This is a genomic window from Cupriavidus sp. 05L310, assembly GCF_056398185.1.
This window is the reverse complement of record NZ_JBFTOX010000069.1, coordinates 1-53890: the sequence shown is the minus strand read 5'-3', so window position 1 is coordinate 53890 and position 53890 is coordinate 1. Positions and strand designations below refer to the sequence as shown.

The following is a 53890-nucleotide window of genomic DNA, read 5'->3' as shown; positions in this document are numbered from 1 at the left end:
CATCGTGTCCGACCATGGGCAGAAGCATGTCCAGACGCGGGCATCCTGCTCGGGAAGGTCAGTGCGCAGCACGAAACGTTTGAACCAGCCCCTCAGAAATTCATGATGGGCGTTCCCGTCCAGCGTATGGGCCGGCTGGCCGTAAGGGTTCAGGACGTACAGCCGCATGCTGAACGGATCGCCATAGGCATCCGGCGTGCCGCCACGCACGGCGTGGCGTAGCGCGCGAACCCAATTCTCTGGGGTGTAGGGGGGCATGGCGGTGCGCGGTACGGCTATTCAGCGGCGGGGGAACCGCGCGCGCAGCAGTGTCTTGACCGCCGGGCGGGCCACCTTGATCCGGTGGTGCTGGCCGTCCTGCTCGAAAGACAGGTAGTCGGCCGTCCACATCATCTTCTCAATGTGCCGCGTCTCGATGCCGTGCACGGTGACGGCGCTGGCCGTGACCGTGACGTGTTCGCAGTCGAGGCGCAGCTCGGCCGTGTCGCCGGGCAGGAACTGGGTTTCCAGAAAGATCGAGGCAGCCTGGTAGGTCACAGGGAACATGCCATCTCCTGACGGGTGGCGTAGTGGCGCTCGCCGCGAGCTGGAAGCTGAGCGAAGTGCCCTGGTAATGGAACGCCAGGCGGTCAATGGTCCACGGCAGCGCCATGATCGCCGAGGCATCGACCCCCGTCAGCGTGAGGGTGGCGCCCGCGGCCTGCGCGGCGGCCTCGACCTCCGGGTTCCAGGTGTCAGCGGTGAGCAGCGGATCGTCTACGGGCAGGTGGGAGCAGCGGATGGCCAAACGCGCCGCCCCATGGGACTGGCTGTACAGGTAGACTGTGTCCGGATCGCAGGTGAACATGGGCGCACTCTGAAAGTACTGTATGGATATCCAGTATAAGAGTCGTCCGAATGCGGGTGCCGAAAGTTGAGTTAACTGTATGGATATACAGTGTCGCGAGATGGTGTCGTGTCCATCAAAATATTTTCGTGGCACTGGACGTGGCACCAAGAGAATCATATTCGGAGAAATCGGCTTCCAGTAATAGATATAGCCGAATTTATGATTCCTGCTGGCGGACCATAGTACGGTTCGTAGAAGTTCTCTGAAGTCCTCCCCTCCCAAGTAGATCAAGGCCTCGCGGGCTTTCGACGTTCGCCGAAGTTCGCCGGGAGCCGTTGGCATCCGCGTGTTTTAGGGGCATTAGGGGCATCAATAAATGCCCCTATATTTGGTGCCCCTAAACGATGCCCCGTACCGTCTAGCCCTTAATCCTGAAGTACTAATCCCATTGTTGGGCGTGACTATCAAGCGTACATTTGTGCCAACTCTCCACCAAAATAGGACTCGCAATGACATATTCAGTCGCGGCAACTTGTCCGTACTGCAAGACTGTTCGTCGGTTCGGGGTAGAGATGACGGTGTTGGAACTGCCTATGACGGTGCGGCATCGGGTGAGGTGCGGCTGCTCTGAGAGCTGCGGCCAAGAATTTGACCTTGATATTCGCGTGAACTACGTCACTCAGGCTTCCAAGCTTGGGGAGGCAGTTGAGGCGGAGCAAAGTGATTCCTCGTCGCTACCGCCGCCGCCATTGCCTGGATTGCCCGAGTGCCCGACAGGTGGGGGTGTCCCTTTGGGCTAGCTTTGACGCTGGATAGGCGCTGGCTGATCCAGCCGCATATCCGCAGGGTGCAGTCGCATAAAGCTGCGCACCCGCACCCGCAACGGATCCCGGCAGGTCAGCCAGTCCTCCCATTCCGCTCGCGGCACGATGATGATCCCCCGTTCTTCCTTGCCTGGGGCGTGGAAGCGATTCATCAGCAGGTGCTTGTCCGCCGCTCGTGGGGCAGATCATGATGCCCGAGGGAAGGCCGTCGGCAGTTGGCCGTCCCGCAACACTGCTTGCATGACGCGTGAACGATTGCGAAAATCGCGAGCGTCTTTGGACGAGACCGACGAACGCGCGTCGCAATCGCAATACGCGCTCAAGAAACTACCCATGAGAAAAATAGCAACGGTCTTTCTGGCGTTTGCAGTCGCCGGCTGCGCAAGCCCGGCGGCGCCGAATTTCGTGAACGGGAGATATTACATGGCAGGCGATTCGACATGCGAACGATACAGGGTCCTTTCGCCAAGTCGAATCATGTGCTTTAACTCGGACGGTCAGGCAACTGGATACAGAGATGCAATGACCGATCAGCAGTTGCAGATGTATCAGTTCAATCAGCAGATGGCTGCCCAGCAAATTCAGCAGACCAATGCGCAATTGCAGCAGCAAAACCAGCAACTGCGGCAACAGCAGAACGCATGGCTTCAAACGCCGCAGTACGTGGCGCCGCAAGCTGCGCCTCTGACACCACAAGCCGGCAATCAGATCCGATGCATCAACACTGGCCCGGTTACTAACTGCCGATACTAGTGAAGGCGGAAAAGGCCAAGCGAGCCCAAGAGCGCCACCGCGGGCGGATCGACGCCATAGACGACGCGCAGCAGTTGGCGTTCTTTGGGGGGGGCGTGGTGGCGCGGCGCAGCTATTCAGCGGCGGGGGAACCGCGCGCGTAGCGGCGTTTTCACCGCTGGCCGGGCAACCTTGATCCGGTGGTGCTGGCCGTCCTGCTCGAACAACAGGCAGTCGGCCGTCCACACCATCTTCTCGATGTGGCGGGTCTCGATACCGTGACACCTTCGCGGTCGAGGCGCTGCTCGACCGTGTCGCCGGGCAGGAACCGGGTTTCGAGGAAGCTGGAGCCAGCCTGGTAGGTCACAGAGAACATGCCACCTCCTGACGGGTGGCATAGTGGCGCTCGCCGCGGGTGCGCAGGCAAATCGAGCGAGGACCTGTGAACTGGATGCTGTAGGCCAGCAGGAAGCTTAGCCAGGCGCCACGGTAATTGAACTCCAGGCGATCGATTGTCCACGGCAGCGCCATGATTGCTGCGGTGTCGATGCCGTTCAGGACGAGCGTGGCGCCGGTGGCTTGTGCCGCTGCTTCTGCCTCGGGATTCCATGTGTCGGCGGTCAGCAGCGGATCGTCCACGGTGATTCGCTCGCAAGGGAAGGGTGCGGCGACCGCATCGGCTGCGCGGCGGAACAGGAAGACGGTCTCGATATCGCAGGCGAACATGTCTCTCTCACTGGTACTGTATGGATATCCAGTATAAGAGCCGCCTGAATGTAGATGCTGAAAGTTGAGTTAACTGTATGGATATACAGTGCCTCAAGGCGGCGACGTATCCATCAAGATCATCTACATTCGTGGCACCACGAAAATCGTATTCTGGTAAATCGGCTTCCAGTATTGGTTACAGCCGGTTTTATGAATCCTGCCGACGGGGCATAGCCTGGTTCTGGTTCGCGAAAGTTCTCCGAAATCCCCCATTCCCAAGTCAATCAAGGCCTCCTTCGGCCGGTGGCGCTAGCGGCCCTGGGCGGGCAACGCCTTGATCGTGGCGGTGCCATCTTTCTGGACGTCGGCGCGTGCCAGGGTTTTGAGGGCGATCGTCCTGTTTGGCATCCTCAGCACGACGATGATCGCGTCGCCGTGGATGTTCTTCGCCCAGCAGCCGGTATCCCAGGTGCCGCGATTGGACGCATCGCTACGATAAGACGCATAGAAGCGCATGTGCGCGGCATCGACGAACGGCAGGTCGCACTTCTTGTTGATGAACAGGACGGTCGGAGATTGCAGCTGGACAGTTTCCCCGACTTTCATGTTCTCCGTCGGGTAGATGTACGCGTCCTCGGCTGACGCTGCGGCGCACAGCAGTGCTGTTGTGGCGGCCAGTATCATCTTCTTCATGTCGACTCCATGGGGAGAGCAGAGCGAGTTGACGATCCCGAAGCAACGCTTCGGGCAGCATATGAACTGTCAGGTGCACATCCCTTCTTGCAGAAATTGTACGGCTGACGTTTCCGGTCGGCCAGAGGCTTGCTTGGCTGCGGCCATCGCCTCGCCGCGCAACGGCGGCGGGCTTGCGCGACGCCGTTGCCTCAGTGCGCCGCCCCCATCTTCGAAAAGAGCTGGATCACCGCAACCCCCGCGATGATCAGCCCGATTCCTGCCCATGCCGCCAGGTCCGGTATCTGGCGATAGAGCACGCTGGCGATCAGCGTGACCAGCACGATGCCGGCGCCGCACCAGATGGCGTAGGCAATGCCTACCGGCACGGTCTTCATGACCTGCATCAGCAGGAAAAAGGCGCCGACGTATCCGGCTACCACCAGCAAGCTTGGCCACAGGCGCGTAAAGCTCTCGGACGCCTTGAGGCTGCTGGTGGCGATGACTTCGGCCGCGATGGCGAGGGCCAGGAGCACATAAGCGTTCATCGGTAAGTCCTTCTTTTTGGCTGCCGTTGGGGCCACATTTTCCCATACCTTTACTGGCCCGCCGGATGCGCGGCAACCGCTGCGGGTGCCTGCGGTGTACAGTACAAACCACAGTCGGTGCGCGCGCACACGTTGGCGATCCCTCCTTTCGGGTGGTTGTCCGGCATCGTGATGCGCACTTCAATCGGAGTTGGGTGCTTCATTGCAGAAGCGCCGGCGATCCGGTGTTGATCGCCTGCGGGGTGTTCGCGGTAGTCCCGACCAGTTGGCAGACGTCATAAAGCCAACGGCGGGGGAGTCAGGTTCTCAGGGGGGGGCGCCATGAATGGCGAGGATGAGGTACAGACCGTGTGGCCGCAGGTGGAGGGTCACGCGACGGGTCAGGGAGTATGGCGGAACACGATTGCGGCGGCGGATGTCGCGCTGGAAGAAGCCTCGCGCATCCAGCGCGGCGTGCAACATAACCTGAAGCTCCAGCAGGAGGTGAGGGCGCTGCGAGAGGAGCTGCGCAAGGCGCATGGCGAACTGGACCGCTATCGTGGCATGCATGCGCGCGTGGTGGTGGGCATGCGGCAGCTGGAAGAGGATAACGGCGCCGAAATCAGCCGCTTGCGCGCCGAGAGCGAAATGCTGATGGTGCGCCACCGCGTCTACAAGCTGCTCGCCGAACACTACGCGCTGACCGCATTGCGTTTCGAGCCGTCCACATTTGCAGAGCACCGCGACCGGGTGCTTCAGCACATCCTGTTCCAGCGGCGCAAGGGCACGCCGCTATCCGGCATCGGTTCGGCGGACATCGCCTTCCTGCTGCTTTAAGCGTTATCCGGCCCGGGGAGCGGTGCGCGGGCGCAGCACCAGCAGCGCCAGCATGCCACCCACCACGCCCCAGAAGGCCGAACCCACGCCGGCCAGCGTCATGCCGGAGGCGGTGATCATGAACGTGAGCAGGGCCGACTCGCGCTCCGCCGGGGTCTGCATGGCCGTGGTCAGGCCGCTGGCGATCGAGCCAAGCAAGGCGAAGGCGGCTACCGCGACCACCAGCGCCTTGGGAAAGGCGGCGAATAGCGCGGCAATACTGGCGGCCAGCACGCCCGCCACCAGATAGCCGAGTCCGCAAACCACCGCAGCCGTATAGCGCCGGTTGCGGTCCGGATCCGCTTCCGCGCCGGTGCAGATGGCTGCCGTGATCGCCGCGAGGTTGATGCCATGCGAGCCGAACGGCGCGAGCAGGACCGAAGCGATGCCGGTCACGGTGATCAGCGGTGACGCCGCTACGTGATAGCCGTCGGCGCGCAGCACCGCCAATCCGGGAATATTCTGCGAAGCCAGCGCGACGATAAACAGTGGCACGGCGATGCTGACGAAAGCCTGCAGCGAGAATGCCGGCGTGGTCCACACCGGCCGGGCCAGCGCGAAATGGAACGATTCGAAATGCAGCTGGCCAAGCGCGCCGGCCAGCGCCACGCCCACCAGCAGCACGCCCGGCACCGCGTAGCGCGCCCAGAAGCGCTTGCCCGCCAGGTACAACGCGAACATCACCAGCAGCAACAGGGTTTGCTGCTGGGCTTGCACGAACACGTCGACGCTGATGCGGAACAGGATGCCGGCCAGCAGGGCGGAGGCAATACTGGCCGGCAACGCGCGCATCAGTTTGTCGAACCAGCCCGTCAGGCCCGCCGCCGTCATCAGCAGCGCCGCCATCACGAAGGCGCCGATCGCCTCCGGATAGGGCACGCCGGGCAGGCTGGCGATCAGCAGGGCGGCGCCGGGCGTGGACCAGGCAATGACAATGGGAGCACGTGTCAGCAGCGTGAGCCCGATGGTGGTGACGCCCATGCCGATGGATAACGCCCAGATCCAGGAGGCAACCTGCGCATCCGACAGGTGGGCCGCCTGGCCCGCCTGGATCATCAGCACCAGCGAACTGGTATAGCCGGTCAGCATGGCAATCAGCCCGGCTACCAGGGCGGAGACGGAGAGGTCGGTCAGCTTCAGGGGGGCGGTGGCAGTGGACATGGAACGGGGACTTGGCTTGACGAGGCGGGCGCTCGAAAGCGGCCGGGCCGTCATCTTCGCACGAGTTGCGCCGTTCTTGCCCTGCCCTGGAGCATTGCAGGCTCCCCGCAGCCGCATGCGATGCTAGTCGGCAACCTTGTCGCTGGGGAACTTGAAGGAGTCGCGCAGCAGGTAGCTCATCGGGATGTCGAGGTTGACGCCGTGCGGCGGGATCGGCGACTGGAACCACTTCTTGTAGAGCTTTTGGGTCTCGAGCGAATAGATGGCCGAGACCAGCGTCTTGTCCACCAGCCGCTTGAACTCGGCGTCCTGCTTCGACAGCATGATGGCGTAGGGCTCGATCGTCAGCAGTTCGCTGGTGACGGTGTAGCTGGCCGGGTTGCGCGAGTTCGCGCGCAGGCCGTAGAGCAGCACATCGTCCATGACGAAGGCGTCGGCCTTGCCTTGCTCGACCATGGCGAAGGCTTCGGCGTGGTCCCTGGCTTCCACCACGCGGATCTGCATGGCGCCGGAGCCGTTGATCTGGCGAACCACGGCCAGCGATGTCGTGCCCGCCGTGGAGACCACCGTCTTGCCGCGCAGGTCGCCCAGCTTGCGAATGCCGGAGTCGGTCCTCACCAGCATGCGGCTGCCGGCGATGTAGTGCGGGATGGTGAAGGCCACCTGTTCGCGCCGTTCGCGGTTATTGGTGGTGGACCCGCATTCGAGATCGGCTTTGCCGTCGACGATCGCGGTGATGCGGCTGGCCGGCGTGACGGGCACGAATTCCACCTTGAGGGCGGGCGGTGTGAGTGCGCCGCGTAGCGCATCGGCTACCCGCAGGCAGAGGTCGACGGCATAGCCGTGCGGCTTGCCGTCGGCCACGAAGGAAAACGGTACCGAGCTCTCGCGGTGGGCGATGCGCAGCACCCCGGTCTGGGCAATGCGATGCAGCACCGGTGAGCCGTCGGACTGCGCCGCGGCAGGCCTGGCACCGGCGGCCAGCCAGAATGTGAGCAAGGTTGATAGCAGGAGCAGCAGCGGCAGGCGGACCGGGCTGGGCGAAATCGCCAGCCCGGCGCCGCGCAGGCGCCGGCAAACCGGATGGATCATGGATGTCCCCGTACAAAGAAGCGAAAAAGGCGTCGAGCGGAAATGGCGTTGGGTCGCCTGCACCGGTTCGGACCGGTTTTTATGCTGCTACTGCCGTTGTGCTGCGGCCTGCTGGCCGGCAAGCATTGTTCCACGACGGCAAGCAGCCGGACAACGGTCGCGGCGTGGGGTGTTGCGTGGCGAGCAACAGGCCCGGAAGGATGCGGCCGGCCGCGGGCGTTGACGGGACTTTCCCTTACGGACTTGTCCGACTAGAGCCGGGCGGAGGCGCTTGCTATGCTCCGTTCGTGCCTTGCGAGCAGGGCACCGAGGAGAGACTCTTGGGCCCGCGCAAGCGCGGGCCCTTCTTTTTTTGGGCCGCGGCTCCGGGCGAGGGCGCACGGAGGTGGTCTACAATGCCGGCTACCTGGCACCCTGCCGCCTGCTTGCCGGCCGACGCCGGCGGGTGGCTGCGCGTTCAAGCCGCTTGAGTCGCCTTCCTTTCGCTGTCTCCTTTCGTATTGCTCCCATGGCCCTGTTTTCGATTTCCGACGCCCAGCTCGCCTTCGGGCACGTGGCCTTGCTCGACCATGCCGACTTCTCCCTCGAAGCCGGCGAGCGCGTCGGCCTGATTGGCCGCAACGGCACCGGCAAGTCGTCGCTGCTCAAGATCGTGGCCGGCCTGTCCGCGCCGGACGATGGCCTGATCGCGCGTCAGAGTGGCGTGACCTCGGCATATGTGCCGCAGGAGCCTCAGTTCGAGCCGGGCCAGACCGTGTTCGACGCCGTGTCCCTGGGTCTGGGCAAGGTTCACGACCTGCTGGTCGCCTATGAGGCGGCGCTGGCGGCGCTCGACGATAGCCACGATGAGGACTCGCTGGCCGAATTGCACCGCCTGCAGTCCGAAGTCGACGCCGCCGGGGCATGGGGCTTGCGTACGCGGGTGGAAACCACGCTGGCGCAACTCAGCCTTACTGCCGATGTGCGCGTGGATTCGCTGTCCGGCGGCATGCAAAAGCGCGTGGCGCTGGCGCAGGGACTGGTGGCAGAGCCCGACATCCTGCTGCTCGACGAACCCACCAACCACCTGGACGTGGAAGCGATCCGCTGGCTCGAAGACCTGCTGCTGGCTTTCCGCGGCAGCGTGCTGCTGATTACCCACGATCGCGCCTTCCTCGATCGCGTGGCCACCCGCATCGTCGAACTGGACCGCGGCCGGCTCGTTTCCTTCCCCGGCAACTTTGCCGCCTACCAGACGCGCAAGGCCGAGCAACTGGCCGCCGAGCAGGTCGAGCAGGCCAAGTTCGACAAGCTGCTGGCGCAGGAAGAAGTCTGGATCCGCAAGGGCGTGGAAGCGCGCCGCACGCGCAGCGTGGCCCGCATCCAGCGCCTGGTGACGATGCGCAACGAACGCGCGTCGCGGCGCGACGTGCAGGGCAACGTCAAGCTGGAGGTGTCGCAAGGCGAGCGCTCCGGCAAGATCGTCGCCGAGCTGACCAATGTCAGCAAGGCCTTCGGCGACAAGATGGTGGTGCGCGATTTCACCGGCGCCATCATGCGCGGCGACAAGGTCGGCCTGATCGGCTCCAATGGCGCGGGCAAGACCACGCTGCTGCGGCTGATCCTGGGCGAACTGGCGCCGGATACTGGCGAGGTCAAGAACGGCAGCAATATGCAGGTGGCGTATTTTGACCAGATGCGCACGCAGCTGGACCTGGAGCGCTCGCTGGCCGATACCATCAGCCCGGGCAGCGACTGGGTCGAAATCAACGGCCAGCGCAAGCACGTGATGAGCTACCTGGGCGACTTCCTGTTCGCGCCGGAGCGCGCGCGTTCGCCGGTCAAGTCGCTGTCCGGCGGCGAGCGCAACCGGCTGCTGCTGGCGCGCCTGTTCGCGCGCCCGGCCAATGTGCTGGTGCTCGACGAACCCACCAACGATCTGGACATCGACACGCTGGAACTGCTGGAGGAACTGCTGCAGGACTACAGCGGCACTGTTTTCCTGGTCTCGCACGACCGGGCCTTCCTGGACAACGTGGTGACTTCGACCATCGCCGCCGAAGGCGACGGGCGCTGGCGCGAGTATGTGGGCGGCTACTCCGACTGGCAGGTGCAGTCGGCGCGCAGCGCGGCCATGCAGGAAGCGCGCGCGGGCGAGCGCAAGGCAGCGGAAGCGCCGAAGCCGCGCGAAGCGCGCGCCCCCGGCCGCGTGGTCAAGCTGTCGTACAAGGAGCAACGCGAACTCGATACGCTGCCCGAGCGCATTGCCTCGCTGGAAAATGAGCAGAAGGCCGTCAGCGCGCAGTTGGCGGATGGCTCGCTCTATGTCAGCGACGCGGGCAAGGCCGCGCAGCTTGCGGCGCGGCACGATGAGATCGACATGGAACTGCTGGAGGCGCTGGAGCGCTGGGAAGTGCTGGAGGCGAAGACCAAGGCCGAGGCGCAGTAACGGGGCAGGGCGGTCGGGCGGGGGCGTCCCATGTGCCATGGGACGCCCGCCGTCCTTACCCGCACCAGGCCAGCACCATGTTAGTCAGATCCACCATGAACGCCGGCCGCAGGTAGGACATGAAGCCCAGCACCATCAACGCGGCCAGCGCCGCGAAGCCGCCGGCCCGCAAGGCAGCGGCGCGCGCGGCGCTCATGCCACTGCCGCCTGCGGGCGCGCGATCGCGTGCTCGCGTATCGGCAGGTTGACCAGCGCGGCGACGACGCCCAGCCCGATTGCGATCATCCACACCATGTCGTACGTGCCGGTGCGGTCGTACAGGAAGCCCCCCAGCCAGGCGCCCAGGAAGCTGCCGATCTGGTGCGAGAAGAACACCACCCCTGACAGCATCGACAGATACTGCACGCCGAATACCTGGGCAATGATGCCGTTGGTCAGCGGCACCGTGGACAGCCACAGGAAGCCCATCATGGCGGCGAACACCCAGGTGCTGGCGGCCGTCAGCGGCAGCAGCAGGTAGGCGGCGATCACCACCGAGCGGGTGATGTAGATCATCGACAGCAGGTGGCGCTTGGGCATGCGCTGGCCGAGCGCGCCGGCGCTATAGGTGCCGAACACATTGAACAGGCCGATCAGCGCCAGCGCCACGGTGGCGATCTTGGGATCGGTCAGGCCGCGGTCCTTGAGGTAGGGCGCCAGGTGCACGCCGATGAACACCACCTGGAAGCCGCACACGAAATAGCCCAGCGTCAGCAACTGGAAGTTGCGGTTGCCGAACGCTTCGCGCACGGCCTGGCCGATGGTCTGCTGGAAGCCGCTCCCGTGCCCCTCGCTTTGCGGCTCGCGCAGGCTGAAGGCCAGCGGCAGCATCAGGCAAGCCAGCACCGCCAGCACGAACAAGGCGTTCTGCCAGCCTGCCACCGAGATCAGCGTCTGCTCGACGGGGATCATCAGGAACTGGCCGAAGGAGCCCGCGGCGGCTGCGATGCCCATGGCCCAGACGCGTTTCTCTGGGCTGGCTACGCGCCCGATCACGCCGTACACCACGCTGTACGTGGTGCCGGATTGCGCAATGCCGATCAGGATGCCGGCGCCCGAGGCAAAGGCGGTGCCCGAGGTGGCCATCGCCATGACTACCAGGCCCCCGACATAAAGTGCAATGCCGATCAGCATGATGCGGAACGCGCCGAACTTGTCGGCCAGGGCGCCGGTGAACGGCTGGGTCACGCCCCACATCAGGTTCTGCAGCGCCAGCGCGAAGGCGAAAGTCTCGCGGCTCCAGCCGTGCGTCTGCGTGATGGGAAGGTTGAACAGGCCGAAACCGTGCCGGATACCCATTGACAGGGTGACGAGCAAGCCACCGCATATAAGGACTGTTGTGAGGGAAAGTGCCTTTTTCGGCGTGCTTTGAATGTTGTTCTGCATGGCGTCCTGCATCCTGGCTCGGTGTGCGTAGTGCTGTTTTTAGTTTTGCCGGCGCGGTCCGGGCCCGTCTGGGCTGCGCCTGTGCGAGCGAGTGTACCCCGCATCGGCTCGTGGCGTCGGGCGCCGCTCCGGGGCAGGGTTAGTGCCGAATATGCTGCATTGATCACTGTAACGCGCAGTCACGATTGGCACCAAGACGGCTGCGCGCTTCCATTACAATGCAGGCTGCCCGGCCCCCCTGGCTGGCGTGCGGCAAGCGCCCCCCGCCAAGGCTGGCCGAGAATCCTACTAAGCAAGCGACTCCATGGCGAGCAAAACCAGTCAGTACAGCGAATCTTCCATCCGGGTCCTGAAGGGCCTGGAGCCGGTCAAGCAACGGCCCGGCATGTACACCCGTACCGACAACCCCCTGCATATCGTGCAGGAGGTGATCGATAACGCCTCCGACGAAGCGCTCGGCGGCCACGGGTCCGAAATCATGGTCACCCTGCACCGCGACGGCAGCGTCAGCGTGGAGGACGATGGCCGCGGCATCCCGGTCGGCATCCACCCCGAAGAGCAGGTCCCGGTGGTGGAAATCGTATTTACCCGCCTGCACGCGGGCGGCAAGTTCGACAAGGGCAAGGGCGGCGCGTACGCCTTCTCGGGCGGCCTGCACGGGGTGGGCGTTTCCGTCACCAATGCGCTGTCGACCCAGCTCGACGTGACCGTCTGGCGCGACGGTAACTGTTCCACGCTGACCTTCTCCGGCGGCGACGTCACCGTGCCGCTGGCCACGCGCAAGCTCGAGCGCGGCGAGAAGAAGAGCGGCACGCGGGTGCAGGTGTGGCCCGACGCGAAATACTTCGATTCGGCCACGATCCCGATGGCCGAGTTGCAGCGCCTGCTGCGCAGCAAGGCCGTGCTGCTGCCCGGCGTCAAGGTCACGCTGCTGCACGAGAAAAATGGCGAACGCCAGACCTGGCAGTATGACCAGGGCCTGAAGGGCTACCTGGTGGAAGCGCTGGCACAGGGCAGCGGCGCCGAACTGGTGGTGCCGATGTTCGAGGGCGAGCACTTCGCCGACCCCGACGCCAACCCGGCCGAGGAAGGCTTCGCGGAAGGCGAGGGCGCTTCCTGGGTGGTGGCCTGGACCGAGGACGGCGCGCCGGTGCGCGAATCCTACGTCAACCTGATCCCCACCCCCGCCGGCGGCACGCACGAGTCCGGCCTGCGCGAAGGCCTGTTCCAGGCGGTCAAGAGCTTTATCGAGATGCACGCGCTGCAGCCCAAGGGCGTCAAGCTGATGAGCGAAGACGTTTTCGCGCGCGCGTCCTTCGTGCTGTCCGCCAAGGTGCTGGACCCGCAGTTCCAGGGCCAGATCAAGGAGCGCCTGAACAGCCGCGACGCGGTGAAGCTGGTGTCCGCCTTCAGCCGCCCCGCGCTGGAGCTGTGGCTGAACCATCATGTGGAATACGGCAAGAAGCTGGCCGAGCTGGTGATCCGCCAGGCGCAGGCGCGTACGCGCGCCGCGCAAAAAGTGGAAAAGAAGAAGGGCTCCGGCGTGGCCGTGCTGCCGGGCAAGCTGACCGACTGCGAATCCACCGACGTCACCCGCAACGAACTGTTCCTGGTCGAGGGCGATTCCGCCGGCGGTTCCGCCAAGATGGGGCGCGACAAGGAGTTCCAGGCCATCCTGCCGCTGCGCGGCAAGGTGCTCAACACCTGGGAGACCGAGCGCGACCGCCTCTTCGCCAACAACGAAGTGCACGATATCGCAGTGGCCATCGGCGTGGACCCGCACAGCGCCAATGACGAGCCCGACCTTTCCAACCTGCGCTATGGCAAGATCTGCATCCTGTCCGACGCGGACGTGGACGGCGCGCACATCCAGGTGCTGTTGCTGACCTTGTTCTTCAAGCATTTCCCCAAGCTGATCGACAACGGCAATGTGTGCGTGGCGCGCCCGCCGCTGTACCGCGTGGATGCGCCGGCGCGCGGCAAGAAGCCGGCCCAGAAGCTCTATGCGCTGGACGATGGCGAACTGGTGGCGATCCAGGACAAGCTGATGAAGGACGGCATCAAGGAAGGCGGCTGGCAGATCTCCCGCTTCAAGGGGTTGGGCGAGATGAATGCCGAGCAGCTTTGGGAAACCACCATGAATCCCGACACGCGCCGCCTGTTGCCGGTCGCGCTGGGCCATTTCGACCTGCCCCAGACCGTGGGCGTGATGAATATGCTGATGGGCAAGGGCGAGGCCGCGCAGCGGCGTACCTGGCTCGAAGAGCGTGGCAACGAGGTGGTTGCCGATATCTGATATCTGATATCTGATGGCCAGGCAGCCGGCGTTCGTGACGTCCGGTGCCTGCATGACGCGAGGAATCCCGATGGCAAAGACCAGACCTACCAGCAACCGGCCGCGGCAGTGGATTGCCGCCGGCATGCTGCTGGCCGGCCTGGCCCTGGCGCCGGCGGCCCACGCGGCGCTGTATGGCTACATCGACGACGACGGCGTGGCGCATTTCTCGGATGAGAAGCTGGACGAGCGCTATACGCTGTTCATGAAGAACGGCGGCGAGCTCAAGAGCCCCTCGGTGGGCCGCGCCAGCGCCGGCGGCCAGATCGACCTGGAAACGCACAAGCTTTACCGCTACGTCGTCAACCATCCCAATATCGCCACGGTCGAACCCATCATCCGCCAGGTCGCGCAGGCGCAGAATGTGGATCCGGCGCTGGTCAAGGCGGTGATGGCGGTGGAGTCGGGCTTCAACGCCGGCGCGGTGTCGCCCAAGGGCGCGATCGGGCTGATGCAGGTGATTCCCGACACCGGCGCGCGCTTCGGCGTGAGCGCTGACGCGCGGCGCACGGTCGGGCAGAAGCTGGCCGACCCGCATACCAATATCTCGGCCGGCGTGCGTTATTTGCGCTGGCTGATGGAGCTGTTCCCCAACAACCTCGAACTGGTGCTGGCAGCGTACAACGCCGGCGAGGGCGCGGTACAGCGCTACAACAACAAGATTCCGCCTTATCCCGAGACCCAGCAGTACGTCAGCACGGTGCTGCAGTTCTATCGCTTCTACCGTCCGGGCGGCGCGCCCGCGGGGGTCGCGGGCGGGGGCATCAATCGCGTCAAGATGGTGATCGGCGGCCGCCGCAACATGCCCTGATCCGATCACGGACAACACGACGAACCGCATAACGAACAACTTGCAACCGGCGCACCGGCCAACGATGCGATGCGCCGTATTCTTGCCAATCCATGGAACAACAAGACATTCCGTTTGACCCAGGTTCACCCGACGAGGGAGCGGACTCGCTGACGCTTGCGCACTACGCCGAGCGCGCCTATCTCGACTACGCCATCAGTGTGGTCAAGGGCCGCGCGCTGCCGGAAGTCGCCGACGGCCAGAAGCCGGTGCAGCGCCGCATCCTGTTCGCCATGCACGAGATGGGCTTGCGCGCCGACGCCAAGCCGGTCAAGTCGGCGCGCGTGGTGGGCGACGTGCTCGGTAAATTCCACCCGCACGGCGACCAGTCCGCCTACGATGCGCTGGTGCGGCTGGCGCAGGACTTCTCGCTGCGCTACCCGCTGATCGATGGGCAGGGCAACTTCGGCTCGCGCGATGGCGATGGCGCCGCCGCGATGCGGTACACCGAGGCCCGCCTCACGCCGATCTCGCGCCTGCTGCTCGACGAGATCGACCAGGGCACGGTGGACTTCGTGCCCAACTACGACGGCTCGATGGAAGAGCCCAAGCTGATGCCGGCGCGGCTGCCGTTCGTGCTGCTCAACGGCGCTTCCGGCATTGCCGTGGGCATGGCCACCGAAGTCCCGCCGCACAACCTGCGCGAAGTCGCGGCGGCCACCGTGGCGATGATCCGCAACCCCAACATCACGCTGGCCGAACTGCTGGCGCTGATGCCCGGGCCGGACTATCCCGGCGGCGGCCAGATCATTTCACCGGCTTCGGATATCGCCGCGATCTACGAGAACGGCCGTGGCAGCCTGAAGGTGCGCGCGCGCTGGACCATCGAGGAAATGGCGCGCGGCCAGTGGCAACTGGTGGTGACCGAACTGCCGCCGAGCACGTCGTCGCAGAAGGTGCTGGAGGAGATCGAGGAGATCACCAACCCCAAGGTGCGTGCCGGCAAGAAGTCGCTCACGCCCGAGCAGTTGCAGCTCAAGCAGGGCATGCTGGCCGTGCTCGACGCGGTGCGCGACGAGTCCGGCAAGGACGCGCCGGTGCGGCTGGTGTTCGAGCCCAAGAGCAAGAACATCGAGCAGCAGGAATTCATCCAGACGCTGCTGGCGCATACCAGCCTGGAATCCGGCGCCTCGATCAACCTGGTGATGATCGGCACCGATGGCCGGCCGCGACAAAAGGGCCTTGCCGATATCCTGCGCGAGTGGATCGCCTTCCGCTTCGCCACTGTCACCCGCCGTACCCGCCATCGGCTGGGCAAGGTCGAGGACCGCATCCACATCCTGGAAGGCCGGATGCTGGTGCTGCTCAATATCGACGAGGTGATCCGCATCATCCGCGAGAGCGACGAGCCCAAGCCGGCGCTGATGCAGGCCTTCAGCCTGTCCGACCGCCAGGCCGAGGACATCCTGGAAATCCGCCTGCGTCAGCTGGCCAGGCTGGAAGCCATCCGCATCGAGCAGGAGCTGAAGACCCTGCGCGACGAGCAAGCCGAGCTGGACGTGCTGCTCAAGTCCGAGACCATGATGCGCCGCCGCATCATCAAGGAAATCGAGACCGACGCCAAGCAGTACAGCCCCGAAGACAAGGACCCGCGCCGCACGCTGATCCAGGAAGAGCGCCGCGCCGCCGCCGAAGTGCGCGTGGTTGACGAGCCCGTCACCGTGGTGGTGTCGCAAAAGGGCTGGGTGCGCACGCGCCAGGGCCACGGCCACGATGCGCAGCAGTTCACCTTCAAGGCGGGCGATGCACTGTACGGCACCTTCGAGTGCCGCACCGTGGACGTCATGCTGGTGTTCGGCACCAATGGCCGCGCGTACACCGTGCCGGTCGCCGGCCTGCCCGGCGGGCGGGGCGACGGCGTGCCGGTGACGACGCTGATCGAGTTGCAGCCCGGCAGCCAGATCGCCCACACCTTCGCCGGCAGCGTCGACCAGCGCATGCTGGTCGCCACGCGCGGCGGTAACGGCTTCCAGACCAAGGTGGGGGATATGGTCAGCCGGCAGAAGGGCGGTCGCGCCTACCTCACGCTGGACGAGGGCGACGCGCCGCTGGTGCCCGCGCCGATCGGCGAGGAAGCCACGCACGTGGCCTGCTTGTCGGCCAACGGCCGCATGCTGCTGGTGTCGCTCGACGAGATCAAGTCGCTGTCGGCCGGTGGCCGTGGCGTGATCCTGATGGAGCTGGAGCCCAAGGAGACGCTGTTGCAGGCGATCGCCGTGGGCGCGCCGGGCCTGTTGGTGTCCGGCGCCGGGCGCGGCGGCAAGCCAAGCTCGCAGAAGCTCTACGGCCAGCTGCTGCTGCCTTATGTGGGCAAGCGCGCCCGCAAGGGCCGCGCGCTGGATCTCAGGCTCAAGGAGCCGAGCATCGAGCCGGTACGGATCGTCCCCCCGGCAAGCGGCAACTAAGCCGCGTCAACCCAAACTGGCCCTGCGCGACAATGCGCGGGGCTTTTTTCTTTACCGCGCATGGCGGAACGCTCGGGTGCCATCCCGTCAGGCCATGTCTCTCCCGTTTACACGCGATGCCAGTTACTCCTTCCCCCGCCGGCGACGATCCGATGGTAGCGCTAGCACCCCCGCCCACGCCGCGGCGCCTGTTCATCGAATTTGCGCGCATGGGGCTCTCAGGCTTCGGCGGCGTGCTGCCGTTCGTGCGGCGCGCCGTGGTGGATCGCAACCGCTGGCTTGGCGACCGCGACTTCGTCGAGCTGCTCAGCCTCGGGCAGGTGCTGCCTGGCCCCAACGTGATCAACCTCGCGCTGATGCTGGGCCTGCGCTTTGCCGGGCTGCGCGGCGCGCTCGCGGCCTTCGCGGGGCTGGTGATGGTGCCAATGGTGGGCGTGCTGGCGCTGATGCTGCTGTACGAGCACTACCGCGACGTGGCGGCGGTGCAGCGCATGCTGACGGGCATGACGGCGGTGTCGACGGGCCTGGTGCTGTCGACCGGCTTCAAGCTGGCGCAAAGCCAGCCGCGCACCGTGCGGGGGTTGATGATCGGCGGTGCGGCGTTTGTCGGCATCGGGCTGCTGCGCTGGCCGCTCGTGCCGGTGATGGCGGTGCTGGTGCCGATGGGCCTGGTGCTGGAGTGGCGCAGCGAGCAACTGGCGCGGCGCGCGCATGCGCCACTGGCGCCGACTGCGATCGACGCGCCCGGCATGCCGTCCAGCGATGATGGCATCGATGCCGTGCCGCCCGAGGCCAAGGAGCCGCGCCAATGAACTCGCCCAACGTGCTTTCCAGCCTGCTCACGCATTTTCTGATGCTGTCATTCCTTGCCATCGGCGGGGCCAGCACCACCATCCCCGACATGCATCGCTTCCTGGTGGAGTCGAACGCCTGGATGAGCGACGCGCAGTTCTCCGCCATGTACGCCATCTCGCAGGCCGCGCCTGGGCCGAACATCTTGTTCGTTGCCCTGTTCGGCTGGCAGGTGGCGGGTCTGGCCGGCGCCATCGTCGGCATGATTGGCATTTGCGGGCCGTCCAGCGTGATCGCGCTCGGTTTCGAGTATTTCGCCGGCCGCTCGCCGCAGGCGCGCTGGCCCGGCCTGATCCGGCGCGGCCTTGCCACGCTGACCATCGGCCTGCTGTTCTCCACCGGCTGGATTCTTGCCGCGAGCGTGGATCACCGCTGGACTGCGGTGGCGGTGACGGTGGTTACCATCGGGTTGATGTTGAAGACCAAGGTGCATCCGTTGGTGTTGGTGGGGGTGGGGGCTGGGGCGGGGGTATTGGGGTGGGTTTGAGGGGGGGGGTTGTTGTTGGTTGTTGGGGGAAAGGGCCTCTCTGTGTAGGTGGTTGCTGTTCTTTTAGCGGCGATGGTTTTTGCACCCAAGTGCGTACGGCGTCCCCCGCAGGGGGATGTCGTACGCCCTTGGGTGCAAGATGCCAACGCCGCCTACATCAATCCCCCAACTATTCCACCCCCACAAACCCCCCAGTCTGATGCGCCCACAACCGCGCATAAAGCCCCCCACGCGCCAGCAACTCCGCATGCGTCCCGCTCTCGGCAATCCGCCCATCCTGCAGCACCACCAGCCGGTCCATGCGCGCGATGGTGGAGAGCCTGTGCGCGATGGCGATCACGGTCTTGCCCTGCATCAGCGTCTCCAGGTTCTCCTGGATGGCAGCTTCCACCTCGGAGTCCAGTGCCGAGGTGGCTTCGTCCAGGATCAGGATTGGGGCATTCTTCAGCAGCACGCGCGCCACCGCGATACGCTGGCGTTGCCCGCCCGATAGCTTCACGCCGCGCTCGCCCACCTGCGCATCCAGTCCCGTCGCCCCATGCGCATCGCGCAAACGCGGAATGAACTCGCCGGCATGCGCGTCGTCCGCTGCCGCAAGCAGTTCGGCCTCGCTGGCGCCGGGCCGGCCGTAGCGCAGGTTGTCGCGGATCGAGCGGTGCAGCAGCGACGTATCCTGCGTCACCATGCCGATCTGCGCGCGCAGGCTTTCCTGCGTGACGCCGGCGATGTCCTGGCCGTCGATCAGGATGCGTCCTCGCTCCACGTCGTACAGCCGCAGCAGCAGGTTGACCAGCGTCGACTTGCCGGCGCCGGACGGGCCGACCAGGCCGATCTTCTCGCCAGGGCGCACCACCAGATCGATGTTTTCGATCACGCCCGAGCCCTTGCCGTAGTGAAAGCCCACGCCTTCGAAGCGCACCTCTGCGCGCGTGACGCGCAGCGCCTGCGCGTCGCCGCGATCGCCGACCGTGCGTGGCACGGCGATGGTCTGCAGGCCATCCTGCACCTGGCCGATATTCTCGAAGATGCCGCTGATCACCCACATGATCCAGCCCGACATGCTGACGATGCGGATTACCAGTCCGGTCGACAGCGCAATCGCGCCGACGCTGACATGGCCCTGGCTCCAGAGCCACAGCGCCAGCCCGGTGGTGCCGGCGATCAGCAGGCCATTGAGCGAGGTCACCGTGAAATCCATGGCGCTGACCATGCGGCCGGACAGGCGCGCCTTGTCGGTCAGGTCGGCCATGGCTTCGCGCGCGTAGTCTTCTTCATGGCGCGTGTGGGCGAACAGCTTGAGTGTGGTGATATTGGTATAGCCGTCGACGATGCGCCCCATCAGCCGCGAGCGCGCGCCGGTGGCGGCTACCGAGCGCGCCTTCACGCGTGGCGTGAAGTACAGCATGGCGCTCACGTAGCAGCCGATCCACGCCACGAGCGGAATCATCAGGCGCCAGTCGGCTTGCGCGAACAGGTAGAGGGAGCTGGCCGCGTAGATCAACACATGCCAGATTGCATCCACGGCCTGCACCGCTGAATCGCGCAGCGAGAAGCCGGTCTGCATGATGCGCTGCGCGATGCGCCCGGCAAAGTCGTTCTGGAAAAACGACAGGCTCTGCTTGAGCACGTAGCGGTGGTTCTGCCAGCGCACCAGGTTGCCCAGGTTCGGGTTGATGACCTGGTGCACGAGGATGTCGTGCAGGCCGTTGAAGAACGGACGCAGCAGCAGCGCCACCACCGCCATCCACACCAGCTCGACACGGTGGCGCGCGAAGAAGTCGGCGGGCGGCGTTGCTTGCGCCAGGTCGACCAGGCGGCCGAGAAAGCCGAACAGCGAGACTTCGATCAGCGCGCCAGCCAGCCCCACGCCCAGCAGCAGCGCAAAGACCGGCCACACCTCCCGCAGGTAATAGGCGTAGAAGCGCCAGATCTGGCCGGGCGGCTGGGTGTCGGGGAGGGCGCGGAACGGGTCGATCAGCCGTTCGAGGAAACGCATCAGCATGGGAGTCCAGGGGTTCTGCGGCGGCCGCCTCGTCCGGGTCGCCGGCGTGCTCGCAAGGCCGTATCGATGCCATGGGCATGCGGCGGGTCAGGAGCATGATACCGCGCTTGCGTATCGCGGATTTCGTACCCGTGGCAGGGGGCGTCCATGTCGCGGTACTTGGCGGCGTGCTCGAAGCGGCAAGCACTCTCCGTCACCCTCGTCATTCAAGCAATTACAAAGGCACTTTTTCGTCATGTGTGGGGCGTACCTCCGGGAATACCCCAATTTTCCTCTACTTGTCTATACAACACTATACATACCTAGCATGGCTGAACAGAGCGGTTCGAGCCAGCCTTATTCACCAAGGAGTTCCCGTGAGCAATACCTCCCGCTTTCGCGATGTAGAGATCCGCGCCCCGCGCGGCAGCCAGCTGAATGCCAAGAGCTGGCAGACCGAAGCGCCGCTGCGCATGTTGATGAACAATCTCGACCCGGAAGTGGCGGAGAACCCCAAGGAGCTGGTGGTGTACGGCGGCATTGGCCGTGCCGCGCGCAACTGGGAGTGCTATGACAAGATCGTCGAGACGCTCAAGACGCTGAACGACGACGAGACCCTGCTGGTGCAGTCCGGCAAGCCGGTCGGCGTGTTCAAGACCCACAGCAATGCCCCGCGCGTATTGATCGCCAATTCCAACCTGGTGCCGCACTGGGCCACCTGGGAACACTTCAACGAACTGGATGCCAAGGGCCTGGCCATGTACGGTCAGATGACCGCGGGCAGCTGGATCTATATCGGCAGCCAGGGCATCGTCCAGGGCACCTACGAGACCTTCGTGGAAGCCGGCCGCCAGCACTACAACGGCAACCTCAAGGGCCGCTGGGTGCTGACCGCGGGCTTGGGCGGCATGGGCGGTGCGCAGCCGCTGGCCGCCACGCTGGCCGGCGCCTGCTCGCTGAACATCGAATGCCAGCAGGCCAGCATCGATTTCCGCCTGCGCACGCGCTATGTCGACGAACAGGCTACCGACCTCGATGACGCGCTGGCGCGCATCGCCAGGTACACCGCCGAAGGCCGCGCCGTTTCCATCGCGCTGTGCGCCAACGCCGCCGAAGTGCTGCCCGAACTGGTGCGCCGCGGCGTGCGCCCGGACATGGTCACCGACCAGACCAGCGCCCATGACCCGCTAAACGGCTACCTGCCGGTGGGCTGGACCTGGGGCCAGTACCGCGACCGCGCGCAGACCGACCCGGCAGCGGTGGTCAAGGCCGCCAAGCAATCGATGGCGCTGCACGTGCGGGCCATGCTGGACTTCCAGAAGATGGGCGTGCCCACCTTCGACTACGGCAACAACATCCGCCAGATGGCCAAGGAAGAGGGCGTGGCGAACGCCTTCGATTTCCCGGGTTTCGTGCCGGCCTACATCCGCCCGCTGTTCTGCCGCGGCATCGGCCCGTTCCGCTGGGCCGCGCTGTCGGGCGATCCGCAGGACATCTACAAGACCGATGCCAAGGTCAAGGAACTGATCCCGGACGATGCCCACCTGCACCGCTGGCTGGACATGGCGCGCGAGCGCATCAGCTTCCAGGGCCTGCCGGCGCGTATCTGCTGGGTCGGCCTGGGCCTGCGTGCCAAGCTTGGCCTGGCGTTCAACGAGATGGTGCGCAGTGGCGAACTGTCGGCGCCGGTAGTGATCGGCCGCGACCACCTCGATTCCGGCTCGGTGGCCAGCCCCAACCGTGAAACGGAAAGCATGAAGGATGGCTCCGACGCGGTGTCCGACTGGCCGCTGCTGAACGCGCTGCTCAATACCGCCAGCGGCGCGACCTGGGTCTCGCTGCATCACGGCGGCGGCGTGGGCATGGGCTTCTCGCAGCATTCGGGCGTGGTGATCGTGTGCGACGGCACCGACGAAGCCGCCGCCCGCATCGCGCGCGTGCTGCACAACGATCCCGCCACCGGCGTGATGCGCCATGCCGATGCCGGCTATGACATCGCCATCGACTGTGCTCGCGAGCAGGGCCTGAACCTGCCGATGCTCAACCACAAGAAGGAAGCCTGAACGTGAACGCGCTGAACCTGAAACCTGGTCAACTGAGCCTGGCGCAGCTGCGCCAGGCCTATCTGCAGCCGCTGCGCGTGAGCCTGGACAGCGAGGCCGCCGAGGCGATCGCCGCGAGCGTGGCCTGTGTCGAGAACATCGTTGCCGAAGGCCGGACCGCCTACGGCATCAATACCGGCTTCGGCTTGCTGGCGCAGACGCGCATCGCCCGCGAAGACCTGGAGAACCTGCAGCGCTCGCTGGTGCTGTCGCACGCCGCCGGCGTGGGCGAACCGCTCGACGACGCCATGGTGCGGCTGATCATGCTGCTCAAGATCAATAGCCTGGCGCGCGGCTTCTCCGGCATCCGCCGCAAGGTGATTGATGCGCTGATTGCCCTGGTCAATGCCGAAGTCTATCCGCATATCCCGCTCAAGGGCTCGGTGGGCGCCTCCGGCGACCTGGCGCCGCTGGCGCATATGTCCCTGGTGCTGCTGGGCGAAAGCCGCGCCCGCTACCAGGGCGAATGGCTGCCTGCGCGTCAGGCCCTGGCCCGCGCCGGCCTCGAGCCGCTGACCCTGGCCGCCAAGGAGGGCCTGGCCCTGCTCAACGGCACCCAGGTATCGACCGCCTACGCGCTGCGCGGCCTGTTCGAGGCCGAGGATCTGTTTGCCGCCGCCACGGTATGCGGCAGTCTCAGCGTAGAGGCCATGCTCGGCTCGCGCGCTCCCTTTGACGCGCGCATTCATGCGGTGCGCGGCCAGCGCGGCCAGATCGATGCGGCCGCCACCTATCGCGATCTGCTGACCGATACCAGCGAGCTGGCGCGTTCGCATGCGCAGTGCGACAAGGTGCAGGATCCCTACTCGTTGCGCTGCCAGCCGCAGGTGATGGGCGCTTGCCTGACGCAATTGCGGCAGGCCGCCGAGGTCCTGGAAGTGGAGGCCAACGCGGTCTCGGATAACCCCTTGGTGTTCGCCGCCGAAGGCGACGTGATCTCGGGCGGCAATTTCCACGCTGAACCGGTGGCGATGGCTGCCGATAACCTGGCACTGGCCATCGCCGAGATCGGCTCGCTGTCGGAGCGCCGCATTTCGCTGATGATGGACCGGCACATGTCGCAGCTGCCGCCTTTCCTGGTGGCCAACGGGGGCGTCAACTCGGGCTTCATGATTGCCCAGGTCACCGCTGCGGCGCTGGCCAGCGACAACAAGGCGCTGGCCCATCCGCACAGCGTCGACAGCCTGCCTACCTCGGCCAACCAGGAGGACCACGTGTCGATGGCGCCGAATGCCGGCAAGCGCCTGTGGGCCATGGCCGAGAACGTGCGCGGCATCCTTGCCGTGGAGTGGCTGGGCGCCTGCCAGGGCCTGGACTTCCGCGAAGGCCTGAAGAGTTCGCCCAAGCTGGAGCAGGCACGCAGCCTGCTGCGCGCCGAGGTGGCCTACTACGAGAAGGACCGCTTCTTTGCGCCGGATATCGAGTCCGCGAGCAAGCTGCTGGCAGGCGGCATCCTGAACGCACTGCTGCCGGCGCGGCTGCTGCCCAGCCTCTGAGCCAGGGGCATGACGCCCGGGACGGCGCAGCGGCCGCGCAGAGGATTGCGTGGCAGGCTGCCGCCGGCACCCGGGCGCGACAGAACAACGATTCGGAGACAAAGAGATGCAAGAGCAGTCGCAAGGCCTGCAGCGTAGCCTCAGCGCCCGTCATATCCGCTTCATGGCGCTCGGGTCGGCCATCGGCACAGGACTCTTCTACGGCTCGGCCTCGGCCATCCAGGCCGCGGGACCGGCGGTGCTGCTGGCCTACCTGATCGGTGGCGCGGCGGTCTACATGGTGATGCGTGCGCTGGGGGAGATGGCCGTGCGCAACCCGGTGTCGGGTTCGTTCGGGCAGTACGCCAGCACTGGACTGGGACCGCTGGCGGGCTTCCTGCTTGGCTGGACCTACGCTTTCGAGATGATCATCGTTTGCCTGGCTGACGTGACTGCCTTCGGTATCTACATGGGCTTCTGGTTCCCGGACGTGCAGCGCTGGATCTGGGTGCTGGGCATCGTGTTCCTGATCGGCGGGCTCAACCTGCTCAGCGTCAAGGTGTTCGGCGAACTGGAGTTCTGGCTGTCGCTGCTCAAGGTCGGCGCCATCGCCGCGATGATCTGCGGCGGCGTTGCCATCATGCTGTTCGGCCTGGGCATGGCCGATGGCGGGGTCGCCACCGGCATTCACAATCTCTGGGAGCACGGGGGCTTCATGCCCAACGGTATCGGCGGCATCATCGCCTCGCTCGCCGTGGTGATGTTCGCCTTTGGCGGCATCGAGATCATCGGGATCACGGCCGGCGAGGCGCGCGATCCGGAGCGCGTGATTCCGCGTGCCATCAACGCGGTACCCCTGCGCATCCTGCTGTTCTATGTGCTGACGCTGGCGGTACTGATGTCTCTCTATCCATGGCATCGCATCGGCAGCGAGGGCAGCCCCTTTGTGCAGATCTTCAGCCGGCTGGGCATTGGCTCGGCCGCCGCGCTGCTGAATGTCGTGGTGATCTCCGCGGCGGTATCCGCCATCAACAGCGACATCTTCGGCGCCGGGCGCATGCTGTACGGCATGGCGGTGCAGCGGCAGGCGCCGCGCATTTTCGCGAGCGTATCGCGCAAGGGCGTGCCCTGGATGACGGTGGTGGTGATGGCCTTCGCCCTGCTGGCCGGCGTGGTGCTCAACTACGTGATGCCCGAGGACGTATTCACGTTGATCGCTTCCATCGCCACCTTTGCCACTGTCTGGGTGTGGCTGATGATCTTGCTGTCGCAGGTCGCCTTGCGCAGGCGCATGAGCCGCACCGAAGTGGCGGCGCTGAAATTCCCCGTGCCGTTCTGGCCGGTGGCGCCGCTCGCAGCCATTGCCTTCATGCTGTTCATCTTCGGCGTGCTTGGCTGGTTCCCGCAGACCCGCGTCGCGCTGCTGGTGGGCGCGGTGTGGCTGCTGCTGCTGGTGGTGGCATGGTGGTGCTGGGGACGGCCGCGCGGCGGGGCGGGCGTATCTGCGCCCTACCTGGCAGCGGACTGATACATGCACATGCGCTGACCAGGCCTCGGCAGGGTCAGCGTTGCCCGGCATCCGTCCAGCCGGATGCCAGGGCGAACGGCAGCGCACGCCAGCCCCGCGCGCTACCGCTGCGGCGCGAATCGTGCCGTCCCCCCCTGGGTTGCGCCCGTCGCCCGCTTGCGGGCGGCCAGGATTTTCTTGCTTCGGAGTTACCTCATGTCCATTGACAACACCATCCCCGGCATAGCGGCCCGGCATGCCGCCACGGCCCAGCCGCTGTCCAAGATCCAGGCCATCGCCGCCATCACCGTCGGCAATGGCCTGGAGTTCTACGACTTCGTGGTCTACAGCTTCTTCGCCACGCTGATTGGCCGCCTGTATTTCCCTGTTTCCGACCCCACCGGACAGTTGCTGCTGTCGTTTGCCACCTTCGGCGTTGGCTTCCTGATGCGCCCGCTGGGCGGCTTGCTGATCGGCATGTACGCCGACCGCGTCGGCCGCAAGCCGGCAGTGGCGCTGACGCTCTGGCTGATGGGCCTGAGCTCGGTGATTTTCGTGGTGACCCCGACCTATGCCCAGATCGGCATGCTCGCGCCGATCATGATCCTGCTCGCGCGGCTGGTGCAGGGCTTTGCCATCGGCGGCGAGATGGGCGCTTCCACGGCCCTGCTGCTGGAATATGCCGACAACCGCTCGCGTGGCTTCTATACCAGCTGGCAACCGTTCAGCCAGGGCCTGGCGGCGCTGTTCGGCGCGCTGGTCGGCCTGCTGCTCAGCAATGTGCTGGAGCAGCAAGCGCTGGAAGCCTGGGGCTGGCGCCTGGCATTCGTGATCGGCATCCTGGTGATTCCGGTAGGCCTGGTGATTCGCCGCCGCCTGGAAGAAACCGCGCCGGCCGCTGGCGAGTCGGAGCGCGGCTCCACCCTGCAGTTGCTGCGTGAACACGGCCGTGCGCTGGTGGCCTGCATCCTGCTGATGATCGGCGTGGCATCGTCGACCTATATCGTCGTGTACTACCTGAGCAACTACGCCGTCAGCCAGCTGCACATGCCGCTGTCGCTGGGCATCTGGGCCGCCTGCGTGGCCGCCGCCGTGCAAGTGGTGTTGTCGCCGTTCGCGGGCTGGCTGAGCGATCGCCTGGGCCGCCGTCCGGTGGTGCTGTGGTCGCGCGTGGCATTGCTGCTGATGATCTATCCCGCCTTTGTGCTGATCAACGCCGAGCCAAGCCTGACGCGTCTGCTGCTGGTGGTGGGCTGCCTCTCGGTGCCGATGTCGATGACCTCGCCGGCTTCGATGGTGCTGGTCAGCGAGGTGCTGCCGCAGCGCCTGCGCGCTACGGGCCTGTCGATTGCCTACTGCGTGGCGATCGCCATCTTCGGTGGCTTCGCGCAGTTCTTCTCGACCGAGCTGATCCATCTCACCGCCAATCCCAATGCGCCTGCGTTTTACGTGATCGGCTGCGGCCTGGTCTCGCTGATCGGCCTGGCGATGGTGCCGGAAACCCTGGGCCGCCGCCTGTCATGAGCGAACTGGATCCCGCGGCCGGCACCGTCTGGCGCGGCCGCACCGATAGCAACGAGACTGGCGATACCCGTCGCCTGTTCAATGTGGCGCGCACCGAAGGTTCCGCTCGCGAACCCGGCGCGCCGGTGCTGCTGGGCTTTTGCTGCGATGCCGGCGTGCTGCGCAACCAGGGCCGTCCCGGCGCCGCCGGCGGCCCGCGCGAAATCCGCCGCGCGCTGGCGGGCGTCCCTGCGCATGACCTGGCTGCCTTCCACGATGCCGGCGACGTGGCCTGCAACGATGGCGATCTCGAAGCGGCGCAGCAGGCGTTGGCGCAAGCGGTCGCCGCGGAGTTGGGGCAGGGCGCATTCACGCTGGTGCTGGGCGGCGGCCACGAGATTGCCTGGGGCACCTGGCGGGGCCTGCGCGCGCATCTCGATGCCCGTGGCGACCAGGGCCGCGTGCTGGTGATCAATCTCGATGCGCACTTCGATTTGCGCACCGGCCGCCCCGGCAGTTCGGGCACGCCGTTCGACCAGATCGCGCAGGCGTGCCGGGAGCGTGGCCAGCGCTTCGAATACGCGTGCCTGGGCGTCAGCCGCCTCGGCAATACCGCCGCGCTGTTCGCGCATGCGGATGGGCTTGGCGTGCACTATGTCGAGGATGTGCAGATGCAGGAACGGCACCTCGACGCGCGGCTTGCCGAATTGCAGGCCTTGATGGACGAGGTCGACCATGTCTACCTCACCATCGACCTGGACGTGCTGCCGGCGGCGGTGATGCCGGCGGTGTCGGCGCCGGCAGCCTATGGCGTGCCGCTGCCGGTGGTGGAGGCGATCGTCATGCTGGTTCGCGCCAGCGGCAAGCTGCGCGTGGCGGACCTGGCGGAGTTCAATCCGCTCTACGATCGCGATGGCTGCGGGGCGCGTGCAGCGGCGCGGCTGGCCTACCGGCTGATGGCCTGAGCGTCGCAAACACGGCGCGCGCAGCTAGAGAAAAACCCGCCGGCAGTGGCGGGTTTTTTCTTCGAGTTTCAACGGCTGGCGTGCGGCGGCCAGCGCTCACGAGTGACCAGTTGCCGATTCGAGCCGTAAGCCGACGCTCGGTGGCTTGCTCTTGTACAATTGAATTGTACATTTCAAGTAAGGGGCAACGCTATGCAAACCATTCCATTCTCGGAGGCACGAGCGCATCTCGCTGATGTGCTTCGGGACGCGGAAAGTGGGCAGGAACCGCTCCTGATCTCCCGGCGCGGTCAGCCGGCTGCCGTTTTGATGTCGTGGTCGCAATACCGGCTGCTTGTCGGTTCCCCGTCTGGATTCTTTGGGCGTTTGAGCGAATGGCGCAGCGAGCACGTGCAAACGGAAGACGAGGCAGACCCATTCGAGCATGTGCGTCAACCCGGCGACGGGCGTGATTTCACATGGTGAGCGCCGTGAGTTGGCTGCTGGACACCAACATTGTCTCGGAGACAATGCGGCCAAGGCCGGATGCAGGGGTAATGGCGAATCTGGCCCGATTCGATGGCGAACTGGCTATTCCGGCGACGGTTTGGCATGAACTACGTTATGGCTGGCTGCGTATGCCGGATGGCCAGCGCAAGGACGCAGTTGGCCGTTTCGTGCAGGCAGTGGCGGGCAGCTTGCCGGTCTTGCCCTATGACAGCGCCGCGGCACGGATCCATGCCGAGCTACGCAATTCGCGGGAGCGGGCTGGGCTGAGCCTGCCCTTTGTGGACGGACAGATCGCATCCGTCGCGATGGCGCACGGCCTGACGCTGGTGACGCGCAATACCAGGGATTTTGCCGGGCTGGCGGGCTTGCGGCTGGCCAACTGGTTCGGGGGCTGAGCGCGGCTTCCGGCACCCGGCTCCCGTTTCTCCTTCGGTCTGGCCCCGCCCATGCACGGGCGGGGCCTCTTTCATGGCCGCTGGTTTGCCCACTCAGTGAATCACCATCTGCGTGAACGGGTGCACGTACGCCTGCAGCGTGATGAACAGTCCGACCAAAACCGCCAGCGCTACCGAGTGGAAGAACACATAGCGCAGGATGTCGCCCTCGTGGCCATACCACTTGGTGGCGGTCGATGCCACCACGATGGACTGCGCGTCGATCATCTTGCCCATCACGCCGCCGGAGCTGTTGGCCGATGCCATCAGGATCGGCGACAGCCCGAGTTGCTCGGCCGTGGTCTTTTGCAAGCCGCCAAACAGCACGTTGGAGGCGGTGTCGGAACCGGTCAGCGCCACGCCCAGCCAGCCCAGCATGGTGCCGAACAGCGGGTAGAACACGCCGGTGTGGGCAAACGCCAGTCCCATGGTGGCGTCCAGGCCCGAGTAGCGGGTCAGGTAGCCAATGCCGAACATGGCGCAGATGGTCAGCAGCGAATATTTCACCAGCTTGATGGTTTCCCAGTATTCCCTGACGAGGCGCGGTACCGAGTAACCCATCAGCAAGCCGCCCAGCAAGGCCGAGGCCAGGATGCCGGTGCCCGCCATCGACAGCACGTTGAAGTTGAACACCGCGCCTTCGGCGATGGCCTTGGGCACCACCGGCGGCACCTTGAGCACGGCCTTGTCGAGTCCGGGAATCGGAAACTTGAATTGCCACAGGCCATCCATCAGCTTCTTGAATTCCGGAATGCCCCAGACGAAGACGAAGACCGTCAGGATCACCCACGGCATCCAGGCCTTGACCACCGAGATGCTGGCGGAGGCGGCGCTGGCGCGTGCTTCGGCGGCCACGGCCGCAGGATCGTCGACCTTGGAGTCATCGTGGCGGCCCAGGATCTTGGTGGAGGTCCAGATTTCCTTGGGCTTCCACACTTTCAGGAACAGCGTGAGGCAGCCCATCGAGACCAGCGCGGCGATCACGTCGACCAGCCAGGGGCCGTGGTAGTTGGAGACCAGGAACTGCGGCACGGCGAAGGTCACGCCGGCGACCAGGATTGCTGGCCAGATCGCCAGCATGCCGCGGAAGCCCGCGAACGCCCAGATCAGCCAGAACGGCACCAGCACCGAGAAGAACGGCAACTGGCGGCCGACCATGGCCGAGAGGTGCAGCAGGTCGAGGCCGGTGACCGAGGCCAGCCCGATCAGCGGTGCGCCCAGCGCGCCGTATGCCACCGGCGCGGTATTGGCGATCAGCGCCAGGCCGGAGGCGGCCAGCGGCGAAAAGCCAAGCCCGATCAGGATCGCACCCGTGACCGCCACCGGCGTACCGAAGCCGGCCGCGCCCTCGAAGAAGGCGCCGAAGCTGAACGCCACCAGCAGCAGTTGCAGGCGGCGGTCTTCGGTGATGCCCGAGATCGAGTTCTGCAGCACCTTGAAGGAGCCGTTCAGGGTGGTCAGCCGGTGCAGGAAGATGATGTTCAGCACGATCCAGCCGATCGGGAACAGTCCCGACACGATGCCCAGGCCGGCGGCCTTGCCCGCCATCTCGGCAGGCATGCCGAATACGGCGGCAGCGATGACCACGCCCACCACCAGCGCCAGGCCGGCGGCCAGGTGGGCCTGCATATGGAAGAATGCCAGCGAAGCCAGCAGTACGGCGACAGGAATGCCGGCAGCTAGCGTTGATAACGCCATGCTGCCTAGCGGGTCATAGACTTGACTCCACACGATGAATCTCCTCGGGTTGGGCGGCAGGTTCTTTTCTGATTGCACCGGCCTGCCGTTTTGGCTCTTGTTCCGACGTGCCATGCCAGCCACGCGTCCGACAGACTTCGCGATTTTAAGGATGGGTTCCCGCCACGACGCCCTAAATTGAATCACCATCGTCGTGAGCCGGATTCAGGGATCAGGGTTTGCCTGGGGGCAGGCTGGTGCACTCTCTGTGCCATTGGCAGAGTACTCCAAACCACTCGATACGCAAATGTATGCTGGCCAGGCCCGTGGTGGCAGAATGCACTGGTTGTCTTTCGTGCCCTGGCGCTCGCGGAGGCTGGGCGGACCGGCATGACAGGGCGGCGTTCGAACCTTGCGGGGGAGTCTCGTCATGCATCACATCATTCCCGGTGGTCCCATGCTGGCCGCTTTCCTGTTGTCCAGCCTGTTGCTCGCGGTGACGCCGGGGCCCGCCGTGATCTACATCGTGGCGCGCACCCTTGGGCAGGGCCGGCTTGCCGGCCTGGCTTCGGTGGTGGCAGTAGTGCTGGGCAATCTGGTCAATGTACTGGCGGCCGCGCTGGGGCTGGCGGCGCTGTTCGCGGTGTCGGCGCTGGCTTTTGCCGTGATCAAGTATGCAGGCGCTGCCTACCTCGTGTATCTCGGGCTGCGCGCACTGCGTGCGCGTCCGGCGGCCGCCGGCGAAGCAGGGCCGGAAGCCGGAGGCGCCGGCCTGCGGCGCGTGTTTCGCGATGGCTTCGTCGTGGCCTTGTTCAACCCCAAGACCACCTTGTTCTTCGCAGCCTTCCTGCCGCAATTCATGGATCCGGCCATCTCGGCGCTGCCACAGAGCATTGCCCTTGGCGGCATCTTCGTGCTGGTCGCCTCCATCACCGATTGCTGCTATGTGCTGGCTGCGGCGGCCGTGTTGCCGTATCTGTCCCGTGCAAGAGGCGTGCAGTCCGCAGGCCGCTACCTGACCGCCGGCGCATTGATCGGTCTGGGCGTGCTGGCGGCAGTGTCGGGCGGACGCAACAGCAAGTAGCCGCCGGCAGGTACGTTGGCCGTTGAGGCGGGGAGGATGGGCGGGCTGCGTTTCAGGTGAGCGGCAGCGCCAGGATCCCCGTGGCGGCCGGCCGGGCGCGCATCGCGGCAAGCCAGCGTTCGAGATGCGCACGGGGCTGGTGCGTCACCGGCAGGCCCAGCCAGCGGTGCGCGGCGCAGGCCAGCGGGATGTCGGCCATGGTGAAGCGGTCGCCGCAGATGAACTCGCGCTGGGCCAGGGCTTCGTCGAGCCGGGCCGCCAGCGGTTCGGTGCGTTCCAGGGAGCGGGCGATCAGGTCGGGGTCGCGCTGTCCGGCGGGCACCCGTACCAGCTGGCGAAACGCGTCGACCATGGCGGGACTGAAGGCGTTGGTCTGCCAGTCCATCCAGCGGTCAGCCAGCGCGCGCGCCTTGACGTTGCCGGGCCACAGAGTGTCCTCGCCATCATGCGCGCAAAGATAGCGCACGATGGCGTTGGACTCCCACAGCACAAAAGGCTCGCCGCCGACGTCGGTGCCGCGGAAATCCTCGATCACCGGAATGCTGCGGTCGGGGTTGAGCCGGACATAGGCTTCGGTATCGAGGTCGCCCTCGCTGACGCCGATGTCGATGCGTTCGTGGTCCAGGTGCAGCTCGCGCGCGCACCAGACAACTTTCTGCACATTGATCGATGAGAGCCGACCCCAGATACGCAGCACGACAATCTTCTCCTGATGGCTTGGGCCGCTCCATGCGCTATGTGGCGCAGGGCCCGGGCTGACGGGTGATGTTGTTATCTTGCCATGAAGCCCGCCGCCGAGGAATCAGCCGGGAGATGTATGCGTTGTATCGGCACGGCAGCCGGGCCGGCCGTCAGGCTGGCCCGGTTCGCGCAGGCGTTGCCTGCGCGATGCCTCAGGCTGCCTTGGCCTGCGGCGCGTGCTTGGCGATGGCTTCGCGGAACAGCGTGCCGAGGATGGCCACGCCCTGTTCGATGCGCTCCGGCGCCACCGTGACGAAAGCCAGCCGCAGCGCGTTGCGGCGCGGGTTGCCGGCGTAGAACGGCGCGCCCGGCACATAGGCCACGTTGCGCTTGACCGCTTCCTGCAGGATCTCCATGCTGTCCAGCCCTTCGGGCAGCTCCATCCAGATGAACATGCCGCCCTCCGGCGCGTTCCAGGTCACGCCTTCGGGCATGTGGCGCCCAAGCGAATCCAGCATGGCCTGGCACTGCGCGGCGTAGAGCGTGCGGATGGTCGGGATGTGCGTGTCCAGCAGGCCGTCGCGCACCACCTCGTAAGCCAGGCGCTGGGTGAAGCTGGGCGTGTGCAGGTCCGATGCCTGCTTGGCCTGGCACAGCTTGAAGTGCAGCTCGGGCGGGGCGATCACGAAGCCCAGGCGCAGGCCGGGTGCGAGGATCTTGGAGAACGAGCCCATGTAGATCACGCCGTCGGGATTCATCGACAGCAGGCTGGGCAACTGGTCGCCGTGGTAGCTCAGTTCACCGTAGGGATCGTCCTCGACCAGCAGCACGCCAAGTTCGCGCGCGCGCGCCACCAGCGCCTGGCGGCGTTCCAGCGGCATGCGCCGTCCGGTGGGATTCTGGAAGTTGGGCAGGGCGTAGAGGAAGCGCGCGCCGGCGGTCAGCTCGGGCGTGAGGGCTTCGGGCAGCAGGCTCTTGTCGTCGCCCGGCACCGAGACGAATTCCGGCTCGAACAGCGAGAAGGCCTGCAGCGCGCCGAGGTAGCTGGGCGTTTCCACCAGCACCGGGCTGCCCGGATCGATCATCACCTTGGCGATCAGGTCCAGCGCCTGTTGCGAGCCGGTGGTGATCAGCACGCGCTCCACGTCCACGTTATGACGCTTGGCAATGAATTCGCGCAGCGGCATGTAGCCTTCGGTCGCGGCGTATTGCAGCGCTGCCTGCGGATTGTCGGCGAAGATCCGGGCCACCGCCTGTTCCATGGCCGCTACCGGGAATGTGGCCGGGGAGGGCAGGCCACCAGCGAAGGAAATGACTTCCGGACGCTCGGTGACTTTCAGGATTTCGCGGATAGCCGAGCTGGTCAGCTGTTGCGCCCGGCGGGAGATGGCCCAGTTCATGATGTTCTCTTGGTATGTGGGGAGTCGAACGGGATCGACTCAGTCAACGATAAAAAGCCGGGCGCCGGTCGGGGTGGACGAACGGTGCGGTTCGGCGTGGTCGGCAACCTGGTAGCTCGTGCCCGCGGCGAGCACGAAATGCCGGCCGTCTTCCAGCTCGGTATGCAGCTCGCCTTCCAGCACAAACAGGATGTGCCCTTTGGTGCACCAGTGATCGGCGAGGTACCCGGCGGAATACTCCACCATGCGAACGCGGATATCGCCGAACTGGCGGGTGCGCCAGAGGGCTTCCCCGGTGTCGCCGGGATGGCGGGTCGGGGTGATCTCGGACCAGTCGGTGGTGCCGAAGGGCAGGTTGTCGATGCGCATGTGTGGGACAGGATTCCTCTTGCTGTTCGGGGATGGGGGGCGGGACGCACCGGCACGGGTGCATCCTGCCTCCCGGATCAAGCCCTCTTACTTCACTTCAACGATCATCTCGATCTCGACGCAGGCGCCCAGCGGGATCTGCGCCACGCCGAAGGCGCTGCGGGCATGCTTGCCGGCGTCGCCAAAGATTTCCGCCAGCAGCTCCGAGGCGCCGTTGGTCACCAGGTGCTGCTCGGTGAACTCCTGCGTGGAGTTGACCAGGCTCATCACCTTGACGATGCGGGTGACACGGTTCAGGTCGCCGCCCAGGTGGGTGTGCAGCGTGGCCAGCAGGTCCACGGCGATCGAGCGCGCGGCGGCCTTGCCGTCTTCGGTGCCCAGGTCCTTGCCCAGCTTGCCTGCCCAGGGCTTGCCGTCCTTGCGGGCGATGTGGCCTGAAAGGAACACGGTGTTGCCGGTTTGCGCGGCCATCACGTAGGCGGCGGCCGGGGCGCCGGCGGTGGGCAGTTCGATGCCGAGGCGGGCAAGAGTGTTGTAGACGGACATAGGGTCTCCAGTCAGTGGGATCGTCCCGTTGGAATGGGGTGGGGTTCTTCGACGGCGGGTGCGGGCACAGGGCCCGCGGGGGCGCTGCGCACCGCAGTCCGGCGGCCCAGGGCCACCACGGCGATCACCGCCACCGCAAAAGCGAGGGTGGCGGCATCGAGCGGCTCGGCCAGCATCAGGGCGCCGCCCGCCAGCGTGAGGAACGGCTGCAGCAATTGTATCTGGCCCACGCGCGCCACACCGCCTTTTGCGAGCCCGGCGTACCAGAACAGGAAGCCGATGAACATCGAGAACACGGACACGTAGCCCATGCCGAGCCACGCGCGCGGCGAGGCAGCGGCGATCTGATCGGGATGTTGCAGCCCCAGCCAGGCCACCACCGGCAGCAGCAGGGGCAGCGCCACCACCAGCGCCCAGCTGATGGTTTCCAGCCCGCCGAGTTCGCGTGACAGCTTGCCGCCTTCGGCGTAGCCCAGCGCGCCCAACACCATGGCCGCGAACAGCAGCCAGTCGGCGTGCTGCAGCCCGCCCGCGCCCTGCCAGAGCGCGAAGGCGATCACCAGCGCGCTGCCGACAGCGGCCGACAGCCAGAACGCGGGCGAGGGCCGCTCGCCCCCGAACCAGGCGGCAAAGACCGCGGTGGCCAGCGGCAGCAGGCCGGTGATGATGGCGCCATGGCCGGCCGGCACTTCGCGCATGGCCAGCGAGGAAAACAGCGGAAAGCCCACCACCACGCCCAGCGCCGTCACCGCCAGGCGCCACCACTGGCCGCCCTGGGGCCGGCGCATGCGCGCGAAGGCACCGCGCTGCCATAGCAGCACCAGCGCCAGCAATGCCGCCACCACCGCGCGGCCGAGCGCCACGAAGGTGGCGTCCAGTTCGGCCACCGCCATGCGGGTGAAGGGCAAGGTCTGGCTGAATATGGCCACGCCGGTAAAGCCGAGCAGCATGCCGCCGCTATGCGTGGCGCCGGGGGCGTTGTTGACGTTGGGGAGGGAGGCGGGTCCGGCGGCCATCTTGGATGCTCAGTGAAGGGTGGGCAGGCTGGCAAGCGCGATCCACAGCGCGGTCAGTGCGAGGGCCAGGCCCATGCCGCGGTTGAACCAGCGGATACGATGGCCCGCCTGCAGCCATTGCCGCAGCGAGGCGCCGAGCACGCCGTACAGGCCATTGCTGACGAAGCCAAGCACGCCGAACACGGTGCACACCAGGAAGGCCCGGTGCAGCGGCGACTGGGCGTCGGCCATGTACGACGCGGCCGTCGCCAGCGCCAGCATCCACGCCTTGATATTGGCGTATTGCAGCGCTGCCGATTGCCACACCGACAGCGGGCGCAGTACCTGCTTGTCCGACAGCACGGTGCTGCGCGCCAGCTTGAGCGCCAGCCATAACAGGTAGAGCACGCCGGCCGCGCGCACCAGCAGCGCCAGCGCCGGGCTGGCCAGGATCAGCGCGCCCACGCCGGCCGCGCACAGCGCCAGGATGCTGGCGAAGCCGAACGCCACGCCCACGCAGTGGGGCAGCGTGGCGCGCAAGCCGAAGTTGGCGCCAGTGACGGCGGCGATGGTGGTGTTGGGGCCCGGCGTGAACAAGCCCACCGTCATCAGCGACAGCAGCGCGGCGAACTGGGCCGCCGACAACCCGGTCAGCAGGGCAGGGTCCATGATCATGGTCGTCGTGCCCTCGTCACGCCGCGAACTGCACAACCACACGGCGGTTGGTGCGGCTCTTCTTCTCGATCTTGGTCACCACCACCGCGCCGATCTCGCCGGTAGCCGCCACATGGGTGCCACCGCAGGGCTGGCGGTCCACGCCGGGGATGTCGATGATGCGGATCGCGTCGCTGCCGGCCGGTGGCGCGGCGCCCACGGTGCGTACCAGTTCCGGTTGCGCGGCCAGCTCCTCGGGCGTGATGCGTTCGATACCGACCTGGCTGTCGGTGCCGATCAGCGCGTTGAGCTGTTCGGTGAGCACGGCTTTGTCGAGCGTGGACTCCGGCAGGTCGAAATCAATGCGCGCCGAGTCGGGCGAGATGCCGCAGCCGGTCACCGGCACCGGGATCAGCGAACCCAGCAGGTGCAGGCAGGTATGCAGCCGCATCAGCCGGTGACGGCGCTCCCAGTCGATGGTGACGGCGACGATGTCGCCCGGCTCCGGCAGCGCGGCGCCGGGCTCGGGCACGTGCAGGATATGGCTGCGGTCCGGGGTGTACACCGTTTCCAGCAGGGCAATGGTGGCGCCGTTGGCCAGCCTGAGTGTGCCGGTATCCCCCGCCTGGCCGCCGCTGCGTGCGTAGCACACGGTCTGGTCGAGTTCGATGCCGTCAGCGTGCACGGCCACCACGGTGGCGGTGCAGCTGCCGAGATAAGCGTCGTCGTCGAAGCGTTTGCGGGTGGCGGACATCGGTCGGGCCTCCTTCATTGTTGTTGTGGTTGTTGTGTTTATTGCTTTGCGCCTGGTTCAGCGCAGCGTGCGCACGCCGTCTGGCGTTTCTATCTCCGCGGTCAGCTCCGCGACGGTTGACGCCTCCAGGGCGATCGGGCCGCCGCCCAGCCATTGCATGGCCTCGGCAAGCCGGGCCGCCTGCGGATGCCGGCCGCGCAGCGCGCGCAGCGCCAGGCCCTGGTTCGGCAGCCGGGACGAGGGATGGGTCGGCACATCCCACTGGATCAGCGTGGGGAGGATGCCTGCGCCCTGGATCGACGCGCCATCCCCATCGTCAGCCGGCCACGACGGCAGGCTGCCGTCCTCGGGCACGGTGATACGCCAGCGCAGGTCGCCACGGGTCATCGGGATGACCGGCGGGATGCGCCCGGGGTACTGCGCTTGCCACAGGGACAGGTCGGTTGGCCGCTCCACACGCGCCGCCCAGTGCAGCAGGAAGGGGCCATAGCGCAGCCGCGCCTGTACCGCCTCGGTGTCCAGGCCAAACCAGCGTGGCCGGGCGGGGGGCGGCGCCTCGGGATCGATGGCGATCACCTCGATGTAGGCCCCGCCGAACAGGCCGAGCAGACCATTGTGCGTGCCCATGCCCGGATGGGCGCCGCCCGGCTGGGGCGTCACGCCAAGCGCATCGGCGACGTGCTGCGCCCCCTCGGCAAGCGTGGGAGCGGCGATCACGAGATGGTCGAGGGCAATTGTCATGGTGTGTTGATGGTAGACAAGGTTGTCGGTACAGTACCGATACAGTTATGCAGAACATTCTCAGTACAGTGGCGGGAGCAAGGCATGAACAGCAGGGACCCAATTGCGCCAGGGCACAAGGATAAAGGAGCCGGGGCAGGCAAGCGCGACGGCGCGGTCTCCGGCGCCGGCGAACAGGCGCGGTCATTGCGCCTGGTGCTGCCGCCCCCCACCGAACGCATGCCCGACCCGGTGCCCTCGGTGCAGATGACGCTGGTGGAACAACTGACCGAATGGGCGCGGATGCGTATCGACGAGCGGGTGTTCCGCGCCGGCATGCGGATGCCTTCGATCCGCCAGCTCGCGCAGGAAAAGGGCATCTCGCGCTTCACCGTGGTCGAGGCCTACGAGCGGCTGGTGGCGCTGGGCTACCTGGAATCGCGTCGCGGCTCGGGCTTCTATGTGCGCGAGCGCACGCCGCAGGTGGCGGCGGTAGCGCCCGTGGCTACCGGCGCGCGCAATATCGACGTGACCTGGCTGCTGCGCAGCATGTTCCACTCCACCGAGCCGCATAAGTCCCCGGGGATGGGCTTCCTGCCCAACGACTGGCTGGACGGCGAGCTGGTCGCCAGCGCGCTGCGCGGCCTGGGCCGCCAGCCGGGCAGCCATTTCCTGGCCAGCGGCACGCCGCAGGGCTTCCTGCCCCTGCGCCAGCAACTGCGCAACCGCCTGGCCGAGCTGGAGATCGGCGCCACCCCGGACCAGATCGTGCTGACCTCCGGCATCACCCAGGCACTCGACCTGATCGCCCGGCTCTACCTGCGTCCGGGCGACGCCGTACTGGTGGGTGATCCGGCCTGGTTCGTCATGTTCGGCCGCTTTGCCGCCCAGGGCGCCCAGCTGATCGGCATGCCCTACACCGCCGAAGGCCCCGACCTGGAAGCACTGGAGCGCATCCTGCAGGCGCGCCGGCCGCGCCTGATGGTGATCAACTCGGTACTGCACAACCCGACCGGCACCTCGCTGTCGGCCGCCAAGGCCTTCCAGCTGCTGCGGCTGGCCGAGCAATATGACCTGCTGATCGTCGAGGACGACATCTATTGCGACCTGTGCCCGCCCGGCCACGCCGCCACCCGGCTGGCCAGCCTGGACCAGTTGCGCCGCGTGATCTACCTGGGCAGCTTCTCCAAGACGCTGGCCGCCAACCTGCGGGTGGGTTTTATCGCGGCGCACTCCGAACTGGCCGCCAGCCTGACCGACAGCAAGCTGCTGGCGGGGCTGGCCTCGCCGGAGATCAACGAGCGAGTGCTCTATAAGGTGCTGACGGAAGGCCACTACCGCAAGCATGTGGAGCGGGTGCGCAACCGGCTCGACCGCGCCCGCGACGACACCCGCCGTACCATCGAACGGCTAGGCTTGACGCTGTTTCCCGGGCAGCATGCCGGCATGTACCTGTGGGCGGACACCGGGCGGGACACCAACGCCATCGCCACCGCCGGCCACGAAGAAGGCTACCTGTTCGCGCCGGGCAGCCTGTTTTCGCCCTCCCAGATGCCTTCGGGCTGGATGCGCTTCAACGTGGCCAGCAGCCAGGATCCCGATATGCTGGCCTTCCTGGCGCGCCAGCTGGACCGGCGCTAGCGGCGCAGCCGCCTGCGCGCCGCATCTTGAAAACGGCGCCGCCGCCCCTATGTTTGCGGACATTGGCGTAATGCCGGGCCGGCACCAGGAGGGGGCGGCCCGGCGTTGCCAGAAGTTCGCGCGGACCGGACCCGGTAGCTTTCGGGTCCGGTCCGCCACATGACCCAGATTCCCAAGTTAGCCAAGTTTGAAGAGGAGAACCATGACCGCACCGCACGAGACGATGAGCTTCCAGGCGGAAGTGAAGCAACTGCTGCACCTGATGATCCACTCGCTGTACAGCAACAAGGAAATTTTCCTGCGCGAGCTGGTTTCGAATGCTTCCGACGCCACCGACAAGCTGCGCTTCGAGGCGATTGCCAACCCGGCCCTGCTCGAGAACGATGCCGACCTGGCGATCCGCATCGAGGCCGATCCCGCGGCGCGCACGCTGAAGATCACCGACAACGGTATCGGCATGAGCCGCGATGAGGCGATCCGCAACCTCGGCACCATCGCCCGTTCGGGCACCAAGGAATTCTTCCAGCAACTCTCCGGCGACCAGCAAAAGGACGCCGCCCTGATCGGCCAGTTCGGCGTGGGTTTCTACTCGGCCTTTATCGTGGCCGACAAGGTGACGGTGGAGACCCGCCGCGCCGGCCTGCCCGCGAGCGAAGCCGTACGCTGGGAAAGCGCCGGCGACGGCGAGTTCAGCGTGGACGCCATCGACCGCGCCGAGCGCGGTTCCACCATCACGCTGCACCTGCGCGAAGGCGAGGCCGATTTCCTCTCGGCCTGGAAGCTCAAGGGCATCATCCAGAAGTACTCCGACCATATCTCGCTGCCGATCCGCATGCCCAAGGAAGTGTGGGATGCCGAGGCCAGCGCCTACAAAGCCACCGGCGAGTGGGAAAGCGTGAACCAGGCAAGCGCGCTGTGGACCCGCTCCAAGTCGGACATCACCGAAGAGCAGTACACCACCTTCTACCAGCACATCGCGCACGACAACGAAGCGCCGCTGGCCTACACCCACAACCGCGTCGAAGGCCGCAGCGAGTACACGCAGTTGCTGTACGTGCCGGCGCGCGCGCCGTTCGACCTGTGGGACCGCAACCACAAGGGCGGCCTCAAGCTCTATGTGAAGCGCGTCTTCATCATGGACGACGCCGACCAGCTGCTGCCGGCCTACCTGCGCTTCGTCAAGGGCGTGGTGGATTCGGCCGACCTGCCGCTCAACGTCTCGCGTGAATTGCTGCAGGAAAGCCGCGACGTCAAGGCCATCCGCGAAGGCTGCACCAAGCGCGTGCTGTCGATGCTGGAAACGCTGGCCGACAGCGACGACGAAGCCGAACGCGCCAAGTACACCACCTTCTGGCAGCAGTTCGGCCAGGCACTCAAGGAAGGCCTGGGCGAAGACGCCGGCAACCTGGAGCGCATCGCCAAGCTGCTGCGCTTTGCTTCCACGCAGCAGGACACCGCCGAGCAGAGCGTGGCGCTCGCCGCCTACGTGAGCCGCATGAAGGAAGGCCAGGACAAGATCTACTATGTCACGGCCGACAGCTGGTCCGCGGCCAAGTCCAGCCCGCACCTGGAAGTGTTCCGCAAGAAGGGCATCGAAGTGCTGCTGCTCACCGACCGCGTGGACGAGTGGATGCTGTCCTTCCTGCGCGAGTTCGATGGCAAGGAACTGGTCTCGGTGGCACGTGGCGACCTGGAACTCGGCGCGCTGGCCGATGCCGATGAAAAGGCCGAGCAGGAAAAGGCGGAAGGCGACTGGAAGGACGTGCTGGAACGCGCCAAGACCGTGCTGGAAGGCAAGGCCAAGGACGTTCGCGTGACGCTGCGCCTGACCGAGTCCGCGTCCTGCCTGGTGTCGGACGAAGGCGACATGAGCGGCTACCTGCAACGCCTGCTGAAGCAGGCGGGCCAGAAGGCGCCGGACGCCCAGCCCATCCTGGAGCTGAACCCGGACCACGCGCTGGTGCGCAAGCTGCGCGCGCTGGCGGAAGCTGGCCCCAGGGACGAAGCCTTCGGCGATCGCGTGCATGTGCTGTTCGACCAGGCCCTGCTGGCCGAGGGCGGCACGCTCGAGGATCCGTCGGCCTACGTGCACCGCATCAACAAGCTGCTGGCTTAACCCAAGCGGCGGTTTGCTCCCCTTTCCCCCGCGCACCGGTGGAGAGGGGGGGCGGGCGCTGGCAGCAAGTCGCGCAAGCGCTTGTCCGCCACCGGGCGTGCCAGTTCCCGCGCGGTACACTCCCCCCATGCAAGTTCCTTCCTCCGCATCCCTCCCGGTTCTCCCTCCCGATCTCCAGCAAGGCCTGCCCCCGGTCATCGACCGGCACACCCGCGTGCTGGTGCTGGGCAGTTTTCCCGGCGCCGCCTCTTTGGCGGCGCGGCAGTATTACGCCCACCCGCGCAACCAGTTCTGGCCGCTCCTGGGGGCGCTGACCGGCGAGCCGCTGGCGGAGCTGCCCTACGCGGAGCGGCTGGTGCGGCTGCTGTCCCACCGCATCGGCGTGTGGGACGTGCTCGGCGCCTGCGTGCGCGAGGGCAGCCTGGACAGCAATATCCGCCACCCGCAGGCCAACGACTTCGTGCGGCTGAAGGCACTGGCGCCAGAGTTGCGGCGGGTGGGCTTCAACGGCGGCACCTCGGGACGCTTCGCGCAGCAGTTCGCGGCGGCCGGCTATGAGACGGTAGTGCTGCCATCGTCCAGCCCCGCCCATGCGGCGCGCAACTTCGCGCAGAAGCTGGAGTTGTGGCGGGCGCTTCTGTCACAATCGCGGCCATGAATCACGGTGGCACGCCACCGTCCCACGTTATGCAGGTAGACCGACAATGCCATACCTAGGAATTGGTTTTCACGTCATCGTCGCGGTGTTCTTTGCCGTGCATGCGGTGCGCACGCAGCAGAACATGTACTGGCTGCTGATCCTGTTTGCCTTCCCGGGGCTGGGCAGCGTGGTGTATTTCTTCGCCATCTACCTGCCCGGACTGCGCCAGACGCGCGGTGCGCGGGCCGCCACGCGCGCCATCGGCCAGCTGGTCGACCCCAACCGCGCGGTGCGCGAGGCGCGCGACGCATTTGACCGGGCGCCCACCGTCGATCATCGCATGCGCCTGGGCGCCGCCTTGCTGGATGCCGGCGACCCCAAGGCCGCGCTGGAACACTACGAGGCCGCCGCCAGCGGCCCGTTTGCCACCGACCCGGCGCTGCTGCTGGGCCTGGCGCGCGCGCAGTTCGCCACCGGCGGCCATGCCGCCGCCGTGGCAGCGCTGGAACGCCTGTTCGCCGCCCAGCCGCAGGGCCGCCAGCAAGCCGATCCCGCCTTGTTGTATGCGCGCGCGCTGGCCGCCTCGAACGCGCCGGGCACGCGCGCCGCATTCGAGCAGGCGCTCACCTGCGCCAGCGACGCCGCCGCGCGCTGCCTGTTCGCCGACTGGCTGACGGCGCAGGGCACGCCGGCCGACCGCGAGCGCGCCCAGGCGCTGTACGCCGAGATCGTGCACGACGGCAAGCACTGGCCGCGCCACGCCCGCGAGCACAACAGCGAATGGCTGCGGCGCGCCCAGAGCGCGCTCGGCAAAGCGTGAGCTGAACGAACCGGCGCGGGCCTTCGCATCGCGGGGCCATCGCCCGCCGCCGTATTACGTGCCGCCTATGCGGGCGTCACATCGACTTGTTTTTTCCTGACCACCATGACTCTTCTCAAACGCAAATCGATCGAAGCCGAGGCCTCGCGCCGTCCCGCACGCGGCACGCGCAGCCGCGACGGCGCGCAGGCGGCGCCGCGCGAGGAAAAGCGCATGACGCCGCGCTTCGCGCCGGTGACGTTCTCCGAAATGGAAGGCGTGCGCTACCTGCATTTCGGTACCGAATGGGTGCAGGGCGCGATGCGCCTGCGCAAGCCCGATGCCATCGAGCTGGAGTACGCGCAGCAAATGATGGCGTGGCTGCTGTTCCTGTCGCCGTCGGCGCCGGATTTCCACGTGGCGCAACTGGGTCTGGGCGCGGCCGCGCTGACCAAGTTCTGCCATCGCCAGTTCAGCCGAGCGCGCGTTACCGCGGTGGAGCTGAATCCGTCCGTGATCGTGGCCGGGCGCAGCATGTTTGGCCTGCGCGAGGACGACGAGCGCCTTAGCGTGCGTGAGCAGGATGCCTGGGACTACGTGATGGACGGCGCCCACACCGGCGCTCTCGATGTCCTGCAGGTCGATCTCTACGACGCCACCGCGCGCGGACCGGTCCTGGACACGACAGCCTTCTACAAGGCCTGCCGCCGCGTGCTGAAAGCACCGGGCGTGATGACCATCAACCTGTTCGGCGACCACGACAGCTTTCCCAAAAACATCGTGCGGATCTGCGAAGCCTTCGATAACCGCGTGCTGGTGTTCCCAGAGGTGCACGACGGCAATGTCATTGCCCTGGCCTTCAACGGCCCGGCGATCGATGTGTCGTGGGATGTGCTGGAAGCGCGCGCCAAGGTGGTGGAGGACAGCACCGGCCTGCCCGCGCGCGACTGGGTGAAGAAACTGCGGGCGGCGAATGCGCGGCAGGAGGACGGTTTGCGGATCTGAGGCGGCTGGCTTGCCGCTTGCGGCGCCGGCCCTCGCCGCCGGCGCCGCAAGCAGGGAGCGCTTCGGCGCTCTGCCTTACTGCTTGTGGAAGAACTGGGCGAGCGACCATTCGTCGGTACGCGCTTCATACTTCAGATCCTTGCGCATCGCCCACATCGCCAACTGGCTATGGGAAGGAACAATGGCATGATCCGCCAGCGCAAACTTGGCCGCGATCCGCGCATTTTCCTCCCGCGACTTGTCGCTGCTCACCGTGGTCAGCGATTTCTCAATCAGCAGGTCAAGCTGCGTATTGCTGTACTTGCCCCAGTTCCACGTTCCGTATCCCGTCTTGGGATTCGGCGTCCCGGTGATCGAGCGCAGCGCCACGTCGGCCGCCGCCGACCCCCAGCCCAGCATCTCGAACGCAAAGTCTCCCTGGCGCGCGCGCGTGAAGTACGCGGCCACCGGCAGTGTCTCCACCTTGGTCTGAATGCCGATGCGCGTCAGCATGCTGGCGGTAGCCTGCGCCACCGCGGCATCGTTCAGGTAGCGGTTATTGGTCGCGTGCAGCGTCAGGCCAAAGCCATCCGGATAGCCCGCCGCGGCCAGCAGCTTCTTCGCGCCTTCGGGATCATAGGCCTCGGGCTTGGTGCCGGGATGGCCAAAGATCTGCGGCGAGACGATCGAGGAGGCCGGCACGGCCAGCCCTTCCATGATGCGGTCGACGATGGCGTCGCGGTTCAGCGCCTTGCTGATCGCGGCGCGCACGCGTGCGTCCTTGAACGGGTTCTTGCCGAGCGGCTTGCCGGCCTTGTCGGTGACGAAGGGCGGGTTGTCGCGCGACTGGTCCATCTGCCAGAAGATGGTGCGCCACGAGACCTGCTGCTCGATGCGGAACTTGGGGTTCTGCCTGAGCCTGGCCACGTCGGCGGAGGGCACGCTTTCGATCACGTCCACGTCGCCGGACAGCAGCGCCGCGCTGCGCGCGCCGTTGTCGGTGATGATGCGGAAGATCGCCCGATCCCAATCGACCTTGGGACCCCAGTAGTCGGGGTTCCTGGCCATCACGATTTCCTGCCCGCGCGCGAAGCGCACGAATTTGAAGGGGCCGGTGCCGATCATCGCCTTGCCCGAATCGAAATCGGCCTGGGTCAGCGTGGCCGCGATCTTCTTCGGCATGATCGGCACGCTGTTGAGGTCGTTGGCCAGGTTGGCGTAGTTGGGCACGCTCATGGTGAGGCGCACGGTGAGCGGGTCGGGCGTGTCGATGCGCGCGATCGGCTTGGTGTAGCTGGTGAAGGAGCCTGGGCTATTGGTGAGTTTGTCCGGGCGCTCCAGCGAGGCCTTGACGTCTTCGCTGGTGAACGGCGTCCCGTCGTGCCATTTCACGTTGGGGCGCAGCTTGATTTCCCAGGTGATGGCGTTGACCGGCTTCCATGACAGCGCCAGGCCCGGGATGTAGCGGGCGTTCTTGTCCATGAACACCAGCGACTCGAAGATGTGCAGGGCGATGGCGTTGTTCGGTCCGGCGTTGTTCCACTGCGGGTCCATCGAGGTCACGTCGGCGGACAGGCCGATGCGCAGGTCTTCGGCCTGCGCCGCGCCGGCGGGCAGCAGCATCAGCGCGGCGCCGCCGAGCACGAGTGCGGCGCCGGCTTGCAGCATCGCGCGGCGCGGCATCAGGGCGGCAAGGACGTCAGGCGGGCTTGACGGAGCGCCGGCAGGGCGATCCGCGGTGCGGGCTGGAAGGCTGCGGCTAAGGCGTGTTGCGGGCATCGGGATGCGCTCCTCGTACGGGCCGGCCCTCGGGAGGGGAGGGCGTCGGCGGGTTCTCAGATGGGGTGGCGGCTCCGGCTTGCTTGCCTGAATCTCCACCCGGCTGCCCGCATTGTGCCGCCAAAACGACATCGGTGTGCGATACGGGCGTCATATGCTTATGCTCCCAGCAAGGGGTGGCACATGTCCATGGCTTGCGCCGCCTGCTTGTCCCCGGGCCCGCCCGCAGCCGGTAGAATCCCGCCCATGTTCGCCAACTCCCGCACCATCACCTCGGCCCAGGCCGATGTCCACGACCACCTCGCGGCGCGTGTCGCCCGCCACCTGGCTGAGCCCTTTCGCAAGCCGATCGGCGAGCCCAGCCGGCGCGCGCTCGATCTTGCGCTGCAGCAATGGCAGCAGGCCGGCGTCGCGCCGCTGATCCTCGACGCAGGCTGCGGCGTGGGGGAGAGCACCTTGCGCCTGGCCACGGCGTTTCCCGGTCATTTCGTGATCGGCGTGGACCAGTCGGAGAAACGGCTGACCGGCGGCAAGGACTGGTGGGAAGGGCCGATGCCGGCCAATTTCGCCTGGGCCCGTGCCGACCTGGTCGATGTCTGGCGGATGCTGCAGGCGGATCGCATCCCTATTGCGCGCCATTACGTGCTGTATCCCAACCCCTGGCCCAAGATCGGCCACCTGGGGCGGCGCTGGCAGGGCCATGCGGTGTTCCCGGCGCTGGCTGCGTGCGGAGACTATCTGGAGTGCCGCAGCAACTGGCAGGTCTATATCGATGAATTTGCCCAGGCGCTGGCGCTGGTTGGCCGGCCGGCGCGGGTCGAGTCCTGGCGGCCGGCCGAGGCTATCACGCCGTTCGAGCGCAAGTACGCCGCCTCCGGTCATGCGCTGTGGCGCTGCGTGAGCGAGCCCGCGGCAACCTGACACCGGGAGCCGGGAAACAAAACGGCCCGCGCAAGGCGGGCCGTCGGTGAGGCGGGTGGGGTAACGCTCAGTGGAACAGCGGCTGCTGCGTGGGCGCGTCTTCGGGCAGTTCGGCGTGCACGATCTCACCCGAGCGGTCCGCGTAGAGCGGCGTGCCGCAGTCTTCGCAATACTCGGGGTCGAACAGCGCGGCGTGACGGAATATGTCTTCGACCCCCGCGTTGCGCAGTTCCTCGCAGATCTGCTCCAGCGGGTTGTCCTTCTCGCTGGCGTCGATCTCGCCGGACTCGCGGCCATACACCGGCCAGACGATGCCGTAGATCACATCCTTCTCGCCGCGCATGGTAAAGCCGACGCGGTACTCCTCGACTTCCTCCTCGCCGAAGGCCGCCACCACGGCGGCCATCTGGCCGGCGGGCACGTCCAGCGTGCCGCACAGGTAGTTGACGGCGGCGCGCACGGTGAGCGGGCGGATGCTCTTGTCGGACTCGCGGCAGGACAGGAAGAAGGCGTCGGGCAGCAGCAGCTCGAACTCGCAGCCGGGCATCAGCAGCGCGATCGAAGGCTGGACCTGGGTGCGCCATTGCTCCAGGCACACCGTGCGCTCGGCATGGTGTTCCTTGGCGTCCTCCTGCCAGCGGAACAGTGCCTGCTCGTGCGGCGCCACCACCACGGCCAGCAGGTAGCGCGGATCGGCCAGGATCGGCGCGGTCTCCGGCAGGTCGCGCAGATCGACCTTGGGCGTGGTGCCGGCCATGGCGGCCGAAACCAGCTTGTAGGTCAGGGCAAAGGTATCGCTGTGCGTGCGCGGCAACTGGTCGATGCTGTACAGGTAGGGCGATAGCGCCATCTTGGTATTGGTCGCCAGCACATGCGCCTGCATGTGCACCGCCAGGGTCTGCGACAGCTCGGGCTTGAGCGCGCCGGACGGGATGGCGTAGCGGGTGTGGGCCAGGATGGGGGCGGCGATCAGCAGGGCGTCGTAGCTGACGCCGTCGATTTCGACGGTGGCCGACTCGGCCAGGGTCTCGGCTTGTTCGGCGAGCACGTCGGAGGCGTCGGCGTTGTGCTTGAACAGGTGTTCGAGCGCGGCGTCGAGGGCGGACTGGCTGCCGTTTTTCAGGAGCCGGCCCAGGCGTTGCGAGAGCCGCCGCTCCCAATACCCATCCTCCATGCGGCTGCCCGAGGCATCGAGCGCGAGCGCATCGGCCACCAGACGCTCGGCGTCAGGCGAAAGACGTTGGGAAGCCTTGGGGCGAAAACCTGCCATAAGTCGAAATCATCCGTTTTTCGGTAAAACGGTATTCTACTCGCTGCGTTGACAAAAAAAGCCGCCAGGTGCAGGGCGGCTGTTCTGCGTGATGCCGGACAGGCTTGCGCGGTGCCTCGAAGCGCCGGGGCTGTTACTTCTGCGCGGGCGCTTGCGGGGTCTCCGGCGCGTGGGTTTCCACGCCGTGCTGCTCGCCGCCCATCGAAATCTCGCCGCCCTTGGACAACATATAGAGTGCCGCGCCGGCGATGACGACGAATGCGATGAAAATCTTTGCCATGGTGTCTCCTGTGCGTTTGAGGCGGGCAGGCCGACGTGGCTGCCCTGCGCAATGCTTTGTTCTTGTTGATGCATCGGAGTGTGGCAGGGCAGGCTTGCGTGGAACTTACACGGGGGCATGCTTGGGGTAAGCCTGGGTCAAGCGGTGGTGGCTGCGCTTTTAGCCCGGCTGCCGGGCTCGCCGGGCGCTATGGCAGGTAAACGCCGCCGCAAAGAAAAACGCCGCTGGCCATGTCCTCCATAGAGGCGCACGGCCAGCGGCGTCGCCCCAAAGCCCCTGAGGGCCCCGGGCTAGCCGGTCAGGCGGCCAGCAACTGACGCAGCACGAACGGCAGGATGCCGCCGTGGTTGTAGTAGTCGACTTCGATCGGGGTGTCGATGCGCAGCAGCACCGGCACGCGCTGCACGTCGCCATTGGCGCGCTTGATCACCAGCGTCACGTCCTGCTGCGGCTTCAGGTCGCCTTCGATGCCTTCGATGTCGAACGTCTCGTTGCCGATGATGCCCAGCGTCTGCACGCTGTCGCTGCCTTTGAACTGCAGGGGCAGCACGCCCATGCCGACCAGGTTGGAGCGGTGGATGCGCTCGAAGCTGCGCGTGATCACGGCCTTCACGCCAAGCAACTGGGTGCCCTTGGCGGCCCAGTCGCGCGACGAGCCGGTGCCGTACTCTTCGCCGCCGAACACCACGGTGGGCGTGCCTTCGGCGATGTATTTCATGGCGGCGTCGTAGATCGACATTTCGTCGCCGGTGGGCTGGTGCAGCGTGACGCCGCCTTCCACGCGCGAGCCATCGGCCTTGACCGGCAGCATCAGGTTCTTGATGCGCACGTTGGCAAAGGTGCCGCGCATCATGACCTCATGGTTGCCGCGGCGCGAGCCGTAGCTGTTGAAGTCCGCCTTGAGCACGCCGTTGGCCAGCAGGTACTTGCCCGCGGGCGACGATTCCTTGATCGAACCAGCCGGCGAGATGTGGTCGGTGGTCACGGAGTCGCCAAAGACGCCGAGCGCGCGCGCATTGCGCACGCTGGTCTGGGTCGCGGCCGGTTCCATGCCGAAGCCTTCGAAGAAGGGCGGCTCGGCGATATAGGTGGACTTCGGCCAGTCGTAGACCTGGCCCTTGGTGCCCTTGACCTTGGCCCACAGCTTGCTCGGCTTCTTGACCTGCTCGTAGTTGACCTTGAAGACCTTGGCGTCCATGGCGTACTTCATCAGCGCATGGATTTCTTCCGAGGTCGGCCAGATGTCGCCAAGGTAGATCTCGCGGCCGCCCTTGCCCGTGCCCACCGGCTCGGTCATCAGGTCGCGCGTCACGTTGCCGGCGATGGCGTAGGCCACCACCAGCGGCGGCGAGGCCAGGAAGTTGGCGCGGATATTCGGGTGGATGCGTGCCTCGAAGTTGCGGTTGCCCGACAGCACGGCGGCCGCAATCAGGTCATTCTTGGTGATCGCCTCGTTCAGTTCCGGCGTCAGGTCGCCGGCGTTGCCGATACAGGTGGTGCAGCCGTAGGCGGTCACGCCGAAACCCAGCTTTTCCAGGTAAGGCAGCAGGCCGGCGGCCTCCAGGTACTCCGTGACCACGCGGCTGCCGGGGGCGAGCGACGTCTTGATGTGCGGCGCAACCTTGAGGCCGGCTTCCACCGCCTTCTTGGCCAGCAGGCCAGCGGCCAGCAGCACGCTCGGGTTGGAGGTATTGGTGCAGGACGTGATGGCGGCGATCAGCACATCGCCGCTCTTCACGTTGACGCCGTCCGTCGTGGTGTAGGTCTTGTCCAGTTCGGCGATGTCCTTGTTGAACCCGTTCTCGGCGGTCGGCTTGGCGAACAGCGAGGCAAAGGTGGACTTGACGTTGCCGATCTCGATGCGGTCCTGCGGGCGCTTCGGGCCGGCCAGCGAGGGGGCCACGGTGCCGAGGTCCAGCGTGACCACGTTGGTGTAGTCGATCTCCCCGGCCTTGGGGATGCCGAACATCTTCTGGGCGCGGAAATAGCCTTCGAAGGCGGCGATTTCTTCTTCGGTGCGGCCGGTGCCCTTGAAATAGTCGATGGTCTTCTCGTCAACCGGGAAGAAGCCCATGGTGGCGCCGTATTCCGGCGCCATGTTGCCGATGGTGGCGCGGTCAGGCAGCGCCAGGCTGGCGGTGCCTTCGCCGAAGAACTCGACGAACTTGCCGACCACTTTCTCGCGGCGCAGCATTTCGGTGATGGTGAGCACCAGGTCGGTCGCGGTCACGCCTTCGCGCAGGCGGCCCTTCAGTTCCACGCCGACCACGTCGGGCGTCAGGAAATAGACCGGCTGGCCCAGCATGCCCGCTTCCGCCTCGATGCCGCCCACGCCCCAGCCCACTACGCCGATGCCGTTGATCATGGTGGTGTGGCTGTCGGTGCCGACCAGGGTGTCCGGGTAGTACACGCCGTCCTTCTTGTGCACGCCGCGCGCCAGGTACTCCAGGTTGACCTGGTGCACGATGCCGAAGCCCGGCTGCACCACACCGAAGGTGTCGAAGGCCTGCATGCCCCACTTCATGAACTGGTAGCGCTCGTTATTGCGCTGGAATTCCAGTTTCATGTTCAGGTCCAGCGCATTCTTTTCGCGGAAGTGGTCGATCTGCACGGAGTGGTCGACCACCAGGTCCACCGGCACCAGGGGCTCGATCTTCTTCGGGTTCTGGCCCATCTTCTCGGCCACGTTGCGCATGGCCGCCAGGTCGGCCAGCAATGGCACGCCGGTGAAATCCTGCAGCACCACGCGCGCCACGACGAAGGGGATCTCGTCGACGCGCTCGGCGACGGGCTTCCAGTTGGCAAGCTGCCTGACGTGTTCTTCAGTGACCTTCTTGCCGTCGCAGTTGCGCAGCACCGATTCCAGCACGATGCGAATCGATACCGGCAGGCGCTCGACCGCTACGCCGAGTGCCTTGCCCAGTTGCGGCAAGGAATAGAACTGACCCTTGCCGGACGGGCCGGTCTTGAATTCTTTCAGAGTCTTATTGAGATTGTGGGGCATTGCCTTACTCCAATCGAAGGATGGTGCGGACTAGCTTGTGGACTCGTAAATCTGCGTTTCGCCGCCGGCGGCCGGCGAAACAAGCCTGCCTCGCGGCGCCCGGCGCCGTGACGGCGCCGTTGTTCATGCCTACTGCCTGCTGCTTGCGTTGTGCATTCTTGCTTTTCTTGCTGATGGATTCTTGCTGATCTGCTTTGCTGCTGCGTGGCATTACCAATGTACGCGCCGCGTGGATTTTAGGGCAAGCCGGCGGGCCCCGTCAGCCTGCCAGGCCCGGTTCATCCGTTTTTTTCCGCGGCTCAGATCACGTACAGGTCGACGTACTCGTTGACCGGCATCGCTTCCAGGCGGGCCTGGTCCAGCGACACGGCCAGGATGGCCTGCTGCTGCCTGGCCGGGAAGCGGCGCGCCAGGTTGGTCTTGAACTTTTCCACCAGCAACGGGATGCCATCGTCGCGGCGGCGCTTGTGGCCGATCGGGTATTCCACCACCACTTCCGGGAGCACCGTGCCGTCGCTCAGTTCCACGGTCAGCGCATTGGCGATCGAGCGCTTTTCCGGATCGTGGTAGTCGGCCGTGAACTGCGGGTCCTCCACGCACACGATCTTGTCGCGCAGCGCGTCGATGCGCGGGTCCGCCGCGACCTTGTCTTCATAATCCTCCGCGGTCAGGCGGCCGAACAGCAGCGGCACGGCCACCATGTACTGGATGCAGTGATCGCGGTCGGCCGGGTTGGCCAGCGGGCCTTTCTTGTCGATGATGCGGATGCAGGCCTCATGGGTGCGGATGGTGACCTTCCCGACGTCGGCTGCCGTCTTGCCCGCGGCGGCCAACTGGCCGTTCAGGGTCATGGCGGCTTCCACCGCGGTCTGCGAGTGGAATTCAGCGGGAAAGGATATTTTGAATAGCACGTTCTCCATCACGTAGGAGCCGTACGGGCGCTGGAACCTGAAGGGCTGGCCCTTGAACAGCACGTCGTAGAAGCCCCAGCCCCCGGCACTGAGTACCGAGGGATAGCCCATCTCGCCGGTCCTGGCGATCAGCGCCAGGCGCACGGCGCGGCTGGTGGCGTCTCCCGCGGCCCAGCTTTTGCGGCTGCCGGTGTTGGGGGCGTGGCGGTAGGTGCGCAGCGACTGGCCATCGACCCAGGCGAGGGACACGGCGTTGATGATCTCGTCGCGGCTCAGGCCCAGCATCTGCGCGACGACGGCGGTGGAGGCCACCTTGACCAGCACCACGTGGTCCAGGCCGACCTTGTTGAAGGAGTTTTCCAGCGCGATGCAGCCCTGGATCTCGTGGGCCTTGATCATGCCGGTGAGCACGTCCCTCATGGTCAGCGGCTTGCGCCCGGCGGCCACATTGTTGCGCGAGAGCCAGTCGGCGGTGGCGAGGATGCCGCCGAGGTTGTCCGAGGGATGGCCCCATTCGGCGGCCAGCCAGGTGTCGTTGAAATCGAGCCAGCGGATCATGGCTCCGATATTGAAGGCCGCCTGGATCGGGTCGAGCTGGAATTGCGTGCCGGGCACCTTGGCGCCGTTGGGGACCATCGTGCCGGGCACGATCGGGCCCATCAGCTTGGTGCAGGCCGGGTATGACAGGGCTTCCAGGCCGCAGCCGAGGGTATCGATCAGGCAGTTGCGGGCCGTGTCGTAGGCAAGCGCGCTCTCGATCTGATAGCGGGTGACGTAGTCGACAATGTCGACCAATACCTTGTCAGGTTCCGGACGAACGTTTGGAACGTGTGCAGACATGGGGTCCCCTCGGGTATTTGTGCTTCCTGGTGCCCATGGACATGGCCGGGCGATGCCCGGCTATGTCACCTGGTTACGGCTTCGGCGCGGCATCGGCTGCCGGGGCCGGCGGGGCGACCAGCAGGGGGGTGGCTACCGGGGCACGCAGTGCGCCTGCCTGGGTCGGCGCCGAGCCGCCAGCCTGCATGTCCGCGGTCTGGCACTCATCGGCCAGGCGCTGGCCGGCGTTCTTGTTGAACAGCATGGCCTTGCTCGGGATCACGACCAGGTCCAGGCCGGAGCGGGCGTCGAAATAGCGGTCGGCGCCGGTCACGGTGGACAGGCGCGGCAGGCGGTATTCCTTGCCCTCCCAGTTCACGGTGATGACTTCGTCACGCTGCATATTGCCGCCGATGTACAGGACATGGCCCAGTTCGCACTGCCATTTTTCGCCATGCGGCACGGCTGCGGTTTCCGTGGTTGCCGCCTTCTTGGCCGGGGCCTTCTTGGCAGGAGCCTTCTTGGCGGGAGCAGCCTTCGTGGCCGGATCCTGGGCCGTCGCGACGCCGGCGGTGGTCAGCGTGAATGCGCCGATACAGGCGGCGAGGACAAGATGCTTCATTCTGTGGGTTCCTTCTGGAGTTGGGTCAAAGGCGGTGGATTGCCGGCTGAGGCCGACAGACACATGTCCGCCGCTATTCTCTACGATTTGAAAGTCAGGGCGTAGTACCCCTACCATCGGTTACACAATTGGGCATCGCGGCGGGCCCGGTCAAGCCTGTTTTGCTTCATGGTAGGACGATTTTCCGCTTATTTACGCTTGCCGATCGGCACGAACTTCAGGTTCTCCGGCCCGGTGTAGTTGGCGCTGGGGCGGATGATCTTGTTGTCGATGCGCTGCTCGACGATGTGGGCAGCCCAGCCGGAGGTCCGCGAGATCACGAACAGCGGCGTGAACATGGCGGTCGGCACGCCCATCATGTGGTAGCTCACGGCGCTGAACCAGTCCAGGTTGGGGAACATCTTCTTGATGTCCCGCATGGTCGTTTCCAGCCGTTCGGCGATGTCGAACATCTTGGTCGAGCCGGCGTCCTTCGACAGGCGGCGCGCCACGTCCTTGATGATCTGGTTGCGCGGGTCGCTGATGGTGTACACCGGGTGGCCGAAACCGATCACCACTTCCTTGT

General features: G+C 66.1%; 48 protein-coding genes and 1 pseudogene. 22 read left to right on the top strand and 27 right to left on the bottom strand.

Going from position 1 to position 53890, the window contains the following annotated elements; all coding sequences use genetic code 11:
- The 3 genes from AC1DS6_RS36045 to AC1DS6_RS36035 all read right to left on the bottom strand — a co-directional run.
- On the bottom strand, window positions 1–258 hold a 258-nt coding region (locus tag AC1DS6_RS36045), incomplete at its 3' end, for a hypothetical protein (protein WP_477104288.1).
- Between the two features lie 21 nt (window positions 259–279).
- Window positions 280–546 carry a hypothetical protein gene (locus AC1DS6_RS36040; RefSeq protein WP_441626861.1) on the bottom strand — a complete coding sequence of 89 codons (267 nt, stop codon included), beginning with the start codon at window positions 544–546 and terminating at the stop codon, window positions 280–282.
- Between the two features lie 1079 nt (window positions 547–1625).
- The gene (locus AC1DS6_RS36035; RefSeq protein WP_441626859.1) at window positions 1626–1805 is read right to left on the bottom strand and encodes a hypothetical protein; all 180 of its coding nucleotides are present in this window, start codon (window positions 1803–1805) and stop codon (window positions 1626–1628) included.
- Between the two features lie 370 nt (window positions 1806–2175).
- On the opposite strand from AC1DS6_RS36035, the gene AC1DS6_RS36030 reads away from it, so the two are divergent.
- Complete coding sequence (locus tag AC1DS6_RS36030) at window positions 2176–2406, top strand: hypothetical protein (protein ID WP_477104287.1); 231 nt, start codon at window positions 2176–2178, stop codon at window positions 2404–2406.
- Window positions 2407–2748: 342 nt separating this feature from the next.
- Here AC1DS6_RS36030 and AC1DS6_RS36025 read toward each other — a convergent pair whose 3' ends face one another.
- The 3 genes from AC1DS6_RS36025 to AC1DS6_RS36015 form a co-directional block, all read right to left on the bottom strand.
- Window positions 2749–3111: a hypothetical protein gene (locus tag AC1DS6_RS36025; RefSeq protein ID WP_428178902.1), complete on the bottom strand. Its 363-nt coding sequence runs from the start codon at window positions 3109–3111 to the stop codon at window positions 2749–2751.
- 291 nt (window positions 3112–3402) lie between these two features.
- Window positions 3403–3786 (bottom strand): hypothetical protein, encoded by a 384-nt coding sequence (locus AC1DS6_RS36020; RefSeq protein WP_441626855.1) that lies wholly within the window; start codon window positions 3784–3786, stop codon window positions 3403–3405.
- Window positions 3787–3977: 191 nt separating this feature from the next.
- Entirely contained in the window at window positions 3978–4313 is a 336-nt protein-coding gene (locus tag AC1DS6_RS36015) for a DMT family transporter (RefSeq protein ID WP_035869710.1), read from the bottom strand.
- Window positions 4314–4634: 321 nt separating this feature from the next.
- Here AC1DS6_RS36015 and AC1DS6_RS36010 point away from each other — a divergent pair, with 321 nt between their 5' ends.
- Window positions 4635–5129, top strand: a complete 495-nt coding sequence (locus AC1DS6_RS36010; RefSeq protein WP_276286667.1) for a hypothetical protein — start codon at window positions 4635–4637, stop codon at window positions 5127–5129.
- A 3-nt stretch (window positions 5130–5132) separates the two neighbouring features.
- On the opposite strand, the gene AC1DS6_RS36005 is transcribed toward AC1DS6_RS36010, so the two are convergent.
- Together AC1DS6_RS36005 and AC1DS6_RS36000 are read right to left on the bottom strand one after the other, a co-directional pair.
- Window positions 5133–6329 carry a benzoate/H(+) symporter BenE family transporter gene (locus tag AC1DS6_RS36005; protein ID WP_441626851.1) on the bottom strand — a complete coding sequence of 399 codons (1197 nt, stop codon included), beginning with the start codon at window positions 6327–6329 and terminating at the stop codon, window positions 5133–5135.
- Window positions 6330–6452: 123 nt separating this feature from the next.
- Window positions 6453–7421 carry an amino acid ABC transporter substrate-binding protein gene (locus tag AC1DS6_RS36000; protein ID WP_477104286.1) on the bottom strand — a complete coding sequence of 323 codons (969 nt, stop codon included), beginning with the start codon at window positions 7419–7421 and terminating at the stop codon, window positions 6453–6455.
- 508 nt (window positions 7422–7929) lie between these two features.
- Here AC1DS6_RS36000 and AC1DS6_RS35995 point away from each other — a divergent pair.
- Window positions 7930–9849, top strand: coding sequence for an ATP-binding cassette domain-containing protein (locus AC1DS6_RS35995; protein ID WP_441626847.1), 1920 nt, complete (start codon window positions 7930–7932; stop codon window positions 9847–9849).
- Between the two features lie 55 nt (window positions 9850–9904).
- Here the strand turns inward: AC1DS6_RS35995 and AC1DS6_RS35990 are convergent, their stop codons facing one another.
- Window positions 9905–10045 (bottom strand): hypothetical protein, encoded by a 141-nt coding sequence (locus tag AC1DS6_RS35990; RefSeq protein WP_441626845.1) that lies wholly within the window; start codon window positions 10043–10045, stop codon window positions 9905–9907.
- Window positions 10042–11274 (bottom strand): MFS transporter, encoded by a 1233-nt coding sequence (locus AC1DS6_RS35985; protein ID WP_477104285.1) that lies wholly within the window; start codon window positions 11272–11274, stop codon window positions 10042–10044. The genes AC1DS6_RS35990 and AC1DS6_RS35985 overlap by 4 nt, the downstream gene beginning before the upstream one ends.
- Window positions 11275–11578: 304 nt before the next feature.
- Between AC1DS6_RS35985 and AC1DS6_RS35980 the strand changes: the two genes are divergently transcribed.
- The 5 genes and pseudogenes from AC1DS6_RS35980 to AC1DS6_RS35960 all read left to right on the top strand — a co-directional run bounded on the left by AC1DS6_RS35980 (window position 11579) and on the right by AC1DS6_RS35960 (window position 18203).
- On the top strand, window positions 11579–13570 hold the full coding sequence (locus tag AC1DS6_RS35980) for a DNA topoisomerase IV subunit B (protein ID WP_045239668.1): 1992 nt from the start codon (window positions 11579–11581) through the stop codon (window positions 13568–13570).
- A 70-nt stretch (window positions 13571–13640) separates the two neighbouring features.
- A complete protein-coding gene (locus AC1DS6_RS35975; protein WP_035869694.1) occupies window positions 13641–14420 on the top strand; it encodes a lytic transglycosylase domain-containing protein in 780 nt (259 codons plus the stop codon).
- A gap of 92 nt (window positions 14421–14512) precedes the next feature.
- Window positions 14513–16864, top strand: coding sequence for a DNA topoisomerase IV subunit A (parC, locus tag AC1DS6_RS35970; protein WP_441626838.1), 2352 nt, complete (start codon window positions 14513–14515; stop codon window positions 16862–16864).
- A 116-nt stretch (window positions 16865–16980) separates the two neighbouring features.
- A pseudogene (locus AC1DS6_RS35965) lies at window positions 16981–17553 on the top strand (chromate transporter); the annotation flags it as partial.
- A 119-nt stretch (window positions 17554–17672) separates the two neighbouring features.
- Window positions 17673–18203, top strand: a complete 531-nt coding sequence (locus tag AC1DS6_RS35960; RefSeq protein ID WP_477104284.1) for a chromate transporter — start codon at window positions 17673–17675, stop codon at window positions 18201–18203.
- 169 nt (window positions 18204–18372) lie between these two features.
- Here the strand turns inward: AC1DS6_RS35960 and AC1DS6_RS35955 are convergent, their stop codons facing one another.
- Window positions 18373–20205 carry an ABC transporter ATP-binding protein gene (locus tag AC1DS6_RS35955; protein ID WP_477104283.1) on the bottom strand — a complete coding sequence of 611 codons (1833 nt, stop codon included), beginning with the start codon at window positions 20203–20205 and terminating at the stop codon, window positions 18373–18375.
- A gap of 356 nt (window positions 20206–20561) precedes the next feature.
- Here AC1DS6_RS35955 and hutU point away from each other — a divergent pair, with 356 nt between their 5' ends.
- The 7 genes from hutU (at window position 20562) to AC1DS6_RS35920 (ending at window position 28620) form a co-directional block, all read left to right on the top strand.
- Window positions 20562–22247, top strand: a complete 1686-nt coding sequence (gene hutU / locus AC1DS6_RS35950; RefSeq protein WP_035873839.1) for a urocanate hydratase — start codon at window positions 20562–20564, stop codon at window positions 22245–22247.
- Between the two features lie 2 nt (window positions 22248–22249).
- A complete protein-coding gene (gene hutH, locus AC1DS6_RS35945; RefSeq protein WP_477104282.1) occupies window positions 22250–23782 on the top strand; it encodes a histidine ammonia-lyase in 1533 nt (510 codons plus the stop codon).
- Window positions 23783–23888: 106 nt separating this feature from the next.
- A complete protein-coding gene (locus AC1DS6_RS35940) occupies window positions 23889–25289 on the top strand; it encodes an amino acid permease (protein WP_477104281.1) in 1401 nt (466 codons plus the stop codon).
- Between the two features lie 195 nt (window positions 25290–25484).
- Window positions 25485–26792, top strand: coding sequence for an MFS transporter (locus tag AC1DS6_RS35935; RefSeq protein ID WP_441626826.1), 1308 nt, complete (start codon window positions 25485–25487; stop codon window positions 26790–26792).
- Window positions 26789–27736 (top strand): formimidoylglutamase, encoded by a 948-nt coding sequence (gene hutG / locus AC1DS6_RS35930; RefSeq protein WP_477104280.1) that lies wholly within the window; start codon window positions 26789–26791, stop codon window positions 27734–27736. The genes AC1DS6_RS35935 and hutG overlap by 4 nt, the downstream gene beginning before the upstream one ends.
- 192 nt (window positions 27737–27928) lie before the next feature.
- Entirely contained in the window at window positions 27929–28201 is a 273-nt protein-coding gene (locus tag AC1DS6_RS35925; RefSeq protein WP_441626822.1) for a type II toxin-antitoxin system Phd/YefM family antitoxin, read from the top strand.
- Window positions 28195–28620: a type II toxin-antitoxin system VapC family toxin gene (locus tag AC1DS6_RS35920; protein ID WP_441626820.1), complete on the top strand. Its 426-nt coding sequence runs from the start codon at window positions 28195–28197 to the stop codon at window positions 28618–28620. Before AC1DS6_RS35925 ends, AC1DS6_RS35920 begins: the two co-directional genes overlap by 7 nt.
- 93 nt (window positions 28621–28713) lie before the next feature.
- Here AC1DS6_RS35920 and AC1DS6_RS35915 read toward each other — a convergent pair whose 3' ends face one another.
- Window positions 28714–30390 carry an L-lactate permease gene (locus tag AC1DS6_RS35915; RefSeq protein ID WP_477104279.1) on the bottom strand — a complete coding sequence of 559 codons (1677 nt, stop codon included), beginning with the start codon at window positions 30388–30390 and terminating at the stop codon, window positions 28714–28716.
- A gap of 376 nt (window positions 30391–30766) precedes the next feature.
- On the opposite strand from AC1DS6_RS35915, the gene AC1DS6_RS35910 reads away from it, so the two are divergent.
- The gene (locus AC1DS6_RS35910; RefSeq protein WP_477104278.1) at window positions 30767–31420 is read left to right on the top strand and encodes a LysE family translocator; all 654 of its coding nucleotides are present in this window, start codon (window positions 30767–30769) and stop codon (window positions 31418–31420) included.
- A 52-nt stretch (window positions 31421–31472) separates the two neighbouring features.
- On the opposite strand, the gene AC1DS6_RS35905 is transcribed toward AC1DS6_RS35910, so the two are convergent.
- The 8 genes from AC1DS6_RS35905 to AC1DS6_RS35870 all read right to left on the bottom strand — a co-directional run bounded on the left by AC1DS6_RS35905 (window position 31473) and on the right by AC1DS6_RS35870 (window position 37560).
- Window positions 31473–32117, bottom strand: coding sequence for a glutathione S-transferase family protein (locus AC1DS6_RS35905; RefSeq protein ID WP_441626814.1), 645 nt, complete (start codon window positions 32115–32117; stop codon window positions 31473–31475).
- A gap of 196 nt (window positions 32118–32313) precedes the next feature.
- The gene (locus AC1DS6_RS35900; RefSeq protein ID WP_477104277.1) at window positions 32314–33501 is read right to left on the bottom strand and encodes an aminotransferase-like domain-containing protein; all 1188 of its coding nucleotides are present in this window, start codon (window positions 33499–33501) and stop codon (window positions 32314–32316) included.
- A 39-nt stretch (window positions 33502–33540) separates the two neighbouring features.
- Window positions 33541–33870 carry a DHCW motif cupin fold protein gene (locus AC1DS6_RS35895; protein WP_441626809.1) on the bottom strand — a complete coding sequence of 110 codons (330 nt, stop codon included), beginning with the start codon at window positions 33868–33870 and terminating at the stop codon, window positions 33541–33543.
- Window positions 33871–33957: 87 nt separating this feature from the next.
- The gene (locus AC1DS6_RS35890; protein ID WP_441626807.1) at window positions 33958–34416 is read right to left on the bottom strand and encodes a RidA family protein; all 459 of its coding nucleotides are present in this window, start codon (window positions 34414–34416) and stop codon (window positions 33958–33960) included.
- Window positions 34417–34427: 11 nt separating this feature from the next.
- Window positions 34428–35366, bottom strand: coding sequence for a DMT family transporter (locus AC1DS6_RS35885; protein WP_441626940.1), 939 nt, complete (start codon window positions 35364–35366; stop codon window positions 34428–34430).
- A 75-nt stretch (window positions 35367–35441) separates the two neighbouring features.
- The gene (locus tag AC1DS6_RS35880) at window positions 35442–36080 is read right to left on the bottom strand and encodes a LysE family translocator (RefSeq protein ID WP_441626805.1); all 639 of its coding nucleotides are present in this window, start codon (window positions 36078–36080) and stop codon (window positions 35442–35444) included.
- A 22-nt stretch (window positions 36081–36102) separates the two neighbouring features.
- Window positions 36103–36819, bottom strand: a complete 717-nt coding sequence (locus AC1DS6_RS35875) for an alanyl-tRNA editing protein (protein WP_441626803.1) — start codon at window positions 36817–36819, stop codon at window positions 36103–36105.
- 57 nt (window positions 36820–36876) lie between these two features.
- A complete protein-coding gene (locus tag AC1DS6_RS35870; RefSeq protein WP_441626801.1) occupies window positions 36877–37560 on the bottom strand; it encodes a VOC family protein in 684 nt (227 codons plus the stop codon).
- Window positions 37561–37644: 84 nt separating this feature from the next.
- On the opposite strand from AC1DS6_RS35870, the gene AC1DS6_RS35865 reads away from it, so the two are divergent.
- From AC1DS6_RS35865 to AC1DS6_RS35845, 5 genes are all read left to right on the top strand, one after another.
- Complete coding sequence (locus AC1DS6_RS35865; protein WP_477104276.1) at window positions 37645–39180, top strand: aminotransferase-like domain-containing protein; 1536 nt, start codon at window positions 37645–37647, stop codon at window positions 39178–39180.
- A 202-nt stretch (window positions 39181–39382) separates the two neighbouring features.
- Window positions 39383–41296: a molecular chaperone HtpG gene (htpG, locus tag AC1DS6_RS35860; protein ID WP_441626797.1), complete on the top strand. Its 1914-nt coding sequence runs from the start codon at window positions 39383–39385 to the stop codon at window positions 41294–41296.
- 127 nt (window positions 41297–41423) lie between these two features.
- On the top strand, window positions 41424–41954 hold the full coding sequence (locus tag AC1DS6_RS35855; protein WP_477104275.1) for a DNA-deoxyinosine glycosylase: 531 nt from the start codon (window positions 41424–41426) through the stop codon (window positions 41952–41954).
- Window positions 41955–42000: 46 nt separating this feature from the next.
- Window positions 42001–42756, top strand: coding sequence for a tetratricopeptide repeat protein (locus AC1DS6_RS35850; RefSeq protein ID WP_045237423.1), 756 nt, complete (start codon window positions 42001–42003; stop codon window positions 42754–42756).
- Between the two features lie 105 nt (window positions 42757–42861).
- Entirely contained in the window at window positions 42862–43740 is an 879-nt protein-coding gene (locus AC1DS6_RS35845; protein WP_045237422.1) for a class I SAM-dependent methyltransferase, read from the top strand.
- Between the two features lie 75 nt (window positions 43741–43815).
- Here AC1DS6_RS35845 and AC1DS6_RS35840 read toward each other — a convergent pair whose 3' ends face one another.
- The gene (locus tag AC1DS6_RS35840; protein ID WP_441626938.1) at window positions 43816–45402 is read right to left on the bottom strand and encodes an ABC transporter substrate-binding protein; all 1587 of its coding nucleotides are present in this window, start codon (window positions 45400–45402) and stop codon (window positions 43816–43818) included.
- Between the two features lie 342 nt (window positions 45403–45744).
- Between AC1DS6_RS35840 and trmB the strand changes: the two genes are divergently transcribed.
- On the top strand, window positions 45745–46419 hold the full coding sequence (gene trmB / locus AC1DS6_RS35835; protein WP_441626792.1) for a tRNA (guanine(46)-N(7))-methyltransferase TrmB: 675 nt from the start codon (window positions 45745–45747) through the stop codon (window positions 46417–46419).
- 67 nt (window positions 46420–46486) lie between these two features.
- On the opposite strand, the gene AC1DS6_RS35830 is transcribed toward trmB, so the two are convergent.
- The 6 genes from AC1DS6_RS35830 to AC1DS6_RS35805 all read right to left on the bottom strand — a co-directional run.
- Window positions 46487–47689 carry a DUF2863 family protein gene (locus AC1DS6_RS35830; RefSeq protein WP_045237420.1) on the bottom strand — a complete coding sequence of 401 codons (1203 nt, stop codon included), beginning with the start codon at window positions 47687–47689 and terminating at the stop codon, window positions 46487–46489.
- Window positions 47690–47822: 133 nt separating this feature from the next.
- Window positions 47823–47969 carry a hypothetical protein gene (locus tag AC1DS6_RS35825; RefSeq protein ID WP_441626790.1) on the bottom strand — a complete coding sequence of 49 codons (147 nt, stop codon included), beginning with the start codon at window positions 47967–47969 and terminating at the stop codon, window positions 47823–47825.
- Between the two features lie 298 nt (window positions 47970–48267).
- Complete coding sequence (acnA, locus tag AC1DS6_RS35820; RefSeq protein WP_441626788.1) at window positions 48268–50973, bottom strand: aconitate hydratase AcnA; 2706 nt, start codon at window positions 50971–50973, stop codon at window positions 48268–48270.
- A gap of 299 nt (window positions 50974–51272) precedes the next feature.
- A complete protein-coding gene (locus tag AC1DS6_RS35815) occupies window positions 51273–52724 on the bottom strand; it encodes a bifunctional 2-methylcitrate dehydratase/aconitate hydratase (RefSeq protein ID WP_477104274.1) in 1452 nt (483 codons plus the stop codon).
- A 73-nt stretch (window positions 52725–52797) separates the two neighbouring features.
- Window positions 52798–53325: a hypothetical protein gene (locus AC1DS6_RS35810; protein ID WP_441626784.1), complete on the bottom strand. Its 528-nt coding sequence runs from the start codon at window positions 53323–53325 to the stop codon at window positions 52798–52800.
- Between the two features lie 188 nt (window positions 53326–53513).
- Window positions 53514–53890, bottom strand: a 377-nt coding sequence (locus AC1DS6_RS35805) for a citrate/2-methylcitrate synthase (protein WP_477104273.1), incomplete at its 5' end; no start/stop codon positions are given.

What these genes read in the sequence shown, in the direction of transcription:
- AC1DS6_RS35815 (WP_477104274.1), bottom strand. Translation starts at nt 52,724, where the DNA reads ATGTCTGCACACGTTCCAAACGTTCGTCCGGAACCTGACAAGGTATTG.
- acnA (WP_441626788.1), bottom strand. Translation starts at nt 50,973, where the DNA reads ATGCCCCACAATCTCAATAAGACTCTGAAAGAATTCAAGACCGGCCCG.
- AC1DS6_RS35885 (WP_441626940.1), bottom strand. Translation starts at nt 35,366, where the DNA reads ATGCTGCTCGGCTTTACCGGCGTGGCCATATTCAGCCAGACCTTGCCC.
- hutG (WP_477104280.1), top strand. Translation starts at nt 26,789, where the DNA reads ATGAGCGAACTGGATCCCGCGGCCGGCACCGTCTGGCGCGGCCGCACC.
- AC1DS6_RS35900 (WP_477104277.1), bottom strand. Translation starts at nt 33,501, where the DNA reads ATGAACTGGGCCATCTCCCGCCGGGCGCAACAGCTGACCAGCTCGGCT.
- htpG (WP_441626797.1), top strand. Translation starts at nt 39,383, where the DNA reads ATGACCGCACCGCACGAGACGATGAGCTTCCAGGCGGAAGTGAAGCAA.
- AC1DS6_RS35995 (WP_441626847.1), top strand. Translation starts at nt 7,930, where the DNA reads ATGGCCCTGTTTTCGATTTCCGACGCCCAGCTCGCCTTCGGGCACGTG.
- AC1DS6_RS36010 (WP_276286667.1), top strand. Translation starts at nt 4,635, where the DNA reads ATGAATGGCGAGGATGAGGTACAGACCGTGTGGCCGCAGGTGGAGGGT.
- AC1DS6_RS35940 (WP_477104281.1), top strand. Translation starts at nt 23,889, where the DNA reads ATGCAAGAGCAGTCGCAAGGCCTGCAGCGTAGCCTCAGCGCCCGTCAT.
- AC1DS6_RS35825 (WP_441626790.1), bottom strand. Translation starts at nt 47,969, where the DNA reads ATGGCAAAGATTTTCATCGCATTCGTCGTCATCGCCGGCGCGGCACTC.
- AC1DS6_RS35955 (WP_477104283.1), bottom strand. Translation starts at nt 20,205, where the DNA reads ATGCTGATGCGTTTCCTCGAACGGCTGATCGACCCGTTCCGCGCCCTC.
- AC1DS6_RS36020 (WP_441626855.1), bottom strand. Translation starts at nt 3,786, where the DNA reads ATGAAGAAGATGATACTGGCCGCCACAACAGCACTGCTGTGCGCCGCA.
- AC1DS6_RS35980 (WP_045239668.1), top strand. Translation starts at nt 11,579, where the DNA reads ATGGCGAGCAAAACCAGTCAGTACAGCGAATCTTCCATCCGGGTCCTG.
- AC1DS6_RS35865 (WP_477104276.1), top strand. Translation starts at nt 37,645, where the DNA reads ATGAACAGCAGGGACCCAATTGCGCCAGGGCACAAGGATAAAGGAGCC.
- AC1DS6_RS35990 (WP_441626845.1), bottom strand. Translation starts at nt 10,045, where the DNA reads ATGAGCGCCGCGCGCGCCGCTGCCTTGCGGGCCGGCGGCTTCGCGGCG.
- AC1DS6_RS35840 (WP_441626938.1), bottom strand. Translation starts at nt 45,402, where the DNA reads ATGCCGCGCCGCGCGATGCTGCAAGCCGGCGCCGCACTCGTGCTCGGC.
- AC1DS6_RS35830 (WP_045237420.1), bottom strand. Translation starts at nt 47,689, where the DNA reads ATGGCAGGTTTTCGCCCCAAGGCTTCCCAACGTCTTTCGCCTGACGCC.
- parC (WP_441626838.1), top strand. Translation starts at nt 14,513, where the DNA reads ATGGAACAACAAGACATTCCGTTTGACCCAGGTTCACCCGACGAGGGA.
- AC1DS6_RS35855 (WP_477104275.1), top strand. Translation starts at nt 41,424, where the DNA reads ATGCAAGTTCCTTCCTCCGCATCCCTCCCGGTTCTCCCTCCCGATCTC.
- AC1DS6_RS36005 (WP_441626851.1), bottom strand. Translation starts at nt 6,329, where the DNA reads ATGTCCACTGCCACCGCCCCCCTGAAGCTGACCGACCTCTCCGTCTCC.
- AC1DS6_RS35845 (WP_045237422.1), top strand. Translation starts at nt 42,862, where the DNA reads ATGACTCTTCTCAAACGCAAATCGATCGAAGCCGAGGCCTCGCGCCGT.
- AC1DS6_RS35810 (WP_441626784.1), bottom strand. Translation starts at nt 53,325, where the DNA reads ATGAAGCATCTTGTCCTCGCCGCCTGTATCGGCGCATTCACGCTGACC.
- AC1DS6_RS35960 (WP_477104284.1), top strand. Translation starts at nt 17,673, where the DNA reads ATGAACTCGCCCAACGTGCTTTCCAGCCTGCTCACGCATTTTCTGATG.
- AC1DS6_RS35910 (WP_477104278.1), top strand. Translation starts at nt 30,767, where the DNA reads ATGCATCACATCATTCCCGGTGGTCCCATGCTGGCCGCTTTCCTGTTG.
- trmB (WP_441626792.1), top strand. Translation starts at nt 45,745, where the DNA reads ATGTTCGCCAACTCCCGCACCATCACCTCGGCCCAGGCCGATGTCCAC.
- AC1DS6_RS35870 (WP_441626801.1), bottom strand. Translation starts at nt 37,560, where the DNA reads ATGACAATTGCCCTCGACCATCTCGTGATCGCCGCTCCCACGCTTGCC.
- AC1DS6_RS35985 (WP_477104285.1), bottom strand. Translation starts at nt 11,274, where the DNA reads ATGCAGAACAACATTCAAAGCACGCCGAAAAAGGCACTTTCCCTCACA.
- AC1DS6_RS35890 (WP_441626807.1), bottom strand. Translation starts at nt 34,416, where the DNA reads ATGTCCGTCTACAACACTCTTGCCCGCCTCGGCATCGAACTGCCCACC.
- AC1DS6_RS36000 (WP_477104286.1), bottom strand. Translation starts at nt 7,421, where the DNA reads ATGATCCATCCGGTTTGCCGGCGCCTGCGCGGCGCCGGGCTGGCGATT.
- AC1DS6_RS35925 (WP_441626822.1), top strand. Translation starts at nt 27,929, where the DNA reads ATGCAAACCATTCCATTCTCGGAGGCACGAGCGCATCTCGCTGATGTG.
- AC1DS6_RS36025 (WP_428178902.1), bottom strand. Translation starts at nt 3,111, where the DNA reads ATGTTCGCCTGCGATATCGAGACCGTCTTCCTGTTCCGCCGCGCAGCC.
- AC1DS6_RS35895 (WP_441626809.1), bottom strand. Translation starts at nt 33,870, where the DNA reads ATGCGCATCGACAACCTGCCCTTCGGCACCACCGACTGGTCCGAGATC.
- AC1DS6_RS36030 (WP_477104287.1), top strand. Translation starts at nt 2,176, where the DNA reads ATGACCGATCAGCAGTTGCAGATGTATCAGTTCAATCAGCAGATGGCT.
- AC1DS6_RS35850 (WP_045237423.1), top strand. Translation starts at nt 42,001, where the DNA reads ATGCCATACCTAGGAATTGGTTTTCACGTCATCGTCGCGGTGTTCTTT.
- AC1DS6_RS35975 (WP_035869694.1), top strand. Translation starts at nt 13,641, where the DNA reads ATGGCAAAGACCAGACCTACCAGCAACCGGCCGCGGCAGTGGATTGCC.
- AC1DS6_RS36035 (WP_441626859.1), bottom strand. Translation starts at nt 1,805, where the DNA reads ATGAATCGCTTCCACGCCCCAGGCAAGGAAGAACGGGGGATCATCATC.
- AC1DS6_RS35920 (WP_441626820.1), top strand. Translation starts at nt 28,195, where the DNA reads ATGGTGAGCGCCGTGAGTTGGCTGCTGGACACCAACATTGTCTCGGAG.
- AC1DS6_RS35935 (WP_441626826.1), top strand. Translation starts at nt 25,485, where the DNA reads ATGTCCATTGACAACACCATCCCCGGCATAGCGGCCCGGCATGCCGCC.
- AC1DS6_RS36015 (WP_035869710.1), bottom strand. Translation starts at nt 4,313, where the DNA reads ATGAACGCTTATGTGCTCCTGGCCCTCGCCATCGCGGCCGAAGTCATC.
- AC1DS6_RS35875 (WP_441626803.1), bottom strand. Translation starts at nt 36,819, where the DNA reads ATGTCCGCCACCCGCAAACGCTTCGACGACGACGCTTATCTCGGCAGC.
- AC1DS6_RS35880 (WP_441626805.1), bottom strand. Translation starts at nt 36,080, where the DNA reads ATGGACCCTGCCCTGCTGACCGGGTTGTCGGCGGCCCAGTTCGCCGCG.
- AC1DS6_RS36040 (WP_441626861.1), bottom strand. Translation starts at nt 546, where the DNA reads ATGTTCCCTGTGACCTACCAGGCTGCCTCGATCTTTCTGGAAACCCAG.